Below are 57,671 nucleotides of genomic sequence, written 5' to 3'. Positions count from 1 at the left end.
ATGAAGGAATAATTATAACGTCAAAGGATGGTGTAAATTGGAGACAGGAAGAATCTCCATTAAATATTAGTTTTTCAACTGTATGTACAAATGGAAAAATAGTGATAATTAGCGGTCCGGGCGGTTTTATTTATAAATCGCTGAAATAACTCTTAGGGGACATTCCTCAAAAATAAAGCAAAATCTCTGCGCTGTTCTTGAGAAATGTCCCCCCGCCTGCTTTCTCCCCCTCTTTTGCGAAGCAGGGGGGTGAGTAAAGCTTATTATAGCTGGGTTTGGAGAAATAATTTCTGTATATTGGTTCTTTTGCAATTAGTCATATCTCTGTCCTTGCTAACCTCGCAGGGACCTAATTTGTTTGTGCATAAGAATCTGAATTCACACTTAAGGCATACCTTGCTGTCTATTTTATTGATAGGCAGCTTGGAGCGGATTCTTTTAAAAATTTCATTTTCAAACATATTTGACAATGAATCTTCCAGCACGTTTCCTATTTTATATTTTTCGTTTTCAAAGCACTGGCACGGATACACATCCCCATTGCTGGCAATATAGAAGGACGGGTTACAGCTAAGCAGGTTCGGAGAAGTTGGAGGAAGCAATCTGGCCCCATGACAGAATGAAAACATATTTATTCTGTTATGGACTTTTTTTGTTTCTTCAGGAGTCCTTTGTTTGTTCTCCTTATCACTCAGGTATGTATTTTTAAGGCTTCGTGCAACGCTTTTTATATATTCCTTCTCTGTGACAGAAAGCAGCTCGTTGACTTCGGCATCTTCTATTTTGCCGTATTGGGTCATCCCCCAGGATAAGTCACAGTTATTCAGCTTTTCATACAGCACGGAAACAAGCTTGTCCAGAGAATTAATATTCAAGGCGGATACTATGGGCTTTATGATTACAGTTATTTTTTTCTCTTTTGAAGAAAATTCATTTATTTTTTCCAGTGCTGTAAAAATACTTTTATCAAGACTGATATGCGGATTTCCCCATAATACTTCCAGCTCCTCCTCTATCACACTGTCCAGGCTTATGGTAAAGCCGTCTGCATATTCGGCCAGCTTTCCAATATCAATAGAGTTCAGAAGTGTTCCGTTAGTTATGAAATGAGTTTCCAGACCTATCTTTTTAGCCTCACTGCAAATATCAATCAAGTGATTGTTCAATGTAGGCTCTCCGCCGGTGAAAATAACCTTAGAGCCCTTTAATGCCTTAAATTCGTTCAATACCTCCACAACTTTTTCTTTTGATATTATGAAGTCTGAGCTTTTACTTATCCTATTATGCCTCTCTTCTTTATTAAAGCAATATATACAGTTTAAATTGCATTTATCCGTTAAGCTTATATAAATGTCATTGAAGGGATAACTCTCTACCGTGTCAATATTATAGCTTTCGCTCATCCAAGCTGCTTCAGCAGCAGTCTTATCAAACGACAGAAAGCCGTTTTTAGCCAATTCCTGGGCGAAGGGCAGAACATCTTCATTAAATGTTGAATCGTCAATTGAAAATTTATCAATTAAATTTTTCTTTACAATATCCATGCTGCTATTATTGTGAATTTCATTATATATTGCGGCACCTATTTCATCTAATGTTATCCAGTAATGTATTGAAGGATTAAATAAAATATATGTATCGTGACCATTTTCAATAATGCTTTCATAATCGTCTACTTTATGTAAAAAATTGGTGTAATTATCAAACAAACATGTTTTTTCATTAACAGTTTGCATAAACGGACTCCTTCCCGGCTAATTAAAATCTAACAAAATATAACTTTATTACCTTTGGATTTTACTGTATGTAGATCAAATCCAAGCAGTTTTAAAATTATATGTTCTTTTTACAGGTAACGGACTATAAAGCTAAGCATAGACTTTTCCAAAAACACGCCAATATCAGCCTATCATCGGGGGACGCACCAAGTCCTTGGGGGACACATTAATGTCAATCGGATATTTGGGAGCAACCAACCCGGTAAGTATAATTGGAGGCCATTTTATCGGGGGAATCTTTATGATGTCTTCTACAGTCAGTCCGACAGCACCCCCATTTGTATCGAGTGATTCTTTTACTGACATGTCTTCCAGATCAACTTTGTTAAAAGACGGTTTTTCTATTAATGGTTTTTTCCACATAATAATACCTCCTTAAACTTTTCACAGCACTTGATTTGATCTACTACTATATTATACCATTTAAAAATGAATTTTACAAATAACACGTGCAAAAAAATAGATAACCAAAGCATGTATTGTCCTAATCTTAAAAATTGATGGAAATTTTAAAAGGCCTGAAAAGAGGCGGGCATTAACGATATAATTAAAGTCTGCCGCCTATTATAGATACGTAAGCCATAAGCTGCTCCATAATAGACGGCTTTTTTTCAATATCTTATGCGGTTAACGGTAAGCAGAGTTTACTTTACTTGACTCTTGACTAAAGGATATGGGTAAGCGATTATTCCACTAAGAATAATAGGTGGCTTTATCGGCAGAATTATCGGTAAATTGATAATTGCCTCGGATACTCCAACAGCGCCCCCATTTGTTTCACTTGACTCTTTTACAGACAATTCCTCCAAATTAACTTTCTGAAAAGATGGTTTTTCCATTGACGGTTTTTTCCACATAATAATACCTCCTTATATTTCACATCACTTAACTTGCTTTACTTCAAAATTATACCATATAACAATACATTTTACAACTATATAAATAAGATGTTTTGATGATTATCTCTTTGCACAATCACGGTATTGATGCCCCTTACATATAATTAAATTAAATAACTATGACGGGGTTTTTATGAAATTTGGGGACATTCCTCGAAATTTGGGGACATTCCTCAAACTTAACGCACATTAAGTTTGAGAAATGTCCCCAAATGTGTCATTGCCGCAGAAATGCTAATATGTCATCCACTAAGCCAACAAGCGTATGCCCCTCTTCCTGCAACACAGTAACTTTTGCGTGAGGTACAAGGCTGCTGTAGCGGTGTGCCGTTTTGATCGAATGAAACATTACGTCTTTTTTCCCTACTAATAAAAGGGACGGTATTGTTACCCGCGTTAGTTCAGCATCCGTAAACAAAGGAACCTTCTCACGCCTAAAATTGAAGCTTTGCCCAATCAGCTTTTGATAATCCATTATCACCTGCGGTATGGGCTTCCCGCCATTGACCTTGCGATACAGCCGTTCTATGCCTTTTTCGCCCAGCAGAATATAGGCTAAAGACACAAATGCAAACGACGTTTTTTGCGTACCCACTCCAGCCGGACATAACAAAACAAGCTTATCAACCATTTGTCCATTTGCGATCGCAAACTTCAACGCAAGCCATGCCCCCAAGGAAATTCCGACTATGCTGGCTTTTTGGATGGACAGTCCCACAAATACGTCGTGAAGCCAATTGTCAAAATCAGAGCCTTCAAAGGATAATTGCTTATCGTCACTTTTGCCTGGTTCGCCTTGTAAATCAACACCATATACTCTGTAATGCTCGGAATACTTTTCCATGTCCTCAATCCACATGGCTGAATTTATGCCACTGCCGTGAAGCAGTACCAAAACGGGCGCATCTTCTTTACCTGCCGCTATTACAAATGCCTTTCCAAAGCGCGTGTCAACATAGATTTCTTCATGAGGAATTCTCATGTTGCCAAGAAATGTGTCATACGCTTTGTATACGGCACTCTTGCCCTCGGTCGTTTTAAAAGCAAATGTATCTCTCATTTTATACCCCCTCCTCTTAAGCCAGCAGCCAGCTTACAGCATCATCTAAACCGGTGAATATCCGAAAGGTATTCCCTGTGCTGTGCTCAGAAAGCATTTCCTCAAAACGTGCGGGGAAATGTTGTCCGCCCTTTAACGTTACAGCAGCTTTGATATTATAGTTTTCAAACTTTTGCAATATGGTGCCGGCAAGCCCTGTCCTTAGCCTTACAAAATCATCCGAAAGGCTGTCGCCGTCTAAAACCACTGCGTTGGTGCTGTGCTCGGCACAAAGTGAAATGATGTCAATCGCATCCTGCTCCCGCAAAATTAAAGGGCTGTCGCTTGTGAGATAAATATATCTTTTCCCTTGGGCCTCCATTATTTTATAGCTCATAGTCGATTCTTCCTTTTCTTTTTTATTTTGGCTGACTGCTTCCGCCTCATTGTCTTTACTATTCGGGATTTCCGAAATCAATTCCCTCACCCTTTGAATCCATTCAAGCTCACTTGAATAAAAGGATAATACATTCTCCCGTATTAAATCTATAAATAAAGACTCACCGAAAGACTGTTGTCCGGCAAAGCAGCACTGGTGGATTTCTCTTTCGGATAAAATTATCTGAGTCTTAACAACCTCGGTATAGGATTCCAGTATATTCTCCAAATCATTGCGATTTAATCCATCCGCCAAAGCCAATTTAATTAAAAGCTGCTTTTTAAAGGCCGGAGCATCCGTCACGGAAAGCAGCCATTGTTTAAACTCCTTCATACCGTCATCAGTAATTGTATAGATGTTTTTTGACGGTGATCCTTCCTGGTGCTGCACCTCTTTTGTAACAAAGCCTTCATCCAATAATTCAACAAACGCTTTATATATCTGATTGTTGTTTCCCGACCAGTACATGAAGGGCGTACTCTGAATCATTTTTTTCAGTTGGTATCCGGTCATGGGTTCCCGGCTTAAAAGTCCTAAAATCACATGGTTTAATGACATAATGAATTCCTTTCTCATAAAAATTTATCTTAAAAAAACATCTTAACATATGTTAATAATAACATATGTTAAGATGTTAGTCAAGTGGGGGGACATTCCTCAACAAATTTGTTTCTTGTTAAATATATATTTAGCGATAAAGATTTTACATGGAGGATATAATTTGATGAAAGAAATTTTTTTGACCCGTAAGGAATACATCTAAGAAAAGCTCCTGATGACATACCCGTGAGACATTTCCCCGCAAGGCGTCTTTTCGTTGTAGTTAAAAATTTCTGTAAGCAATTATATCCTCTATGTTTGTAAAATCTTTATTGCATCCTATATAGTTGAGAAGTGTCCCCGGAAGATTAAAAAGTTAAGTTACTGTGTTTTCGTTATAAAATTTTTTCCGATATTTTTTTACTTTTCATTTTTGTCATAGCTATGCAGCCACCCACAATCACAACCGTTCCAATTACGGAAAATACATCCGGTATTTCCATCCAAAAAACAAATCCCCAAAATGCGTTGAATGCAATGCCTATATAACGAACCACTTCAACTACAACAGCATTTTCATGGGTAAATGCCTTTGTTAAAAATACCTGTGCCAATAATGAGATTACACCGATACATGTAAGATAAAACCATTCTTTAGGATTCGGTACAACAAATTCGTTCCACATCAGCGGAATCGACACTATTGCCGCAGTAACCATAAAATAAAAAATAATTTCGTATGTATGATGCCTCTGGCCTAAATACCTGATACAGATACCTGCCGCCCCTGAAAACAAAGCAGCCAGAATCCCTAGAAACGCAACGGCGGAAAAGGTGGAATATCCAAAAGGCTTTATTGTGAGCATAGCTCCGATAAGAACTATTGGCATAATGACATAAACACTCCGAGGATTCTTCTCCTTTAAAAATAATCGCGAAAGCAGAATAGAAAAGATAGGGGATGTATTAATAAGGACAATGGCGTCCAGCAATGGCATATTGGCAATTGTGTAAAAATAAAAAATCATGTAAAGGGCTCCGCAGCATCCTCGCAATGCCAGCATCGGAATGCCGGTTTTTGAAAACGGCACTTTTTCTTTTTTCATAAAGAACAGGATCATAACCGTTCCGATAATGCTCCTGAAAAAAACAATTTCATTGGATGGAATGGATGACGCTGCCGCTTTTACAAGCACATTCATAATACTGAATATAAAGCAGGATGTGATCGCATACATAATGCCGCTGATAGCAGGATTGTTTTTAATCTTGTCCATGTTGGTTATTAATCACCTTTCACCTCTGATTTTATTGCAAATAATTGCAGCCTCTTCATCTAAACTCATGGGAACGAAATCATCAGACAATAAGTCCCCTTTATTTTGCTGCACAAATTGCTGCAGTTTCCGTTCATAATTATTAATAATTTTATCTATAGTGGGAGTTGATAAGGACAGATTGCACGCTATGCTCTGCAATATTTTCAATCTATAATAATCCTCCTTAGGCATTCTGGGAACATGCCAGCAGCCTTTCTTATCCTGATAAACCCTCTGAATGGGCACGGCTGAAAAGTCAAAATACCTGCCTTTCATGTCGGGGATTGAGAATGGGTCAATCAGTAAAGAGGTGTACCTTATATACAGTAAATATTCCTGTTTAATAGCATCAAACGAAGTGAAATTTTCAATATCATCCCTAGATAAGCTCTGAGGTCTTACAGGATAGTTGTCATCATTCATAAATTTAAGCAGATTAAACCGCTCCACGTTAAAGCAATTCAATATCTCTGAAATCTCTTTCCATTGCTCCAGCAAATCATGTATCACATATTGGGTAATAGGCCCCTCAGGATAAAACTTGTACGCGTATTTTACCGTTTTATCTTCTCCGAATATGATATCCAGAGCAAACTCGTTCATAAATATCGGAGGATGCACATAGATTGAGATATTCCTGCTCTCCGCTTCATACGGGCTTATCATTAGCTCGGCAGCAATGCCCAATTGACAAAGTAAATATGATAACTGTCCGCATGTTGCAGAGTCTTTGCTTGTAGAGCCTATATATATCTTCTTTTTTACGCCTTTAGTCAATACTTCAACAGCAGAATTCTGGCCTTTGGTTGCTGCATAATATGTTGAAAAGCTGATTACTTCGGCAGAACAGCCAAGGCTTTTTAAAAAACCGCTGACCAGACTGTTTGATCCAATGGCGGGCGATACCAAAACCACACATTGAAGCTGCTTTATAAATTCCGCATCTAATTGCTTTATAACGCTTATATACGCATCGTTTGTAACAGATAATATAATGGTATCCCATTTTCCCTCAACCGCATGATATCCCACAAATACATTGTCTATATAACATTCACCAAACATTGAAACATGCTTCTTATTTTGTATATAGACGGATACCTTATTTTTATTTTCGTCCAATTCATTGAAAAATTTTTTTGACCGTGCCGAAGCTCTGCCCGCAATACCTACAACGCAACCCAATTTGCTTTTGAGATTTACGGCAATTTGCACCGCCGCCGAACCCGTCCCCAATATCAGTACCCGTTGTAAAATTCCCATATCTGTAATGCCCCCTTTGTCATGTCGCTTTAAAATCTGCCGGTTTCATGCTTTTTTATACAAGGCTATATCAAAAACATTCTCCTGCCAGGATACATTATTTACTATATTCCACAGTGAACTGTCTGTGTCCTGTAAGGGGTAATTGAACAAAGATTTAAAACCGTCCCCATACCGCATGGCTACAACAACATCTTTATTTGTTAACGGATGAAGTTGATTTAATATATCAAATTTCTCTTTTACAGTAGACGCAAAAACAATATGTGTAGCCTCCCGGGTAAACTCCAATTGATCCGCAGGGCAATCCTTTATAGTAATTCGGGAGCTTTTATCCAGCATCCCTACAACTATCCTTGCTAAATTGACGGCTTCAGGGTCAATATCTATACCAACCACCTCCGCTCCCGTCCTTCGGGCAATCAGTAAGGGAGTCATAGGAAAAGCCCCTGCCCCGATAAGTAGCACCTTAGAATCAGCCGTAATCTCAAAGCTGCCAAATTCCGTTTCGATACATGCTTCTATATTGCTGAAATACTCCGCTATGCCTTCCCTATTCTTCTGCAATTCAACCGCTCTGTATTTTTCCATAGCCCATACGCAAAATGCAGACTGCTCCCTAATCTCCTCCACCAGCTTTTCTAAAATATCATCATTTTTATTCTCCATCTGCTTCCAGATTTCATCATTCTTTTTGTTCAATATAAAGGATGAAAATTCTCCTATTGTCTTTTCCATTTCCTTATAGTTATCAGCATTTTGTTTGTGTGAAATATTTAGTTGTCTGAATTCAGATAAAAAATTGTTCAGTTCCTTAACCAGCATGTCTTCATCCGTCATTATATTTTCCTCCTCATAAAATAGTATTGGGATATAAATTAAGCCATTATTGTTTCCGCCTAAACAAATGCGGTTCCTACAGCAGATATATCCACATGCCCTTGAATTGACAGGCAGGTAACATTTCCTTTTTGACACTTGGCCCAGACATCAATAACACCGCCCGGCTGCTTAATTTCCAAATGAATGCTTTCTTGTGCTTCTATGGCCGCATACGCACCCAAAGAAGCAGACCCAGATCCACAGCCCCTCTCCCAGATCATTGTTTCTGCACCAGGTACATAAATCAGGGGCGCTATCTCATTGCTTTGCCTTCTATACAGCAAAACGCCTGCTGCCGCTTCTCCCTGCAGCAGCTCGGGGGATTTTGCCATAATCTGAGCTGTTTCCCTTATAGAGCTGTCAAACCGCGGCACATTAACCACCGCGTGAACAATCCCGGGGTATCTGACAATAGTAGCCGGGATAGTAACACCATTGCAGCTTATCTTTTTTTTATCTACAGACAGGGGAAGAGGCATGTCTAATTTGCAAAGATATCCTGTCTTTTGCACTTTTACCCGGCACATTAACAAATGATTCGCTCCAGAAACCTCCAGAGGAACTTCCATCCCATTTCCGGGATGTAGGTTTCTTTTCCACGCCACTACCGCAGCTAAAGACATTGTTGCATTGCCGCAGAACTCTCCCGCCATCATTTGAAGCCGGGCACATGCCATACCACCTTTCGGCGACTCAATAAACCCTACCTGCTCGGCAAAGACGTTATCATATGCCATAATGTGGGAGGCCAGTTGCCGGTATACATCTCTTGAGTGACGGCTTTCCACAAGAATGGTCATATTTTGAGTGGGATTTACCTTAATAAACTTGACTTCCATTTTTCTTTCCCTTATTCTACACATAACATATACCTAGCAAAAATTAAGTGTGTATTAATCCTTTCTTCCTAAATAAAATATAAGCAGCCTGCTTAATATATAATGCATTATTGCAGCAATAACTCCAGCATAAGTTAGACGCGTCTCAGAATTATTATTGCGAATGAATATCATTATCAATAATAATTATAATTACACATTACAAGGTTGTCAAGTATTCGATTACATTTTTGGTTAATTTTTCTTTGGATTTTTCTTAACTCAAATGTAGAAAAAATGTCCGAATGGATGCTTTTTTGTCTGAATGGAGCAGATAATCCCCTGCCCTTTTGCTATAATTCTGTTTTGTTAAATGCAAAAGTTAGTCATTTCTAACTACTTAAATGATATATTAAATGGGGGGCTATTCTATGAACAACAAACTACAGACAAAAGACTTAATAAGCGTCGGAATATTTACTGCAATTTATTTTGTTATTTTCTTTGCGTGCGGCATGTTGGGCTATATACCCATTCTATTTATCCTTCTTCCCGCTTACATGCCTATGATAACGGGAATACCCTTTATGCTTTTCCTGACAAAGGTCAAAAAATTCGGTATGGTGAGTATTATGGCTATACTCCTTGGTATTATTATGTTTGCAACGGGTCATACATGGGTGCCTATCGCAACAGCGTTAATATTCGGCTTGCTGGCTGATTTGGTTTTCAAGACCGGTAAATACCAAAGCTTCAAGCACTCTGTATTAGGCTACGGAATTTTCAGCATGTGGTCAATGGGAGCCATGCTTCCATTGTGGATTATGCGTGACAGCTATTTACAGTATATCTCAAACAGTATGGGGGATGAATACACAAATGCAGTTATTTCCATAACGCCTGACTGGGCCGCAGTTGCCATATTTTTTACAGCATTTGCCTCAGGCATTGCAGGAGCCTTCTTAGGTAAAGCAGTTCTTAAAAAGCACTTTCAGAGAGCAGGTATTGCATGATGCAGACCGAACTTCTACAAAGCACAGGTGCTTCCCACAAGCACCTTAGGCTTGACCCTAGAACAAAGCTTTTTATTGCATTAATTACCAATACTGCTGCCTTCAGCGGAAATGTATGGTATTTAATGGTGGCTTTAGCTGCCATACCCTTATCCCTTTTGTTTGCCAGTAATAAAATAAAGTCAGGTGTATACTGCACTCTTGCATATATAATTGCAGTGTTGTTAAATGAGCTTGTGATGCCTGCCACTCATGGAATACCTAACCTTTTTATCGCAATGGTGGCGACTACGCTTTATAGAATGATGCCGGGACTGATAATGGGGTATTATCTGGTTACAACAACAACTGTCAGTGAATTTGTTGCATCCATGGAGCGTATGCACTTATCGCAGAAAATAATTATTCCCATGTCCGTAATGTTCCGTTTTTTCCCCACCATAGGAGAGGAAGCCCGTGCCATAGGTGATGCCATGAGGATGCGTGGAATCGGTCTGGGGTCAGGCAGGCTGTTTAAAAAACCTATGGCAATGCTTGAATACAGAATGGTTCCACTCCTTATGTCCACCGTCAAAATAGGAGATGAGCTGTCGGCGGCATCATTAACCAGAGGCCTTGGAGGCCCTGTCAAAAGAACAAATGTATGTGAAATCGGCTTTGGCGTGCAGGATATTGCAATATTAATAATCGGAATATTAATTTTTATAGCGTTTACTATAAATTAAAAGGGCGTGGCAAAAAATGATTGAATTAAAGAATGTTTGCTTTTCATACATACAAGGCTGCAAGGAAAACGGGCTGCATAATATTAATCTGACCATACGGGACGGAGAGGTGGTTTTGTTATGCGGAGAATCAGGCTGCGGAAAAACCACTCTGACAAGGCTGATAAACGGGCTGATACCCAACTATTATGAAGGCTCTCTTACGGGAGAGGTAATGCTTAACGGCCGTGCGGTTAATAATCTCCCTCTCTATGAGACGGCAAAAATGGTTGGATCAGTCTTTCAGAATCCCCGTTCACAATTTTTTAATGTTGATACCACAAGTGAGCTCGCCTTCGGGTGTGAGAATATGGGCCTGCCCATAGAGGAAATACAGAGGAGAATAGATGAAACGGTTTGTGATTTTAAAATTGAGACTCTGATGGGCAGAAGCATTTTTAAGCTTTCAGGGGGAGAAAAGCAGAAGATTGCCTGCGCCTCTGTCTCAACCTGTCATCCTGATATCTTTGTGCTTGACGAGCCCTCCTCAAACCTTGACACTTCTTCAATCGAAGACCTGCGGGAGCTTATAGTCATGTGGAAAAGCAAGGGTAAAACAATTATTATAGCAGAGCACCGCTTATATTTTCTCCGTGAGCTTGCCGACCGTATTCTATACATGAAGGAGGGCAGAATAAAGGAGGAGTTTACTTCCAGAGAAATGAAGGCAATGAGCCTGTCAAGGCTTTCAGGCATGGGGCTTAGAAGCCTTTTTTTATATAGCCTGTCAAAATGCAAAAGCGGTTTGTCTCAAAAGCAGGGCTATGTATCACTTTCGGGCTTTGTATTCTCATATAAAAACCAACACCCCGCCATTGAGATACACAACCTGTCAATTCCCGAGGGAGGTATTATTGCCGTCATAGGCCACAATGGAGCAGGAAAGTCCACCTTTGCACGGTGCCTTTGCGGGTTGGAAAAAAGCTGCAAGGGTGTTATGTCGGTCGGTGGTAAGAGCTTTAACGGAAGAAATCGGCTGAAGCACTTCTATATGGTAATGCAGGACGTAAATCACCAGCTTTTTACAGAAAGCGTGCTTGATGAGATTCTTTTAAGCATGGACAAGGAGGATTCTCAAAGGGCGGAAGATATTCTTAACAGTCTTGATCTTTTATCCTTTAAGGATATGCATCCAATGTCATTGTCGGGAGGACAGAAGCAGAGAGTGGCAATAGCAAGTGCGGTAGCCTCCCAAAAAGAATTTATTTTGTTCGATGAGCCTACAAGCGGTCTGGATTTTAAGCATATGCAGCAGGTATCCGATAATTTGAAGCAGCTTAATCAGATGGGAAAAACCTTGTTTATTATCTCTCATGACCTTGAGCTGATACTCAGAAGCTGTACGCATGTGCTTCATTTTGAGAAGGGCCGCGTCATAGATAATTATCCCATTGATGACTCGGGAGAAAAAAAGGTGGTATCATTTTTTGTAAAGGCCTCTGAAGAGCGGGGAGGCACCCCTGATTGTCTTTGTGTTTAAAATGCCTCCCTATTTGCTTTCCGCTATTGCCTTGTTTATGTCCCTGACTCCACACGAATAACATTTTCTACTCTCACAACATCCGCTCCAAGAGCTATATCGGCCACGGCATTCTTTAAAGAAAGCTCCTTGGCCTTATGTGTGACAAATATGAGAGGAACCTCTTTCATATTATGTCCCTTTTGAATAACAGAGGCAATGCTTACCCCATATTTCCCGAATATCCCTGCAATTCTTGCAAGCACTCCCGGCCTGTCCTCTACGGTGAGACGCACAAAGAATTCAGTCTCCCAGTTGTTGTCGAAAACAATATCCTCCGAAGCCACAGACTCATTGTAAAAGGTGCTGTACCTGTGCCTGCCTCTGTTACGGCAGGCGGCTATAATATCGGAAACAATGGCACTTCCCGTAGGCATATCTCCCGCTCCCCTTCCGTAAAGCATCAGATCTCCCACGGCATCACCGTTTATAAATACCGCATTGAAGGAGTCCTTAACCGCCGCAAGAGGATGGTTTAAAGGAATAAATGTAGGGTGTACACGCGTTTCAATAGCCTTTCCCCTCTTTTTTGCTATGGCAAGAAGGCGTATGGCATACCCAAGCTCTTTTCCATAGTTTATGTCATCTACCGTTATGCCTGTAATTCCCTCCCTGTACACATTGTCTATATGAACCCTTGTATGAAAGGCTATCGAGGACAGGATAGACAGCTTGTACATCGCGTCATAGGCCTCAATGTCCGCTGTCGGGTCAGGCTCGGCATACCCCAGTCTCTGTGCATCGGCAAGCACATCGTTAAATGCCCTTCCGTCATCCGACATCTTAGTAAGTATATAATTAGTGGTACCGTTAATAATGCCCATAATCTTATCTATCTTATTAGCCTGAAGAGATTCTCTTACACAGTTTATTACAGGGATGCCTCCCGCAACACTTGCCTCATAATAAAGTCCCACACCATTTTCCCCGGCAACCCTCTCCAGCTCATGCCAGTGCTTTGCCATAACCTCTTTATTTGCCGTAACCACCGTCTTTTTATTTTTTAATGCCTTGAGTATATACTCTCTGGCCGGGTCAACTCCTCCCATAAATTCAGCAACTATGGAAATCTCGGGATTATCGGTTATATCGTCTATAGAGTCGGTAAGTATTCCTTGCTCTATATTCACAGCTCTTTTCCTGCCAACATTCTTTACAAGGATTTTTTCAACCTTTAATTCAAGCCCTTCCCTGTGGAAAATTTCCCTGCCGTTTTCCAGCAATATTTTATATACTCCCGTGCCCACGTTTCCAAGTCCCAAAAGCCCTATTTTAATCTCCTCTGCCATTTAAAGTCCTCTCCTCTCTCTTTCATATTTAATAATATCCCGCAATACCCTTCGACACTCTCCAGTATATACAACAACAGTAAATAATTAAGTTAGTTTATTATACAGATTGTATTTTATAAAATCAAGGAGTATTCGGTAACTTGTATAGACTGATTTTTATTATATATTTAGCAATAAAGATTTTTACATGGAGGATATGATTTGATGTAAGCAATTATATCCTCTATGTTTGTAAAATCTTTATTGCATCCTATATAGAAATAGAAAAAAGAGAAGCCGCCGGCAATATCATTCCTGATATGCCGGCAGCCTTTCGCAGTGTTAATACGCAATATTCTTGGGTGTCTATTCAGTCCATAGCTTAATTCTGTCCTTTATCAGCTTGGAATATTCTACACCTGCCTTGTCAGCCCCTGCCCTTTTCAGTTCATCTAAAAAGCTGTCATATACCTGATCAAATTTTGCAGGCTCACATAGAATAGCACCGGGTATGCGTTTCTTGACAATATCATCAAACCTCTGGTTCAGCTCGTGCAAATCGGAGTCCACCGGAATTTGAATCTGCCATGCCGCTCCCCATTCCTTTACCGGGAACTCAGACGCCTTGGGGAACAAATCCAGCCATGTATTGGCATTGTATTTGCTTAAAGCCTCTCTCTCCGCATCGGTATAATCCTTTATCACCTGCTCAGGGAAGTTTGTAGTATAGTAATTCCCTGTCGGGTCCTTAACTCCGTCTCCGTATCTTACGCTCATCCTATACAGGCTTATGCCGCTTTCTCTTGTAAAGTTCATGTTGTCATTTGTCTTCCTGTCCTGTACCTCAGGTATAACATGGCGTATTCCCTTTTCATCAACGGTGTAATGTTTGTCTTTAACACCCCAGCTGTTTAATATCTGACCTTCGTCAGACGCAATAAAATCAAGGAATTTTATTGCTCTTTCGGGGTCCTTGCACTTTTTGGTAATACTTGTTCCAAGCCCCCCTGAGAAGCCGGTGCTCTGGAAGGAATGATCCTTTATGTCCTCACTTAAGGTTACAGGAAAATGCCCATAGCAGCGCTCATCCTTGCCCTCCTTTTTAAGAGCATCCTCACCCTCACTATACTGCCATTCCTGATCTATAAGCCCTAAAACAGTCCCTGTTGCAATTTTTGCCTTATACTGATCATACTTCTGTGTAAAGGTCTCCTTGTCAAGAAGGCCTATCGAATTCATATGGTTAAGCCAGCGGAAGTATTCCCTTTCCTCAGGCCTTAAGTAATGCTGCTTCGCTTCATAGGTCTTAGGATCGATGTACCACTCTCCGTCATCCGGCGCTCCCGTTGCATAAAACGCGGGGTTTCTTACCGTAATCATTGATCTCCAGTCCTCGGCAATAAGAGACAGCCCTATAGTGTCTTTACCGTCAATTTTAGGATACTTATCCTTATATGCCTTTATAGCATTTTCAAAATCCTTTACAGTACGTATTCTGGGATAGTTCTGATCCTTAAGCACTGCCAGCTGCAGCTCAAAGCCTCCTGTAGCATCAAAGTACTGCTGATCAACGTTCTCAATGCTGGCAATTATGTAGATAGAAGGATCCTCAAGGCTCCACCGCTGGCGCACAAGATAATCACCATATACCTTTTTTATGTTTGGGGCATGAGACTCAATAAGATCAGTCAAATCCACAAACGCACCCGCGTCTACCAGAAGATTGGGATACTTGGCCTGCATAAAGTCGGGGTATTCTCCGCTGGAAGCAAGCAAAGCCTCCTTCTGCTGAGGGTCGCCCACAGCAAATTCCACTTCAAGCGTAACTCCTGTCTTTTCCGTTATAAGCTTTCCAACATCGTCCTTCATTTCATTCCATTTGGCATTTGGATCTCCGCAGTACATGGTAAATGTTATAGGCTCAAGAGATTCTTCCTTCTCATCCCCTGAAGCTTGAGAGCCCGGATTCTGAGCATCTGCTCCCGTTTTCTCGGCAGAGCCTCCGCAGCCTGCCATGGACAATACCATGACACAAGCCAGAATAAAGCTGATTAAAGCAGCCAGCTTCCTTTTCATAATGCTTATTCCTCCTTAAGATTATAATTTATAGTAAAGATGTTTATTGCGTTAAAAGCGCTAGCTTTTAACAGCGCCAAGAGTCACCCCCTTGACAAAATATTTTTGCAGAAAAGGATAAACAACTAAAATAGGCACAGTAGCAACTATTGTTATAGCCATCTTTACCGAGTCTGGAGAAACTCTGGACATTATTTCCTCAGCATTGGAGTTGCGGACATTGTTTCCGCTCTGAGTTGACTGTATGATCTTCATAAGCTCATACTGCAAAGTGGTAAGGCTTTTTTTAGAGCCGTTGTACAGATATGTGTCAAACCATGAATTCCAGTGCCCCACTGCCACAAAAAGGGCAATAGTCGCCAATACCGGCTTGCACAGAGGAACTATTATGTGCAGGAATATTACAAGATCATTTGCACCCTCAATCTTTGCCGACTCCTGAAGAGCGTAAGGAAGCCCGTCTATATAGGAGCGCACTATAAATATATTGAACACATTAACTATTCCGGGAATTATATATACCCAGAAGTTGTTAAACATACCGATATCCCTCATGAGCATATAGGTGGGAATAATCCCTCCTGAAATGTACATGGTTATAACGAACATCAGCGAAAATAGCCTTCGAGCCTGAAATTCCCTGCAGCTTAATACATATGCCACCATAGCTCCGCTTGCAACGCCTGCAAGGGTACCTATTACCGTACGAAGCGTAGAGTTTACAAAGCCTGTCATAAGTGTGCTAAAATTAAATATGGTCCGGTAATTTTCAAGCGTGAACGCTCTGGGCCATATGTATATTCCCCCTCTTACCGTGTCTGAAGAATCATTGAATGAAATGGCCAGAACATTCAAGAAAGGGTATATGGTAATAATGAGAACAAACACCATGACGACCATTAGTAATATATCAAATATTTTATCGTAAATGCTGCCTCTTGTGGATAAAGCCCCGGATTGCATAATGAAAAACACTCCCCTCTGTCAATAAACGCTTTCATTAGTGAGCTTTTTAAATATTTTGTTGGCTGTAAACAACAGAATGACACTTACCACTGAGCTGAATACACCTATCGCAGTCCCGTAGGAATATCTGGACAGCTTAATTCCATAATTCAGGACATATAGCTCAAGAACCTCCGAGTAATCCATAACCAAAGCATTTCCAAGCAAAAACTGTTTTTCAAATCCTATTCTTATTAAATTGCCTATTGACAGTATGAATACAATAACTACCGTAGGACGTATGCCGGGAAGTGTAATATGCCATATGCGCTTCATGCGCCCCGCTCCGTCTACATAAGCCGCCTGATACAACTCCTGATCTATTCCCATTATTGCGGCAAGATATATTATTGCATTCCAGCCTGTCTCCTTCCACAAATCCGCAAGGGTTACAATAATCCAGAACAGTCCTCCCTTTGTGAAAAACTGAATAGGCTCGTCAATGATATGAAGCCTCACTAATAATTCATTTACTATTCCCCCGTCAATAGAAAGAATTTGGGTAATTAACCCTGCGGCAACTACCCATGAAACAAAATGGGGAAGATACGATATTGTCTGAACTGTCCTTTTGAAAAACTGACTTCTTATTTCATTTAAAAGTATTGCAAACACAATAGGGAATACAAAGCCTGCAATAAGGCCCATAATGCTCATAGCCAGCGTATTCCTCATTGCGAGATAGAATCTTTCGTCTGTAAAGAGCTTTAGAAAATTTGCAAGACCCACCCACTTTTGCTCGAATAAGGGCCTGCCCGGCTTATAATTTTGAAAAGCCATGATCCATCCCCATATAGGGACATAACAAAATACAATCAACCATACTACAAAGGGCAAAGACATAAGATACAGATAACGCTGCTTCCAAGCAATGCTCCAGAAACTGTTTCCTTCCGGCCTTCTGTTTGGAGGAGTGTTTGCGGTTACAAGCGGCTTCAAATTTGACCCTCTCCTTTATTAATTGAAGGATTTTATTTACCATAACTGTATTATATATTAAAAATATATTAAGTAATACCAATTAAATTTGAATAAAAATCCTATAAAAATTGTAAATGCCGCTTATAAATCCTTTCTTTTACGGAATTGCGAGGGCGAAATACCTAAGTATTTCCTGAACTTAAGGTTAAAGTAATCGACATTTGAATAGCCTGTTAGCTCTGCCACCTGATATACCTTCATCCCCCTTAAAAGAAGCGCCTTTGCCTTTTGTATTCTAACTCTGTCAAGATAAGTGTTAAAGCTCTCCCCTATGTGCTTCTTAAACAGCCTTCCCAGATACCCGCTCCCATAGTTAAACCTGCCCGCACACATTTCAAGCGTAAGCTTGTCACTGTAGTTCTCTTCTATAAAGTCGAGCATATTTTTTATAAGAATTTCATTGCTCCCGTCCTCCAAAATCACAGCAGCGCTGTTCTCTCCGTCAAGCCACTCCCTTTGCCTCTCTTTTTTCAGTGCCTCTCCGATTCTTATTAAATACTCTATCAGCTCCTCTTCATCAACAGGCTTAAGTATATACCCGTCAACCCTGCAGTCAATAGACCTTTTTGCATATTCAAAATCGGCATACCCGCTTAATACGAGGAAATGTACACGCGAATCCATTTTACGTATGGAAGATATAAGCTCAAGGCCATTTGCCTTAGGAAGGCGCATATCCACAACAATTAAATCAAACGACTGCCTTTTGTATTTTTGCAAAGCCTCCTCTCCGTCACACGCCGCTTCCGCAATAATAAACCCATATTCCTCCCATGGCACCACCAGCTTTAGTCCCTCGCGGACATTGGCATCGTCATCTACAACCATAACATTAAACATTATAATCCCCCCTTACAGGAAATAGAATGACAACCCGGGTACCCCGGCCAAGCTTGCTTTCAATAGCAACTCCATATCTTTCACCATAGGCCAGCTTAAGCCTAATATTTACATTTTTCAAGCCTATATGCCCCTCCTCCGCGCCATCCCGGCATTTAAGCAGCTTATAAATTTTGTCCATTTTATCCGCGTCTATTCCGTCTCCTTGGTCTGTCACACATACGCTGAGATCATTGTTTATTACACAGGCCTCAACACACACACTGCATCTGCCGTCTATACTCGAAGCTCCATAGCGCAGGGCATTTTCTACAATAGGCTGAATTGTTAAAGGAGGTATGTATATGCCCTCGGCACATGTACTCACTTCAAGCTTATAGCTTAGCTTATCCTTATAACGGAATTTTTCAATTTCCAGATAGCAGCGTATCATATCTATTTCATGCTTAAGAGGAATGTCCTGCGTACTGACCTCCAGCTTTTTTCTGATAAGCTTGCCCAGAGTTTTTACAATATGGGCTGTTTCCGTCTGTCCTTTAATGAGTGAGTTTATTCGTATTGATTCGAGAGCATTAAATAAAAAGTGCGGATTCATCTGGCTTGCCAGCATCTTAAGCATCAGTTCGTTCTGCTTTTGCTGGAGCTGATTTTTTTGCATGTTGGATTCATTCACTTCAAATATCAAATTTTTAATGCTGAGCAGCATGTTATTGAACTGTCTGGAAAGCTGTCCTATTTCGTCATCCCCCCCGATGCCGGGGCAGACATCCAAGTTGCCGTCCGCTGCCTGCTTCATTGTCATGCTGAGCCTGGTAATTCTTTTGGACAAAAGCCATGAAACAATAAAAACAAGAAGAATTGCCGCAATACAGCTTGCCGAAACAATAAGAAAGCCCTGCATAAGGATTTGGTTGCTTTTTTTTAAAATACTCCCGGAAGAAACAACAGATACTATCTTCAGCCCATTGATGCTGGCATAAGTTTTCAGTTCCTTGACAATTATTCTTGACGGCTCTCCTTTAATGACGTGATCAAACATTCCGTTTTTGGGCGAATTGCCGGTAAAAATCCCAATCTCACTCAGAGTTTTGCCTATATATTCATCATTATTCGCCGCCACAATATAGTCGTTTGAATCGGCGATGACGGTTTCAAACGACTCCTGGTTCAATGCCGAGTTCAGACAGGCCTTTTTTATGCTGATAACAAGAATTCCATAGCTGCCGTAGCCTGAAAAGTTTATTTTGCGCACCAGAGAGAAGCTTTTTTCGTTTGCTTTGGTTTCGTCGGGTATATAGTGCCATCCTATAAGCCCCTTGGATTTTACCGCTTCTAAATACCATAAAGAATTTGCGATCTCCTTCTCAGGCTGCATGTAGCACCAGTTATTTATCAGCGTGGGATTGTCAATATAGAGCCTTATGCTCGATATTTCCCGGCTGTGGTTCCTCAGCTTTTCGTTTATATCGTCATATTCGATGTATGCCATAACCACATCGAGTACGGAATCATGTCTTGTGTTTACCAATTTTTTAAGCCTTGAATCAAACATTAATTCTACCGAAGCATTTATCGGCACCTTTAAAATATCCTCGGTGGATTTTTTTATACGCAAAATAGCATTATCCATATCCTTTACGGCATCCTCAAGCGCTGCCTGCCTGAATCTGGCGGTAAGCACCGCTCCCGCAAAAACAAGAGGAACAAACACAACCAGCACAAAAGCAAGCATCAGCTTATTCCTTATTTTTATATCATTAAGCCGCTGTATAAGAGCTGATAAAAGCATACTTTTCACCCGCTTGAAAAATTTAAATTTAAAAACAGCTTAACTGCAATATCATTCCAAACACAGCATCAGCTAACTTAATTCTCTGATATTTCTATATTTAGATTTAATTTATCATATTAATGTATTTAATTCAATACTCTAACAAAGGCTAAAACAAATTCTGCCCTGCTTTGGCTGGGGGGTGTATTTAATTTAAGTGACGAAAATGTTACCAACGAATATATTTTGTGGTAATATGAATGAAAATGCAAATTTTAACTCCCCTTCTATCTTCCCCTCACATTGAGGGGAAGAAAAAGAAGGGCACTGGAGAAGAAAATGAGAAGAACAACGCAGGCGCATGTAAAGCGAAAACAGCAGTAGAAGTGGATGGAAGTATTCATAAACAGGACGAACGTAAGGAATTGAAAGTGCTTTATGGAGAAATGTTGAAGACATAATTGCTGCTTAGAAGACCAGCAAAACCTACATGGACCTTCTTTTCCTTCCCCTCGAAGTGAGCGGAAGATAGATAGGGAGCTTATTAAAAATCTGGATTTGGAATAAAACGCCATAATATATTGGCTCTTTTTAACCATTTTTTGGATAATTATGCTGTTATGTGAAAAAGGTGCTTCAATTGTAATCCCTATGGCGATTTCCGGAATAACTGTGTCAGATATAATTTATGCACCCTTGTCTGAGTGCTTCATGGCTTTATAAATAACAATATGCTATAATTACATTAACAAACATTTACAGTTTAAGGAGGCTATGCAATGAGTAATTTTTTAGAATTTGCATCTAAAAGAAGAAGTATCAGAAAATTTGAAGATAGAGATATACCCCAAGAGGACATAGAATACTTTATCAGTGCCGCCATAAGCGCGCCCAGTGGCTGCAACAGCCAGTGCTGGAGATTTGTAGCAATAAGAGACAGGGAGATAATACATAAGATAGAGGAAGCCGTCGTTAGAAAGACAGAGAGCATATTGGCGGTTAAGAGCGGAGAGCTGTCAAATGAGTATTTGTCCTCCAGAAGGAAGATGTCAACTTTTTTTGTAAAGGCTCCCGTTAATATAGCGGTATTTATGACGGCGGTAAAGTATGTCGATCCCACTCTTATATCAGCCTTTAAGGATTGCGGCTATGAAGATGATGCCATTATGAGGATGTATGGAAATTATGATCTGCTGTCCATAGGCGCCGCAGTGCAGAATATGCTTCTGGCTGTGCATGAAAAGGGCTATGGGGCATGCTGGATGAATGATCCTGCCATTGCGGGAGAAGAAATCAATAAAATTCTTGGAGAGCCTGCCGAGAATAGATTCATAAGCCTCATACCCATAGGCTTTCCTGCTTATTCTCCCAGAGATAAAAAAATGAAGGAGCTGTCCGAGGTGCTTTCAATAAAATAGCATTTTCAATATCCCTTTTTCATAATCTCCTCTGCTATTTGCCTAAATACAGGTGCGGCTGCCTCATTACCCATTTTACCGTTTTCCACAAACACAGCCACAGCATATTTAGGCTGTTTGGCAGGGAAATATCCCGCAAACCATGCCTGCACGACGCTTTGCCCGTCAATAAGCTGCCCTGTTTCGGCGCTCCCTGTCTTACCCCCTGCCCCTCCGAATTCATCAAGATTGGCTTTTGTTCCCGTACCGTTTGTTATTACTTCCTCCATAAGCTCTTTAATAATCTCAGCGGTGTCCCTTCGTATTATTCTTCTGCTTTCGGTCACGCGTACTTTTTTTAATATGTTCCCCTCATCATCCACTATTGAATCCACTATGTTGATTTTGTTCTTAACTCCCCCGTTTGCAACAGTTGCAACTATATCCGCAACCTGCACGGGAGTGACCATAACCTCCCCCTGACCTATGGACATGTTTGCAGTGTCTCCTTTTGTATGGTTTTCTGTTTTTGAAGGCAGCCGCCCGGCAGATTCACTTATTCCCTGAGCTTTTATTCCCGTAGTGCTTCCAAGCCCAAACCTCTTTGCCATGTCAATTATGTTGCCATGCCCTAATTTTATTCCCATCTCAATGAAATATGAGTTACAGGACATTGCAAATGCCTTTTTTAAGTCAACCCAGCCGTGCCCCTCCTCCTTGTGGCAGCCAAACACCCTGTTCCCCAGCTTTACGGAGCCTCCACAGAAATACTCCTCCATATATCCTACATTCCCCTCCAGAGCCTCCGCTGCATCAATAATTTTAAATATGGAACCCATATTGTATGATGCGACCGCCTTATTAAACAGCTCCTTTTCAGAGCTGTTAAGAAATGCCTGGACATTATCAGGATCAAAATCCGGCTTGCTTGAAATGGCAACTATGTCCCCGCTGTCAACAGCCTCCACAACAACAGCCCCTTTTATGGAGTTGCTGTCCATAACCTCTTCTACTATCTTCTGAATATGATAGTTCAGAGTCAGCCTAACATTTACCTTTTTAGCGGTATCCTCAGCCACCAGCCTGTAGCCCATGCCCTGGAGCGCATTATTCTTTGCGTCTGTGATAATGCCCACAAAGTTTTTCTGAGCATACTTAAGCAGCTCATCATAGCTTTTTTCAATACCTGCCTCTCCCGTCTTATCAACACTGTTTAAGTATCCCACCACATGTCTTGCCAGACTATCCGGGCCGTACCTGTCCATGTAGTTAATTACCGATATGCCCTGTATGTTTTCTCTTAAAATTCTGTCTTTTATATATTGATCCGCTTCAAATATAATAGGCTGCTGTCTTACGTCTATTTCTCTTCTTATAGTGTTAAAGTTAACTCCAAGAATACTTGCAGCTTTTCTTATGTCGTCCTCCCTGCCTCTTAAATAAAGAGGCTTCAGCACAATCATTGCCCTTTTATTTCTTCCCGTAAAGGCTATTCCGTTCCTGTCCAATATATTACCTCTGGGCTTCTGTATTACGGAGCTGGATATTCTCTGTGATGATGCGGCGTTAGAAAGCTTGTCTGCCGCGTATGTCTGAAGATAAAAAATGCGTACAGCCAGAGAAAGCATCAATACACATACGACTATAAAAATCAATTTACTTCTATTTTTATACATAAAAACAGCCCCTTTCATTTTCTAAGTCTGCCATGAAAGGGGCCTGTTTATTCATAAAATCTCTTATTGCTTTGATTTTCTTCTTAAAATAGTATATTCCGGAATTTCTCTGTCAATGGGCATATAAACAGTCATTTGAGGGTGGGGAGCAGAATCAATATCCTCATTGTCTTCATTTTTCATCCCCGCTATTATGTGGTTAAAATATCTTCCTTCGGGAGTCTCAACCTCTATTTCCTCTCCCGACTGCATACGGTTTCTTTGCTCTACCGTAGCAATACCCGTATTACTGTCATAAGCCTTTACCAGCCCGACAAAATCATACTCCCTTATATACGAGCTTGTATGGTAGATCTGTCCGCCTTCCATAGGCCTTCCAAAATAAAATCCTGTGGAATACTCTCTGTGACTGGCCTTTGAGATTTCCTCAGCCCAGAAGCGGTCGAAGCTGTAGCCCTCGGGATTTTCATAATACCTGTCTATAGCCTGACGGTAAGCTTTCACTACAGTTGCTACATAATATGAGCTTTTCATGCGGCCCTCTATTTTAAAGCTGCAAGCGCCCGAGCTTATCATCTCGGGTATATGCTCAATCATACAGAGATCCTTTGAATTATATATAAACGTTCCTCTTTCATTTTCCACCACAGGCATATACTCCCCGGGCCTTTTCTCCTCAACCAGATGGTATTTCCATCTGCAAGGGTGCGCGCACAGACCTCTGTTGGAGTCACGGCCTGTCATATAGCTGCTTAGAAGGCATCTTCCCGAATAGGAAATACACATTGCGCCATGTACAAACAGCTCCAGTTCCAGACTGTCGTCCACTTTTTCTCTTATCTCCCGTATTTCCTTCAGTGAAAGCTCCCGCGCCACTACAATTCTCTTCACACCATGCTCATGCCAGAACCTCGCGCTTCTCCAGTTGGTGTTGTTTGCCTGCGTGCTTAAGTGTATCTCCATCTCCGGTACTGCTTCCTTAACGATGGAATATACACCGGGATCGGACAGTATTATTGCGTCAATTCCCATGGCGGACACCGCCTCGGCATATTCTCCCATGCCCTCCAGATCGGTATTGTGGGGTATGATGTTCATGGTAAGGTAAACCTTTTTGCCCCTTGCGTGAGCGAATTCAATACCTTTTTTCATGTCCTCCCCGGCGAAATTGCCGGCAGACGCCCTGAGGCCGTACTCTTCTCCTCCAACATATACCGCATCCGCTCCATATGCTATAGCCATTTTCAATTTCTCAAGATTTCCCGCAGGTGCAAGCAGCTCAACCTTCTTCATCATTTCCTCCTAAAATGGGGACATTCCGGGGACATTCGGGGACATTCCTCGACGCAGGAGAGGTGTGTCCCCGTACCTCTTTCGGAGAGGTGTGTCCCCGTACCTTAGCCTCCCCCTACCTTATACGATAATGCCACTCCGTCCCCTATGGGGATTATGCTGGTGTCCAGTCTCTCATCCGTGCAAATCGCGTTGAGATAACTCCTCATCCTTTTTACAATGGTCTTTTTGCGCCTTACAACAAGGCAGTCACTGGCTACCATACCCTTATACAGCACGTTGTCGGATATTATAAGCCCTCCTTCACTCAGCATTCGAATGCAGTGTGGCAAAAATTCACAGTATTGGCCTTTGGCAGCATCCAGAAATATGATATCATAGCTTTTGTCAAGACAGCTTAATACCTCCAGCGCGTCTCCCTGTATTATGTTAATGACCTCACCAAGCCCCGCCCTGCTTATGTTGTCCCTTGCCCGGTTCAGCATAAGCTCATACCTGTCTATGGTGTCAATTTTTCCGTCCGGCGCCAGTATGCTTGAAAACAGTATGGCGGAGTAGCCTATGGCAGTACCTACCTCAAGCACTCTGCGGGGCTTTGCCATTCTGCCGAGTACTGTAATCAGGCGCGCAACCTCAGGATGTACTATGGGTACGTGGTTCTCCCTCGCAAAAGCTTCAAGCTCAGCCAGAATTCCCTCATTAGCTCTTATTGTTTTCCGTATATAATCGTTGATATAGTCATAGCAAATCATAGCCGGCAGCTTCTCCAATCATTAAAATCCATACCGTCATCTGCTCTTTAACGTCCTTTGAGCCTTTGCCTGTGCGCTAAGGTGCTCATTATAGGTCTTTGAGAAGAAATGCTCTCCGCTTCCGTCCTCTTTTGCAACAAAAAACATATAGCTGTGGTCTTCAGGATAAAGAGCCGCCATTATTGATTCCTCTCCCGGGCTGCATATTGGCCCCGGAGGAAGCCCCTCATGTATATACGTGTTATACGGGCTGTCAATTTCGGTATCCTCATTAAGTATTACATCCTTTATCTTTCCCGTTTGGCTGTAAAGTATATACTGTATTGTAGCACAGGACTGAAGTCTTCTGAGCGTCTTATCCTTGCTCTTTAGCCTGTTGTAAAAAACTCCCGATATTCTTGCCCGCTCCCCCGACACCCTTGCCTCTCTCTCGATAATCGAAGCAAGAGTTATTATCTCGTCGGTACTCATTCCCAGCTCTTTAGCCCTGTCACGCTGCTTTGCTGTAAAAACCTTCCCGAACTGCTCCAGCATCTTATTTATTATTTCCTTTTCCCTGCCGTCCTTAGCTTCAAACTCATACGTTTCGGGGAACAAATACCCTTCAAGGCGGTGCTCCCTGTCCTTTGGTATATCCTTTAAAAAGTCAAAGCCAAGCTCTTCGCTGTGCACTACCCTTGCAAACTCATTCTCATCAATAAGCCCTTTCTCGCTTAAAAGCTTAACAAGCTGCTTGTAATTATAGCCCTCGGGAATGGTAACCTTCATACCGGGATCAGGGAGGGGATCGCCCGTTAAAACAGCCATTATTTCAACATATCCCAGCTTAGGGCTGACAATATGCTCTCCCGATCTATAGGCTCCGTCAAAGCCATTAATTTTTGAGATGAGCTTAAACATCCCGGTGCTGCTTATTATCTTGTTTTCTTTAAGAATATCGGCTATATGTCCCGTGCCGGAGCCCCTTGGTATGCTTATATGAACCTCATCCTCCGGCAGAATGCTTATGGCTGCCTGCTCGTTCCTTATTACATTTTTCATAACATATTTATATGAAAACATGCAGCTTGCCGCCGTTAAAAGCACAATAAGCACAAATACCGACAATCTTAAAAAGATCTTATTTCTCACACTATATCTTCCGTCCTTTTCCGAGGCATCTTCGCTCATGCCATACTCACCCCGCCGATTTAAATCAAAGTCCTTTTTTTGCCTTAGACCCCTGCTTAGCCCTCATCTCAGTGTCGAGAATCTTTTTTCTCAGCCTTATGCTCTTGGGTGTTATTTCAACTAGTTCATCATCGGTAATAAACTCCAAAGCCTGCTCCAAACTCAGAATTGTAGGGGTTGTCAGCCTCAAAGCCTCATCTGACCCCGATGCCCTCATGTTTGTAACATGCTTTTTCTTGCACACGTTAACCACTATATCCTCACTTCTGGCATTTTCACCTACAATCATTCCCTCATATACCTTGACTCCGGCATCAATAAACAGCGTGCCTCTCTCCTGAGCATTGTAAAGCCCATAGGTAACCGCTTCCCCCTGCTCCCACGCAATCATTGAGCCCCTTTGTCTTGAAGATATTTCTCCCTTATACGACTCAAAGCTGTCGAATACGTGATTCATTATTCCATTTCCCTTTGTATCGGTCAAAAACTCCGAACGATAGCCTATAAGCCCCCTTGCCGGAATCTTAAATTCAAGCCTCATGTATCCCTGATTGGCGGAATGCATATTCACCATCTCTGCCTTTCTCGTTCCCAGCTTTTCCATTACAACACCCATGAATTCCTCCGGCACATCTATTGTGAGGTATTCAACAGGCTCGTGCTCCTCCCCGTCAACGATCTTCATAATAACGGTGGGCTTGGATACCTGAAATTCATAGCCCTGCCGTCTCATTGTCTCTATGAGTATGGACAGGTGGAGCTCTCCTCTTCCCGACACCTTAAACGAGTCCGCGGCGTCAGTCTCCTCCACCCTTAAGCTTACGTTTGTTTCAAGCTCCTTAAACAGTCTGTCTCTTAAGTGTCTTGACGTTACAAAGCTGCCTTCGCGCCCCGCAAAAGGGCTGTTATTTACAATAAAATTCATTGATATTGTCGGCTCGTCTATGTCGACAAACGGAAGAGGCTCCGGGGTGCCGACATCGCAGATTGTCTCCCCTATGGTTATATCCCCGACACCCGATACCGATACTATATCTCCCAGCTTTGCATCGGAAGCTTCGGCCCTCTTAAGTCCCTCAAACTTATACAGCTTTACTATTTTTATATTCTGAAGGCTTCCGTCCTTCCTGCAGATAATGGCCTGCTGGCCCGACTTTATTTTACCCCTCTCTATACGTCCTATGGCTATTCTTCCAACATACTCGTCATAGTCTATATTGGAAACAAGGAGCTGAAGCGGCTGTTCTTCGTCGCCTTCAGGAGACGGCACCTTTTCTATTATGGTTTCAAACAGAGGCTTTAAGTCCACTCTCTCTCCATACAGGTCGCAAACAGCAAACCCTTCCCTTGAGGACGCGTATATTACCGGGAACTCCAATTGATCGTCATCCGCTCCAAGCTCAATAAAAAGCTCCAGAACATCATCCACAACCTCATCAGGCCTTGCCTCGGGCCTGTCTATCTTATTAACCACCACAATGGGCTTTAAATCCAGCTCCAAAGCTTTCTTGAGCACGAATCTGGTCTGCGGCATGGGGCCCTCAAAGGCATCCACAAGGAGCAAAACCCCGTCGACCATTTTAAGCACGCGCTCCACCTCTCCCCCAAAATCGGCGTGGCCGGGGGTATCCACTATATTTATTTTTATTCCGTCGTAATTGACAGCAGTGTTTTTGGAAAGAATAGTAATACCTCTTTCCCTCTCCAAGTCATTGGAGTCCATTACTCTCTCCTGAACCTGCTCGTTCTCTCTGAAAATACCGCTCTGCCTGAGCATCCCGTCAACCAATGTAGTTTTGCCGTGATCTACATGGGCAATTATTGCTATATTCCTTATATCCTGTCTAATATTTTTCACAAAAACTCTCCTTTAATCTCATAAAGCTGCTTTTTATATTAAGTCCCGACAACAAAGCTTAAGCTGCCGGAACAATAAACATTCTAATTTATGCGCGGAGCATTGTCAAACACTTTATTTCAGTGCCACAACAGTAACTCCAGTCTCACCTTCACCATACTTGCCCAGCCTGTATGCCTCCACATGCCCGTGGGATTTTAAAAATCGGTGTATTCCGCTTCTCAATGCCCCCGTACCCTTTCCATGTATCACCGTAACCTCATGCAGTCCCGCTATGGCGGCATCATCTAAGTATTTGTCCACTATTTCCTCCGCCTCATCCATAGTCATTCCCCTAAGATCAATTTCGGGAGCAATTGTTTTTGACTTAGACACCCCTATTTTTGCCATCCCTACCGAGGAGGGCTGCAGCTTCTGTTCATCCATCAGCCTTAGGTTGGTCACATGGACATTTATTTTCATTATACCCGCCTGTATAAGAGCCTCTCCGTCATTGCCGGGAGGATTTACCACCGTGCCCTTTTGGTTAAGGCTTATTATAAGCACGCTGTCCCCCGGCTTAAGATTTTTTGGGGGCTTGGCATAGCCCTGCTTGGGTATTAGCGTTTCGGTAAGGGAATCCTCAATTTTATTTATTTTATTTTTAAGCCGTGTCTTTAGATTCTCTACCTCCTTCTCCCTTTCTGCATTCTGGCGCTCCGTCTCTATCCTTTTAAGCTCTGAAAGTATTTCTCCCGCTTCCCTTTTGGCATCCACAAGTATGCGTCTTGCACTCTCCTTTGCCTCTCTGAGAACTTTGTCCTTCTGGGAGTCGAGCCTTTTTTTCTGCTCCTCAAGCTGGTTTTTAAGCCCTTCTATTTCAAGCCTGTAGCTCTCAGCCTTTATTCTTTCTTCCTCTGTTCTTGTTCTATTGCCTTCAATACTCATAAGAAGGTCTTCAAACTTGATGTCCTCCTGCGTAAGGAATTCCTTTGCCCTCTGTATTATATCCTCAGAAAGCCCCAGCCTGCTTGATATGGCAAAGGCGTTGCTTTTGCCCGGCACTCCTATCAGCAGCTTATATGTCGGCCTCAGTGTCCTTACATCAAACTCACAGCACGCGTTTTCCACTCCATTGGTGGACATGGCATAAATTTTAAGCTCGCTGTAGTGCGTGGTGGCAATAGAGATACAGCCCGCCTGATGGAGACACTCAAGTATTGACATGGCAAGCGCCGCTCCCTCCGCGGGGTCTGTTCCGGCACCAAGCTCATCGAACAGCACAAGTGAATTTCCCGAAGCTTCTCCAAGTATATTTACAATATTCTTCATGTGTGACGAAAAGGTGCTGAGGCTCTGCTCTATGCTCTGCTCATCTCCTATATCCGCAAAAACGCTGTCAAAAACATTTATCTCCGTGCCTTCATTTGCGGGGATATGAAGCCCGGCCTGAGCCATAAGCGTAAACAGCCCCACCGTTTTAAGGCTGACTGTCTTTCCTCCTGTATTCGGCCCGGTAATAACCAGAGTCCTGAAGCTATCGCCTATCCAAAAATCCACCGGAACCACCGTCCGGGGATCTAAAAGGGGATGCCTTCCCTTTTTTATAGTCACTCTCCCCCGGCTGTTCAGAGCGGGACAGACACATTTGTAATTAACGCTCAGCTTTGCCTTTGCAAAAATAAAGTCCAGCTTGGCTAGAATAGATACGTTTGCGCTAAGCTCGGGCAGGATTTCCGAAACCTCCGCCGTCAGCTCATAGAGTATTCTCTCTATTTCGGCCTGCTCCTTGACCTTAAGCTGCTTAATATTATTGTTGGCCTCCACAACGGCAATAGGCTCAATAAACAGTGTGGCTCCGCTTGAGGAGGAGTCATGCACAAGCCCCTGTATCTCGCTCCTGTGCTCCTGCTTTACGGGAACCACGTACCTGTCGCCTCTCATGGTGACAATGGATTCCTGCATGAATTTCTGATACCTTGAGGATCTTATTATGTCGTTCAGCTTATCCTTTATAGAGTTCTGGGCATCCCTTATTTGTCTCCTTATGCTGCCTAAAGCAGGGCTTGCCGAGTCGGAAATTTCCTCCTCACTCACAATTGCAATGCTTATTCTGTCCTCTATTCTCCTGTTTGTCGCAAGACAGGAAATGAGAGAATTCACGGCGTTTTCTTCTTTAAGCTGCACATCTCCTGAGCCATACGCCTTAAGATTTCTGCTTGCCCTTAAAACATCAGCAATCTTCAAAAGCTCACCCGGCGAGAGCACGGCCCCCACTTCAGCCCTTTTAAGACTTGCCCGTATATCATGAATACCTCCTAAAGGAGGACTCCCTTTTCTCACAATAAAGCTTACCGCATCGCTTGTCTCGTTTAAAAGCTGCTGAACCTTCGTAAGAGTTTGACAGGGCAAAAGCGCAAGGGCAATTTCCTTTCCCATGCCCGATGCCGCCATTCCCGCAAGCTGATCCACTATTTTGTCAAACTCCAGTATTTTAATTGTCCTTTCATTCATAGATAGGGTTACCTTTCTTGTTTAGCAATACTGCTTACCGATTATTATTCCTATTCTTAATAATTATAGCACATAATGCTTCTATATCAACCCGAAGGCAAAAAAGAAAAATCCCCGCCCATTAGGACACGGATTTTCTTTGAAAGCATTATGGAATTGCGGTAACGAACTATATTTTAAACCTGTCCACAGTTTGGGAAAGCCTCTTTGAATTCTCCTCCATATCCTTTACCAAAGAAAGTATTACGTTTGTTTTTTGCATTACATCCGATGCTTTTTCTGCAATGCTTTGTATTCCGGCAGCTTCCTCATTATTGGCATTGGTTACACTGCTTATAGAATTTACCATAATCTCCATTGATGAAGACAGGTTTTCTGAGGTAAGGCTGAAATCATTAATAAGCTCTCTTATATACTCGGCATCCTTTGAATATTGCTCTCCGATTTCCACCATATCCCTGTAGCCCTTTATCACTGTTGTATCAATAAATGACAATGCCTTTTCCGAGCTGCCGGCTAATTCCTCAACCGATCCGATAAGAATATTGGTAAAGCTCTGGATCTTGCCGGCTATATTCTTGGAATCATCGGCCAGTTTGCGAATTTCCTCTGCAACTACAGCAAACCCTTTGCCTGCCTCGCCCGCCCTTGCTGCTTCTATTGCAGCATTTAGAGCAAGCAGGTTGGTTTGTGATGTGATTTCCAGAATGGAGGCTGTCAGCACACCTATCTCCTCCACAGCCTTTGATTTTTTAATAGACTCCCTCATATCATGCTCAATCTCTCTACAGACATCCTCAGTAGATTTCTGGGCTATAACGGCATTTCCTTTCAGTTCCTCTGCCCGTCTGCCTATTTCATCTACAATTTTAGAGCCGTTTTTTGATTTCATGGCTATTGAGCCGACAGCAGCCTCTATTTCCTCAGAGGTGGCACTCATTTCCTGCGTGGAGGCGGCAGTCTCCTCCATACTGGCAGACATTTCCTCTGTAGTTGCAGATACCTCCTCAATTTGAGCTGCCAACTCACTCAAATGCTGTGACGAACTCGAGACATTATTCATTACCTCGCTTGTTTCAGCAATTACATTGTGTAAAAGAGACCGAAACGTTTTAATCTGAACATCCAAGGATCTTGACAGAGCCCCTATTTCATCCTGCCTTTTAAGAGAGCTTTGAGATACACTTTTTGTGAAATCAGCTTTTGCAATTTCATCCATATGCTCGGAAGCAGCCCTGATTGGCTTTGACACGCTTTTTGCCACAAGCACAGAAAGTACAATTAACACACACACAACTGCAGAGATTAAAATTATAACCATCATCCTTGTGCTGTGAAGGTCTGAATATGCCTCTTCATAAGGCTCTTCCACCAATACCTTCCACCCGGTAGATGAAACTGTAGAAAACACCGTCAGCATTTTCCTTCCTGATGTGTCTATGTACGAAATGTCACCTGACTCTTCTTTATATACAATATCTTCTAACTTTTTCAGCATATCAGGGCTTTTTTCATAGACATCTCTATAATTTTTACCTCCCAGAGCGTCATCCTCATTAAAAATAATATTTCCTTTGGAACTTAAAACAGTTACTCTTCCTGTCTCACCAAATTTTACTTGTCCCAGCATATTTTTCATTTCATCCAGATATGTGCCGCTGAATAATACTCCTTTAAAATAATTACCATAGTACATAGGCAGTGCTAGTGCAATATTTGCCCTGTTGTTGGAATTTTCATTTATTGTTGGCTCTGATATAAATAATTCTTTTGTATCTCTGGGCTTAGCGAAAAGGTCGGATGTCGAAGCGTCTATTCCGTCACTTGATATACCTTTATCATCCATTAGGGTAAACACCAGTATTTCAGGGTCACTGTCCTTAACTACCTTTAAAACCTTGCCTATTTCATCCTTATCCATGCTTTCAAACTGCGGATTTTCTTTAAATATTCCTTGCAGCTGCTCCGCTCTGGATTTTACCCATGTATCCATTTGTATGGAGCATATGTCGGCTATGTTTGTCCCATTTTCTATAACGTTTAGGTATACGCTTGAATGGTACCTGTACAGTTGGAATACGGCAAGACTGATAAGAGGGATGAGTGTGACACATAGCATAAAAACCAGTAATCTAAATCTTATTGTGTGTAATAGCTGCATACAATAGTTCCTCCCGAAATAGAATTTTTTGTGTTTATTTTCTTAAACTTTACTGAAATTGCAGGTTTATTATATATTGCATAAACGTTGCAGCCGAAAAATATGTAAATCCTGATAATCACTTACATTAAAAAATTTTAGACCTTTGCTCAAATATAGAATTTGTATTTTTTTAAAACCTTTCTATTACTGCATTTGCGACTATTTAACATATCGGCAGAGATGATATAAAAATTTAGATTAAATCAAAAAATACTGGCAAGTGACAAAGAGCATAGCACATAATGCTTCTATATCAATCGGTATTTGTGCTATAATAAGCCTGGAGGTGATTTGCTAAATGCTTAACGGCAGCTCTTATAAATATATTCTTTTTGATTTTGACGGTACACTGGTCGATACAAACGAGCTAATTATACTTGCTTTACGGGAAACCTGCAAAACATTTCTCGGAAGAGAACTTTCGGACGCCGAACTGAATTCCATTCTGGGAAAATACCTAGACGATCAGATGAGGCTTTTATCACCCTCACAGTATGAAGAAATGGTTCTTTTTTATAAGGAGTTTTATAAGTCACGGCAGGACAGCATGATATATGAATTCCCCGGCATCCGGCAAATGCTTAACAGCCTTCGGGAGCTGGGCTGCAAAACAGCGGTAGTTTCCGCAAAGGGCCGCGGAGGGATAGAGCACGGCCTTAAGCGCTTCGGCATGGAGCAGTTTATTGACGTAATTATAAGCGCCTATGACATAAAAAACAACAAGCCCCATCCCGAGCCTGCGCTTAAAGCTCTGGAAGCACTGAAGGGTACGGCGGATGAGGCTCTTATGGTAGGAGACAGCCCGTATGATATATTGTGCGGTAAAAACGCTGGTATAAAAACGGTTGTTGTTGACTGGACTATTTTCCCAAAACCCGATATTCTTAAACACTCTCCCGACTTCCATATAATGTCACCGCAGCAGCTTGCAGACATTGTAAAATCCTCCATGCGCATGTGATGAAATACTCACCCCTGTCTTCCTCTCTCTTCATATTTATTTTATACATCCTATAATTGTCATGTTTTGCATGATAATTATGTCGTGCGCGGGTTAAAATATTAATAACAATTATTTTTGGAGGAATTGGCTTATGACAGACCAGCAGAAAATTGAGATAATAAAAGGATATATCGACGATATAGACGCATTTATAAGAAACCCGCAGCTTTCCTTAGATCAAAAGCAGCACATGGAGAGGGCCTATGCGGTTTATAACGACATATACAGGGATGTCCAAAGAGGCAAGATAGACCCTGACGAGCTTCACGAAAACCTTTCGGGCTTTTTTTATATGCTCCAGTAGCGGGTAAATGCACCGGCCGGCTATTCCAAAAGCCCCAAATACGTTTTAGAAACCTAAAATGTGCTTTTTCACCATTGAAACAGCTTCATCTATATAATAGGGCAAGGGCTCGCTTTTGACCCCTACTATTTCGACATTGCATCTGTTAAGGGGAATAAGGTATTTCCTTGCGGGAGACTCCGCTATCGCTCTTGCCATGCCGGGGGTCAGCTCCCCCATCATTGAATTGGCCACAATTATTCCCACTGCCCCTATGATAATGTCAGCCCTTGTGGAATTATGTATTACGGCGTTTTCTCCCGAAGCACCTTCATTGGCACCTGCCTTCAGCATCACCATTGTAGCCATCGCATTTGTTCCAAGTGCTATCACCTGAGTTTCGGGAGGCAGCACCTTGCGTATTTTTTCAACAACAGCCCTGCCTATTCCACCTCCCTGACCGTCTATTACAGCAATTTTCATTATGACCCTCCTTAAAAAAGCAGCCTCTCCGCACTATTATAAATATATTTTATTATATAATCAATATATATTGTAATTATTGGCTTAGGCCAGTTGGCCTAGACCTCCTTTATTCTGCCTGCAAGCCTTTTAATCTCCTTCTGGATTTCACAAGGCAGTCCTGATAAATAGCCCGACAAATACTGCTGAAGTCTTTTTTCCCTGTCGGAGCAATCGGCTGCCCCAACCTCCATGCCATATAGGTGACGCCCGGCCAATACCGAAAGCTCTGCCTCTCCAAGCAGCTTTAAAACCTCAAAGGCTTCGGTTTCATCCAATTCCGCATCAACAAGTACATCCTCAATATCCTCCAGCGAGCTTATATTATTTTTAATAATTTCAAGCTTGTCTTGGGCATATCTGCACTGCAGTATTTCATCAATGAGCCCGCGGTATTTCTCATCATCCATTTTTTCTCCCGCAGAATAACGCAAAGGCTCACTGCAGTCCGGCTGCTGTGGAATAACAATCACCCTTGAAAGAGCGCCGCTTCCGGCTGCGTTATATACTCTTGACGATATCTCATGCAAGGTCGCGAGGATATATTTTTGCAAACCGTCGTTGGTAATGCCTAAAGTCCTGCAGAGAGCAAAAGCCGCGTCCGAAACAAGGCAATGTATTTCTTCCTTGGATTTTCCAGCAAAAAGGTGCTCCAGCTTTTGTGTATCACAGTGTGAGATATAGAGCTCCTGAATATTCTTGCATAGAAGCGCACACCCCAAAGCCTCGGACAGCACCTGCTGATAAATGTTAATCAGCAGCTCTCCGTAGCCTGTATCATATCCCAGCATAACCCGGTGTATTGCAGCGGCATCAAACCTTGAGCAGAACAGGTTTTCGAGCTGTAAATTCCCAAGATACCTCTGTATGTATTCAAGCCCCGCCAAATCTGTAACAGCAGTGCTTAATGGATAATCAATAACGGGTATAATCTCATGCGCCGCAAAATCGGTATCATAGGTATAAAAAAAGCTCTTTATGCCTTCATCTATTGTAGCATTGTAATCATGATTGGGTGTCTGTATTTTATTGCGGCACACAATGGAATAAAAATGCTTTGCGGAATGAAGCTTTATGTCAAGCATTCTCCTTCCTTTCTTATATATTTCCGAAATGGGTGTGCTTGTAACCTCTGCAACAGCCGCGTCAGCATCGGGCAGAGATTTTAAATATACGCTCATGGTATAGAAATTGGAAATCATAATAGACTGTGCCTTCTCTATTTTTACCGAGCTGCTGTCACCCTGGTTGAATCGCTCCGTCCTCTCGGCCAAAAGCCGTATGCTCTGCATTTGAATGCCTTCCATAGCACGATCGTCAATAAGTCCCTGCCGGAAGGCCTGCTCAACCAGAGACTGGAAATAGAACTCTCCGCTCAGCAGTTCCTCATTAATTAAGCGGGATCTCTCAATATTGCTCATCCTCATCCTCCTCCGCATCCTCTTCGTCCCGATGCCCGGGATCATAGCCGAATCTTATATTGCGGGCCATTCTTTCAAGCTCCCTCATCTTCAGCAGATCAAGTGAGCCCTGACATTTCCCGTCGAAGCAGCTTTTCATAAAGCTGATTAACTCATCATCGCTCATCAGGTCAAGCGTTTCATTTTTGTAGTAATAAAATATTTCTATCAGCTCGTGCATTACCTCTGTATAATTACTCTGAAAGATATAAGGGGAATCGCAAAACTCAAGGATGAGCTTATCTATAACACCTCCGCCAAACTCTATCCTTCCGCTGCTCTTGAGAGAGTCCTTCCGCGTCTCTGCCAGCTCCCTTGCCTGCTGCTCCGATAAAACTAATCCGTAGCGCAGTGTAATTTCATTGCATTTTATTATTTCCGAAACAGCCTGTTTTTCCAATAGGCCGCCAGAAAACAGCATTAAATCAAACGTCATGATGGTCACCTCCAAAGCATTTATATAGGACGCGATAAAGATTTTACAAACATGGAGGATATAATTGCTTACAGAAATTTTTAATAGCAACGAAAAGACGCCTTGCGGGGAAATGTCTCACGGGTATGTCATCAGGCGCTTTTCTTAGATGTATTCCTTACGGGTCAAAAAAATTTCTTCCATTAAGTTATATCCTCCATGTAAAATCTTTATCGCTGCATATATAATGTATAAAATAAAAATAATTAAAATCCCCTATTGACAGAAATATATTTTTGTGATAATATATACTTGTGATTTAATGTATTTTTGTTAAATATATTTATATCCTTACATTATACACTCTTCTGATTTAAAAATCAATTGTTTTATTTAAAAAAAAAGCGCAGACCACCTAAGAAAGGTTTCTGCGCAGGATTTATCTTCAGTATTTTTTATATTTTGTTCAGTGCCTCGATTATGGCATCCCTTAATGCTTGAGCCGCAGACTGCCTGTACTCGGAGGTATTCAGCTTTGCAAGCTCCTTGCTGTTAGTCATGTATGCCACCTCAGCTATAACCGCAGGCATATTTGCCGTCCTCAAGACAGCCAGATTTGTACGCTCAATTATTCCTAAATCCTTCGTACCCAGCGTACCGGTTAATTTATTCTGTACTATTGACGCAAAGCCCTTTGAGGTAAGCTTTCCGTTTGTTTTGCTGCTGCTGGGATAATACAGGCTCATGCTTCCTGAAATACTTGTGTTGGAATGTGTGTTGTTGTGTATGCTTATAAGCAGATCGGCATTCACCTTGTTCGCAAGTCCTGATCTGTCGTACAGCCCCACATCGACATTCTTTTCTCTTGTCATGTACGTTGTTATTCCTTCTTTTGTCAAAAGCCCGTTAAGCCTCTTGGCTATATCCAGGTTCAGTGACGCCTCGGTAGTTTTTCCAACCACCGCTCCGGGATTTGAGCCTCCATGACCTGCGTCTATAACCACTTTATACCCCTGCATTTTGCCGTCCTGCTGCGGCCCTCCACGAAATACTATGTCTATGTTGGAGCCGCTGACTTTAAGTTCTGCTCCAAGGGCTTCTGCCACCTGCCTCAAGGGCACCATAACAGTACCGCTTACAAGAACGGGGTAGGTGTCCATTTTTGTGCTTAAGCCGTTAACGCTTATGCTGCTGCTTCCCATTTGCAATTCTACTTTTTTATTGCCGGTAACCACATGAACCTTTCCGTTCGAAGAATACCAGTCAATTCTTGCCCCCAGCTTTGAAAATACAGTCCTCGCAGGCACAAGCACCCTTCCGTTGACATTCACAGGCTGTCTTTCAAGGCTTAGCTTTTGTCCGTTTGCAAATATTACCGCGCTTGATTTATAATAGGTGGACGCCGCTTCGGTAAATTGGGGGTATAATACTGCGGTCAGCAAGCAAAGCACAATAAGTAATAAAAATGACCTCTTAGTTTTCACCGCCGAAAAATCACCTCCAAAAATATCAGTAATCCTGTCCATTACGAATAAGGATTCACAAACAGGTTAACATAATATTTCGATAAAAAGAAGCCGAATCCTTCATGTAATTTTTTACATGCCGATAATTACTGATGTTGAAGACGCGTTTGGGATAAATTACTTGAATATAAATTACTTTAGTAATAAATTACTTTAGTAATAAATTACTTTAGTCTTTTTTTACGTACGACGGGGAATATCCAGAATCCTAATGCCATGCTGACAAGACAGGCAGAAATTCCCGAAAGCATGGGAAGGGAAATGTTATATGCATCTATTAAGCTGGTATACATATTAGTGTTTACAAAATGTGCAAGACGCAAAACCGTACCTGTAAAAAGCACCGCTATTCCGGTCAACTGAATTATGTAATGCTGCCTTATAAAATTTACAACACAGCCAGATATTAAAATTACAATAAAAACCCCAATGGAATACGATTCTATATTGAACATTTATCTTCATCCTTCTCTTATGTGTTACCAAATATTGTAATATATAAAAGAAGGCTTTTCAACCCTTTTATTTCATATTTCCGTTGTAATTCTTTATCTGCACCTTGACCTCTCTGCGCCCGAAGCTTTTCATCATTTCGGTAGATGCAGACTCTCCCATAAACACATCCACTATATTGCCCCGGACGCTGCTTCCTATATCCTCAGCCTTATACCATCCGCTCATCCCGGTATATGGCACGGCAAATTCTATGTATATTTCACTTCCTAAGGGTATGACCTCAGGGTCTACCGCCACAGTTATGCCCTTAATTGCTCTTGTTCCGCTGAAGGTAATGCCGTATTCTGGATGAGATGGGTATTTCCCGCAGCACTCATACGACAAATCGTAGACAGTGGCTATGAAATCCATTTTATTATTATTATTTCCCCTGCCCCTAAAGAATTCAGCGTTGACCCCCTGCAAAAAAATGCTTTGAGACAGCTCCTTTATTAAAGCATTCTTATACTTATGCGGATAGCTCATATTTACAGATACCATGGTAGGCGGGCGGAAAGCTTCGTCCACTTCAGCCGCAGTCAATTGCCTGTCTGTGTTTATTTTTTTGACAAGGCACCCAATTAATATCAAGTCAATAAAAATCAGCTCAATCAGTATTATGTATATAAGTCTGAATGCGGCGGATTTACTCTTCATATTTCTCCTCTTATGTCTTTATTATGATATTATAAGCCTAAAGCTTAATTATCTTTTTAAGCCTCATCCTGTAGTACTGTATGAAAAGCGTATAGACATAGTCATATATCAGAAATATTATTTCAAGTCCCGCTACTATAATCCACCATGGAAAATCCAGCTCAGTCCATGCACCCTGAATGAAAAGCTCCTTAAACAAATACACCGAAGCAGCCAGACACAGATTGAAATATAAAAGCTTCAGAATATATTCCAGCACAATATTATTCAGCTTTTCAATATAAAGCTTCATAATTCCGTAAGCCCCAAAAAATATGATGTACGGCACAACACGTATTTTAATGGGTATCACTGCCAATGCAGCAAGAGATGAGGCAGCAAAAAAGGCCCACCCCCATTTAACCCCATATTCAACTATGATAACAGAAACGAAAAAGGAGCTCAGCACATACAGCGACAGCCGACCCGTCGGCATAGCCGAAGCAAAAAACAGGGTTATAACGGTGAGGGCAATCAATATACCGCTCAGTGATATTCTCTTGGCAGAAAATTTATTTGTAGTATCCTCCCTATTGCGCATATATAACCTCTATCTATAAAATACTTTTATATGAAGCAGCGGCGTTCAGCAGCATTCTATAAGATCTCCTCCGGCACACTCACAGCAGCAGTCGGAGCACCACAGGCACTGGCACATGGTACACAAATCCGGCCCCTGTCCGTATCCTCTGCCCGCGGCATTCCCCCTATAGGTCCTGTTAGTCATGTTTATTTTATTTAATGCATCCCTGTATTCAAAGTTGCCGGGCTCCATGTTAACTGCCCTCTGTATGCTGGAGTACGCCTCATCGTACCAGCCCTTGCGCAGGAATACCAGACCGCTTAAGTAATACCACTCGGCGGAGCGATCGCCGGAGCTGTTAAGCATTTGCTCGGCAGCCGCTATATTGCCAGATTGAATATGCATCTTAACTGTGCTGTAAAAATCACCGGAAGTACTGCCGCCTCCCGATTTTCCGTTCCAGCGCCCTCCGCCCCTCGGGCTTGCGTTTTTTGTAAGGTATTCGTATGCCTCGTTTATTTCTCTCAGCTTATCCTCCGCCAGCTCATATAAAGGATTGTCATGGTGCTGGTCGGGGTGGTATTTTTTCACCAGCTCTCTATAAGCCTTTTTTATCTCCTCTTGGCTCGCACCCTCTTTTATTCCCAATATCTCATATGGATTTCTCAAATTTTTCACAGCTCCTTATTCCAAGTATTTGCTCTGTCTTTTTTAGCATTCCCATATAAATTATATTTTCAATGATATCCGGAAGCGGGGATTTGTTTTGCGCGCCGCCCATCTCTCTGCTCCCGCCTTTTGCTTCAAGCAGCTCATACGCCTCCGACATTTGACTCAAAGTGTAGGTAAGGTTAAATTCAGCCCTATCTCTTATCCGGCTTTTAAACACCTGTATGTCTTCCCCCTGATACCCATATTGATATAAAAATGGATTATAGGTGTTTTTTTTAATATCAGACTCTATATCATCATATGCATCAATAATATAAATCCACTTCCCCAAATTATAGCCCATACGCCTGAGTATCTCGGAATCCTCCTCACTCCTGCACGCAGGGCTGTACGATGTTATCTCCTCCATAAGCCTTGCAAAAGGCTCGGCGGCTCTGTCAACCGAAGCACATCTCTGCTTTTCAAGCTCCGACAGCTCCATCAGCCTTTCTTCAATCACGGCGCACTTTTCCGAGTATTTTCTTTTCAACCTCCCAACGGCTCTTCTCAGCATTGCTGCTCCCGCCGCCGAAACAACTGATTTTTCATCCCTCCAGTTATCTTTCAGGCTATAATACGCCAGCATTATATTTATGTCTGAGGCATAATCCACAGTATCACTATCTTTAATTACATATCTTTTATTAACGGGTCTTACGATACATCTTTCATTTTTAACATTTAATTTACTGCCTGAAACAGAGGACAGCAGCAGAGCCAAAAAAGCAGAATCATAGTTTAGCGTGAGGCGGGGAATGTGTCCGTGCCTTCTCGCTATAGACTTGCATACTCCGCAATAGTATGCTCTGAAAAGCTCATATTCTCTTACCTTAAGCTCCGGCTTATCCGGAAAAACATATCCGAACATTAAATCTTCCCTTCATAAAGAGACAAAAGTATAAATAACTTAGACATTTTATTTATAATACCATAATAGTGCTAAAAATAAAATAGCCGCTTTTTTAAAATCGCCACGTTATGCTTGCTTCATAATCCCATACCATATAAGTTTTATGTTATAATAGCATTGTCTATTTTAAATTTTACGGAGGCATCATAATGGATTACAAATATTCTGATTTAAGCCTTGCAAAGAAAGCTACCTTTGCGCTGGCTTCTCTTTCAGTTTACAGACAGGTGAAAAAAGCTCCTGTAATCAGCTCCTTTTACAGGCTGGTAAAGCACCTCGGCACACCGGGCTTCGATCTGCTGGAAGCGGCAGAGCTGTACAGCGATGTGTATTTTTCCTTAATGTCCTCGGGAAGGTACGGCAGCTTTGAAGAATACATCATAGAAAGAATAATATTTGATGACAACCCCTTTTCTGCAATGTCTGAAAATCGGAGCTTTGAAGAAATGGACAAGGGAATATTAACGGCTGCCGCCAATGACCTGAACGCACTGCAGATGATTTCCGCAGTATCATGCGAGGAAATAAAAAAGCTGCTTTTAAAATCCCCCGCTTTAACGTCCTTTGAGACGCAAGCAATAGCTTCTCTTCCCACATGGGATTCTGCCTGCTGTGGGCCGGTATATAAAGACAGGCCATGCCTTCGGCATATCCCTCCCCTGATGGATGCTCTGTACTCATCCGAATCCTGGGGCAAATGCCTCGAACGCCTCTGCGGTTTTCATTATAAATACGGGCGCGGAGACGTATGCCGGTACAGCGCTTTTGTTTGGGACGGCAGCGGAAGCACCGGTGCGCTGAGAGGAATTGAGTCCCCCGACCCCGTAAGGCTGTCGGATTTAATAGATTATGAGGAGGAGCGCTCCGAGGTTATAGACAACACCGTTAATTTTTTAAAGGGATACCCGGCAAACAATGTACTTCTCTACGGAGACAGAGGTACCGGCAAATCCTCGTCGGTAAAGGCTATATTGAATGAATACCATTCTTCAGGCCTACGGCTTGTTGAAATTCCTAAAAATGCTTTAATGGATTTTCCCAGGGTAATGGGTATACTGCAGAAGAGAATGCAAAAATTTATAATTTTCATAGACGATCTTTCCTTTGAGGACAGCGAGGAAAGCTATACCGCACTTAAAGCCGCATTGGAGGGAGGAGTTGAGAGCAGACCCAATAATGTGCTTATATACGCTACCTCCAACAGGAGGCATCTCATAAAAGAAAAGTTCAGTGACAGGAATGCCCTGAACTCATTAAACCATGATGACGAGGTAAGAGCCTCCGACTCCATGCAGGAAAAGCTTTCTCTTGCTGACAGGTTCGGCATAACCGTGGTATTCTCTTCCCCCGACAAGCATAAGTTCCTGAATATAGTGGAAGGCCTTGTACAAAAAAGGGGAATCATTGTTGACAAAGAATACCTTCATAAGGAAGCATTAAAGTGGGAGCTGTGGTATAACGGACGCTCCCCAAGAACGGCAAAGCAGTTTGCCGACTGGCTGGAGGGCACACAAAAAAACCGGGAGAGCAGTCCATAGCTCCCCCGGCCTCTTTATTCAGTATGTATATTATATTTTTTAAGTACTATGTTTTTTAATTTTTCTATATGTCAGGGAATACATGACAAATGCAAAGAGCGCGGCGCAGAGCGCAATTATTATGGCTATCGTGCTATAGGTCTCACTGAATATCGCAATAATTATTGCGATATATAACACTACCGTTGACATTTTTCCATACCAGTTTGCAGATACCACCAGCTTCTGCTGCTTGTAGAGCAAAATGCTCCCAAGCCCCATAAATATCTCCTTGACAGCTATAATTATCAGTACGGCTACGGGAATTTTCCTCTGCATGGTTAATATAACAAGGGCGGTTATTTGCATAAGCTTATCCGCCGCAGGGTCAGCAAGCTTTCCAAAAGAGGTGATCATGTTGAATTTTCTCGCTATATAGCCGTCCAGAACATCTGTAATTCCCCCCGCCAGAAAAAGGATTACTGCCGTGACATACAGGCTTTTATCAAACTGTCCCATATATAAAAAGTATGCAAAAAATGGTATAATAACAAACCTAACTGCAGTTAAAGCATTTGGTATATTCACCGACTCACCACCTGAAACTATTTTTGTTTTATCTGCAATAAGTAAAGACAGCAGCCCTATAATGTATAATGTCACCAGCTCCAGCCTGAATAAACAATGTATAGTTTACCATACTTTATGCCTTTATTGCAATGAATTATGGCAAATAAACTCGCATTACTCCTCTACAGCCCTTTGAAGCAATTCATATATATGCTGAGAATACTTCCTGATGTTAACAGGCTTCAGCGCCTTATTGGTCCAGACATGCAAAGTCTCACCCGTTGCTATAACCCGGGGCAGTCCGTTTTTATATGCCTCATATGAAAACAGCAGCCTCAAAGGCGTAAATTCCTTTATTTGCGTTTTAATAATAATTTCATCTTCATACCTCGCCGCCTCCTTGTAGCAGCACTTTAATTCCAGCAATGGAAGCATTGCCCCCTCTTCTTCTATTTTAGAGTACGGCATTCCCATTTTCTTTATAAAATCCGTCCGGGCCGCCTCAAACCATACCGGATAATGAGAATGATGCACAATACCCATCTGATCGGTTTCGGCATACCTTACGATTAAATGTGTTTCGGATACAAACATTGCAATACCTGCCTTTTTAAATGCATAACAGCAGAAAAAGCCTGCCGTTACAGCGCAAGAATTTTACTGAGCTGTATTATTTCCTCATCGATTTCCTTTTTCATATCAAGCGCCTCGTTTATTTCAATATCCACAATCTTATTATCCTTGAGGCTTATGATCCTGTTGGAGATATCCTCCTTAAGAAGCTCTACTGCCCTTGCCCCCATCATGCTTGCCATTACCCTGTCATTTACAGTAGGGCTTCCGCCTCTCTGTATGTGCCCAAGTATGGTGGCTCTCGCCTCTATGCCTGTCTGCTCCTGTATTTCTCTGGCTATTTCAATAGCCCCTCCCACACCCTCGGCCACAATAACTATATAATGCTTCTTTCCCCGGTTTCTGCCCTCGATAATGGGCTTTATAACGTCCTTTCCAAGGTCAAAGGTTTTCTCCGGGAGAAGAACCACCTCGGCGCCTCCCGCTATACCCACATTCAGGGCTATGTATCCCGCATGTCTTCCCATAACCTCAAGTACACTGCATCTTTCATGAGAATATGCCGTGTCTCTTATTTTGTCGATTGCATCCTGAACGGTATTCAATGCCGTGTCAAAGCCTATGGTATACTCCGTGCAGGCAATATCGTTATCTATTGTTCCGGGGATGCCCATTACCTTCATTCCGAATTTGCTCAAGTCTTTGGCGCCTCTGTATGATCCGTCGCCCCCTATTACCACTACGGCGTCAATGTCAAATACCTTGCACATTGCCACCCCCCTTTTAATTCCTTCCTCTTCCTTGAACTCGGGACATCTCGCAGTTTGCAGTATAGTACCTCCCCGGTGTATTATATCTGAAACAGCCCTAAGCGACATCTCGGTTATGTCTCCGTTTATAAGGCCGTTATACCCCTTTCTTATTCCCATTACCCTCATCCCGTAATATATGCCGGTTCTTACAACTGCCCTGATTGCAGCATTCATTCCGGGAGCGTCCCCGCCACTTGTTAATACTCCTATTGTTTTTATTTCCGACATTAAACCAGCCTCCTTAAAATAATATTAAGCCCGTGTCAACAGCTTTAACACGGGATTATAACACAAGCTTATAATAAATATTTTTAAAAAATACTTACTTAAACAGACGGTAAGAACTAAAATCCCTTTTCTATAATAACGCTGTGTGCTTCTTCAACCTCTGCCTCGGGAACCAGCACTTCATAATAATTATCATTATTTTCAGGATTTTTACTGATTGGTCTCAGCTTAACCAGTATTCCTTCGTTCTTCAGCAATTCCTGCAGTCTGGTAGCAATATCCTTGCTTTGAGCCATATAGACTACTGTCCACATATAAAACACGCCCCTCTTTCTTTATTCTCCGGAATGTATTTCTCCATGGCCGCATAATATCTTTGCTTTGCCCCTAATCTTAATGGCAGAAGTATTTTCGGTAAACTGAGCTATGAGAACCTCTCCCTTATCCAATTTCTCTGTATGGTGGAATTTAGTATCCCTACCACGGGTAAGGCCTATAATATTTACACCATTTTCTTCAGCCCTTATTATAACATAATCACCTAAAATTTTATTCGATTCCGTATCCATATTAACCACCTCGTCATAACTATATATTATTTACCAGTAAAAATCAACAGCAAATGTTATAAGTGCCATGGCCTCCGGGATTTTTTCAAAATACTTATTTTATAAAATCCGTAAGGCTGTATAATTAAATAATTTTGACATTTTCCTCCCCCAGCCTGATTTTTAATTCCTCCAGAAGAGAATTATTCAGGCTTACCTTAAATTCCCTGTTTGACACCACTGCCTTTTTGCCGGGATCACATGAGCTGCCATGGCACAGGTAAACAGGCGTATTTCCGCTAAAGTATTTAAGCATTGATATAACGGAGCCTTCAAGCTGTTTACTTTCATCCTCTTCCATTTTTAAGTACAGCTTTCTGGTGTTGACCTTTTTCAGGGGCTTTACCTCTTCACATATTATTTTGGCGCTTTCCTCTTCCTTTACACTTATTCTTCCCCTTATAAGCACAATATTTTCCTCTGCCAGAAGTGCGGAATATTTATCCAAAACCCTTGGGAAAACTATTATCTCCATGGAACCGTATAAATCCTCAAGTGTGATAAAAGCCATCAGGCTGTTGTTTTTTGTAGTTTTAGTTTTCTTTTCCGCTATTATTCCCCCAACCACTGCTTCCATACCGTCCCTTACGCCCTTTAGCTCATCCGAAGCTTCATTTTCAGTCTCTTCGGAAGAATTAACAGTTAAATTGGAGCTGAAAAAATTCACCTGAGAATTTATCTCCTTTTCAAATTCACTCAAAGGATGTCCCGATATATAAAGTCCAAGCATTTCCTTTTCCATTGCAAGAAGCTGCTTGCCGGAAAGCTCGGCGATATCTGGATATATCTCCTCATCAGCTCCCTTTACTCCGCCCGCAGAAGACGTGCCTCTATTGTCCATTTCAAATATTGACATCTGACCCTCCAGCTTTATTCTCCTGCTCTGCTGTATTCCGTCGAGTATCTTTTCATAGACATTCAAAAGCTTTGACCTGAATATTTTTAACGAGTCAAAGGCCCCGCTCTTTATCAGGCTTTCTATGCACCTTTTATTAATATCCCTTCCGTCCATCCTTCTGCAAAACTCCCCAAAGCCTTTAAAGCTCCCTCCTTGCTGTCTCTCCCTTATTATCTGGTTTACCGCGCCCTCTCCCACATTTTTAACGGCGGCCATCCCAAACCTTATTTTACTTCCAACGACAGTAAACTTAGCAAAGCTTTCATTTATGTCTGGGGGAAGCACCTCAATACCCATAAGCCTGCATTGATATACATACTGGGAAACCTTGTCGCTGCTGCCTAAAAAGCTGTTTAACAGCGCCGCTGTGAATTCAACGGGATAGTAGCATTTAAGCCATGCCGTCTGATAGCCTACAACGGCATATGCCGCCGCATGGGACTTGTTGAAGGCATAGCTGGCAAAGTCCATCATTTCATCGAATATTCTGTTTGCGGTATTCTCATCAACTCCATTTCTGACAGCCCCGTTTACAATAACATTGCCTTCGGCATCGGTTATACCGTATATGAAGTTTTGCCGCTCCTGCTCCATTACGCTTACCTTTTTCTTGGACATCGCCCTTCTGACCAGATCCGCCCGTCCCATTGAATACCCTCCGAGCTGTCTTACAACCTGCATTACCTGCTCCTGATAAACCATGCACCCGTATGTAACATTTAATATGCCTTCGAGCATAGGATGATGGTATTTTACATCCTCGGGGTTGTTTTTATTGTGTATATATCGGGGAATCTGATCCATAGGGCCCGGCCTGTAGAGTGATATGCCCGCTATAATGTCCTCAAGGGAATTGGGCTGCAGCTCCTTCATAAACTGCGTCATCCCGGCACTTTCGAGCTGGAATACCCCAGAGGTCTTCCCCTCTCCTATAAGCTTGAAAACATTTGGATCATTCATTACAAGCCTGTCAATTTCAATCTTCACTCCGTGATTTTTTTCTATCAGCTCCACTGCATCCCTTATAACTGTAAGGGTTCTGAGGCCGAGAAAGTCCATCTTTAATAGCCCTATTTCCTCAAGAAGCCCCATTGTAAATTGGGTGGTGATGCTGTCATCGTTTCTTTGCAAAGGTACATACTCTACTATGGGCTCCTTTGAAATAACCACGCCGGCAGCATGTGTGGAAGCATGTCTTGGCATCCCCTCGAGCAGCCTTGCCATGTCTATAAGCTCCCTTGTGTTGGTGTCGTCGTCATACCTCTCCTTCAGTTGGGGATTCATTTCAAGAGCCTTGTCAATATTCATTCCAAGCTGGAAGGGTATCATTTTGGCAACGGTATCGACATCGTTATAAGGTATATCCATTGCCCTTCCCACATCTCTTATTGCAGCTCTTGCCGCCATTGTTCCAAAGGTAATTATCTGCGCCACCCTGTCGGTGCCGTACTTTTTTATAACATAATCTATTACTTCCTGCCTTCTCTCATAGCAAAAATCAATGTCTATATCGGGCATACTTATTCTTTCAGGATTCAAAAATCTTTCAAAAAGCAGCCCGTATTTTAATGGATCTATATTTGTTATTCCAAGGCTGTAGGCCACCAGGCTTCCCGCAGCCGATCCCCTTCCAGGGCCTACCATTATCCCATTTTCCCTTGCATACCTTATGAAATCCCACACTATAAGGAAATAGTCAACATACCCCATTTGTCTGATTACTCCAAGCTCATATTTCAGCCTGTCTGATTTTGTACTGTCATAACCGACTCCGTAAAGCCTTTCTAAGCCCTCGCTGCACAGACGGGATAGAAACTCAAAGGGCTCTTCGCTGTCAGGAAGCTTAAAAGCTGGTAAATGAAGCTTGTTGAATTCCAGCTCAACATTGCATTGACGCGCAATTTCCACTGTATTTTCCGCCGCCTCAGGGATATCCTTAAACAGCTTCCACATTTCCTCGGGAGACTTGACATATACCTCGTCGGTGGAAAACCTCATTCTGTCTTCATCGTTTATTGTTTTGCCCGTCTGTATGCACAAAAGTATTTCATGTGCTCTGGCATCCTCTTTTCTCAGATAATGCGCATCGTTTGTGGCAATGAGAGGTATGCCCGTTTCCCTGCTTATTTTAATTATATTCTGATTTACAAGATTTTGTTCTTCTATACCGTTTATTTGAAGCTCAAGATAAAAATTGCCCCTGCCGAAAATATCGTTATGCTTTAAGGCAAGCACCTTTGCTCTTTGGTAATCATTCTGAAGCAAGGCTCTGGGTATATCCCCCGAAAGACATGCGCTAAGGGCAATAATACCCTCGCTGTACCTCTCAAGAACCTCCATGTCAATCCTCGGCCTGTAGTAAAACCCTTCCGTAAACCCTATTGACACAATTTTCATAAGATTTTTATAGCCGGTATTATCTTTTGCAAGCAGCACAAGATGGCCCTGCTCGGAGTCTATCCCCGGCTGCTTGTCATGCCTTGTCCTCTTTGCGGTGTAAACCTCGCAGCCCAAAATAGGCTTTATGCCTCTTTGCATTGCTTCCTTATAAAAATCAACCACACCATACATTACTCCATGATCGGTAATAGCTATGCTTTTCATTCCAAGCTCCGCAGTCCTCGCTATGAGGTCCTTTATTCTGTTTGCCCCGTCAAGAAGACTATATTCGGTATGGACATGCAGGTGTACAAAATCTTTCATTGATAATCCCTCCATGCAGCTTAGACTGCAAAAATAATAATGTCCGCCTATTTATATTTTACAGCAAAAAACTTCAGAGCTCAATTTTTTTAAGCCCTAAAGCCTTTTTGATTTCTTCCCGTAAATTATCCCCCTTTTTTAATGCTATAATTCACAGGAATCCATTATATGCACATTTATCCTTTTTGCAAGGTCTATTTCATAATAATGATCTATCAATTCCTTTTTTTCGTTGCGAATTACTCTTATAACAGGCCGTGAAGGTATATTTCTGTTTACTCTGACTACAATACCGATTTCATTGGTGCTTAGCACTACTCCTGTTCCTATGGGATAAATAGCGATATATCTCATAAATATATCCACAATTTCCTTGTCGAAGTGATAAGCCGAAAGAGAAGATATATACTCAACTACTTCATGGGGCTTGAGCTTCTTTCTGTAAACCCGGTTTGATGTAAGAGCATCGTATACATCTGCTATTGCCACGATTCTGGCATATCTCTGTATGTTCTCCCCCTTAAGCTGGAGGGGATACCCGCTGCCGTCATATCTTTCATGGTGTCCAAGGGCTATATATGCCGAAAGCATACTGATATTGGAATTGCCCTTTAATATCTCGTACCCGTAAAAGGTGTGCTTTTTAATTGTTTCAAACTCTTCACCGGTCAACTGAGAAGGCTTTTTCAATATTTTCTCGGGAATTTTAAGCTTACCTATATCATGAAGGAGCGCACCCATGCCAAGATCCTTGAGACGGCTTGCATTATAGCCTATGCCTATTCCCGTAATAAGCGAAAATATGCATACATTGACGGAATGCTCAAATGTATAGTCATCTACCGATTTTATGTCGGACAGGTTTATAAGGATATCATCGTTGGACAACAGCTCCTCAATTATGGCGCTGACCAACTCGTTTATCCTTAAATCATCTATGGCTTTAGAGGACGCGTACCCCTCCATCTGATTTTTTACAAGCATTTTAGCTTCAATTCTTATATTGTCACAAACAACATCCTTTATTTCAATATCCCGTGATATATCGTCGTAAATAAACACTTCTGCTATTCCGTTTACCTTAAGCTTCTCCAGAAAATGCTCGTTAAGCTCCGCACCTTCCCCGAGCAAAATACGCCCTTCGGGACCAAACACCGCCTTTGCCAGCTTAGTACCCGGTACTACGCTGTCTATATATACCTTTCGCATTTTACCCCCCAGTAAAAAACGTACCATATTATAAAAATCATTAATGGCTGTAGAAAAAAATGTAAACCAAGTTTATTATTCGACAACTTTTTGTAAATACCTGCAAGCTAATAAAAAAATAATATAATTTTTATGTAAAATTTTAAATGTTCAGCAGTCCCTTAGCTACCGAAACAACATCCTCCTGAAGGTCGCTCAGCCTTCTCTTTGCCAGTTCCTCGGTATTTTCCGACACTCCGTAATAAATTTTTATTTTAGGCTCGGTGCCTGAAGGCCTTATACAAAACCACGAGCCCTCCTTAACCTCATAATACAGTACATCCGACTGAGGCAATGTCAGCTCCTCTTCGCTTTTAGACGCAACGCTGTACTTAGTGCCCTTAAGGTAGTCCCTCACCGCCCGGACCTCTGTGCTTCCAAACCTTGTTGTCCTATTCTCCCTCAGTTGTGCCATCGTGCCCTTAATCCTGTCAACTCCCTCCTTGCCTGTCAGTGTAAACGAACTTATTCCCTCAAAGGAGTAGCCGTACTTTCTGAACAGCTCCTGCAGCGCCTCGTAAAGCGACATCCCTTTTGAATTATAGTAAGCGGCCATTTCAGCAATAAGCATGGATGCCACAACCCCATCCTTATCACGGACAGAGGTGCCTGCAAGATATCCGTAGCTCTCCTCAAACCCGAAAAGGTATTTCTTATCTCCCAGCTCGTCCAAAAGCTTTATCTGCTCTCCTATAAATTTAAAGCCTGTCAGCACCTCTACCAGCTCTATGCCATAGGCCTTAGCGATAGCTCTTGAAAGCTCCGTTGTTACTATTGTCTTAACTGCAAAGCCATTAGAGGGCAGCTCTCCCTTAAGCTTTTTCTGAGACAGTATATACTCAAGCAGCAGACATCCTGTCTGATTTCCGGTAAGCACCATGTATTCTCCCGCCGCATTTCTTGCCACCACGCCCACCCTGTCGCAATCGGGGTCAGTGCCTATGATAAGATCCACATTCTCCCTTGCAGCCAGCTCTATAGCAAGCTCGAAAGCTGCCTTTTCTTCGGGATTAGGTGATTTCACGGTAGAAAACCCGCAATCGGGCAGCTCCTGTTCCTTTACGACTATAACATTCTTAAAGCCTATTTCCTGCAATATTCTTCTCACCGGCTTATTGCCTGCGCCGTGCAGAGGGGTATAAACAATTTTAAAGGTTTCTCCCACGCTTGTGACAAGCTCGGGGTTAATGCTTAAAAGCCTGAGAGTGGACATATATGCATCGTCCACCTCCTTGCCTATCATCTGAAGAAGGCCGTTATCCAAGGCTTCCTGAACAGATATAAGCTTGACCGCCGTAATATCTGAAATTCCGCTTATTTCCTCCAGCACGGCGTTTGAGCCCTCAAGTGAAAGCTGTCCTCCGTCTTCGCCGTAAACCTTGTAGCCATTATATTCCTTAGGATTATGGCTTGCCGTGATAACCACTCCCGCAGAAGCTTTAAAATGCCTTACTGCAAATGAAAGCTCCGGCACGGGCCTTAATTCGTCAAAGAGATATACCTTTATCCCGTTTGCCGCAAACACTCTGGCCGCCTCCGAAGCAAACTCAGCCGACATGTATCTGGAATCGTATGCAATTGCTATGCCTGCCGCGGCGGCCTTTTCGCCCTTCTTTACTATATAGTTTGCAAACCCCTGAGATGCCTTTCTGACGGTGTATATATTCATCCGGTTAGTTCCCGCTCCGATAATGCCCCTGAGGCCGCCGGTACCAAACTCCAGCTCCCTGTAGAATCTTTCTTCGATTTCCTTGGGATTGTCCTTTATTTTAAAGAGTTCATCTCTTGTCTCCCTGTCAAAGTATTCATTTTCAAGCCAAAACCTGTAGCTTTCCATGCTGTTCATAATATGCCTCCTATATACAAATTTATTACATCAAATATATTATACTTTTGGGATTTTGTAAACGCTAAAGTTGCAATATACTTGCAATTTTATTTAAGGATAGCTGCACTGTGGAAGGATTCCACCGGATAAAAAGGATGGGGGGATTCCTATGGTAATAGGAGCAGAGAACCCTTATGCAAAAGTTCTGGGATTACAAGCTCCCGGAACTTTAAAGTCTACTTATTAATATTATGCATATCAAGCCGCTGCTGCCTTCATTAAACCGTGGACATTGTTTGTGAAAACAAATGCTGCCACAGGCAAAAAGCCGGATAGACCCGCCAATATCCCTTGCATACCTAAGTAATCCTGTCGAATAAAACCACAATATTTTACAATGCACTTTTTTCCGTTTACAGAGATTTTTATGTATAGTAATATTGTCTACATAATCCTTAATAATTTAATAAATTTTAGCCGCATTTTGTATGTATAATTGTAATATAGGGAGTTAACCTTGCCTTTTTTATTATATAGGATGCAATAAAGATTTTACAAACATAGAGGATATAATTGCTTACAGAAATTTTTAATAGCAACGTAAGACTCTAAGAGTCTTCAAGACGCCTTGCGGGGAAATGTCTCACGGGTATGTCATCCGGCGCTTTTCTTAGATGTATTCCTTACGGGTCAAAAAAATTTCTTCCATTAAGTTATATCCTCCATGTAAAATCTTTATTGCTAAATATATAGTGAGCAGCTCTTGAAAGGGTCGGAAAATAACCACTGGATTTGGAGGAATATATGGTGAAAATAAGGATGTCCGGATTCAGGGCAGTATTATCATTGGTTCTTTTGGCGGCTGTGATTATTACCGGTTGCACTGATACACACATATCACGCCGCAAGCAGCAAGGTGAGCTTAATGGCTCAAAAAGCGGCAGGCTTGAAAAAGCGCCGTTTTATCCGGGAAATGACGGGCTCTATGATATTGAAGCACCCGAAGGCTTTGACTGGAAGCAATTTGACGGCACAACCCTGAATTTTTTAGTAGAAAATAATATATATGCAAATGTTCTTACAAAAGAATCTGAGCAGTTTACAAAGCTGACCGGAATTAGTGTCAATATACGCCCGATGGATTTTAGTACGCTTGTGCAAAAGATTAATCTGGATTTTATTACAAAGACAGGCAAGGCCCAGATTATATATGCTGATCCGTATCAGACATTAAACAGATTTTCCGATAATCTGGAAGACCTCAAGCGTTTTAATGACGACCCGTCACTTCCCCATATACCCGGAGGTATGGAAGATTTTTTTGAGAAACAGGTGGAAACCGATTCATACTTTATCAGCAAGGATAAGCTCTATACCGTTCCATTTGATTCTACCACAATGATCCTCTATTACAGGAAGGATATTTTTGAAAAATATAAGGATAAGTTTATGGCAGATAAAGGCTATGACTGGGCCCCAGGCAAGAAGGGCTTTACCTGGGAAAGATACGGCGAAATTTCCCGGTGGATTACCGAGCATGTACCCAAGGATGAAGTAAAGTACGGCAGCGGGCATATGGCAAAGAGGCACAATTCTCTTTACTGCGATTTTTCCAACGTTCTGGCATCGTATGGAGGGGATTATTTCCCCGACGAAAACGTGGGCAGCCTGGGAGTAAAAGAACCTGAACAATCGGGCTTTAATGAAGAAAGCTTTATCAAGGCTCTTGAAATGTATAAAAAGATCATTGACAGCGCGGCGCCGGAAAGCCTGTCATGGAACTGGTACTATGCAGCCGAGGCATTTAAAGCAGGAGAGATTGCCATGATGCCCAACTGGGATGAAAATGCATCCTCCTTTGAGGATATGAATATTTCTAAGGTTGCGGGAAAGGTAGGATACAGCATTCTCCCATATGGACCTGTGAGAAGCGCAAATATTTTCGGAGGCACAGGCATAGGCATCAACAAATATTCCTCTGAAAGGGAGAAAAGAGCGGCCTGGCTTTTTGTTGTATGGGCCACATCACCCCAGACTGAGCTTTTAGTATTGAAGCACCCGGAGGGAGGTGTCATCCCTTCAAGAAAATCTGTATATAATGATGCGGAAGTCAAGGATAAATTAAGCGGTAAAATTATAGATTCCGCCGGGGAAAAAACGCTGCTGACTTTACCGACGGTAGTTACCGCGTGGAAGGACGAAAATGCGTACTACAGGCCCAAGATTGGAAGTGGGTATGCGTTTGAAAATATTGTGGTGGATCAGCTTCACCGAATGCTTGCAGAAAATATAGGTGCCGGAGAGATTGCGGAAGCTATGCTGAAACAGATAAATAATTTGAAAAAATAACGTATATATAGATATTTAAAGGAGATTTTCATGTTGAAGGTTCGATTTATCGGCAGCTTCAGGTTTAAGCTGATATTGATGCTCGTTTTACTGATACTCATTCCACTGATCGTATTTTCACTTCTGCTCTTTGGCTGGGTGAAGGATATTATAAGTGAGAAGTACAGTGAATCTGCCATACAGTCGGTTCGGGAAAGTGCTATAAATATCGATTACCGGTTGAATGATCTGAAGGAGTTTACAAATATCATTATGACCAACAGCGATTTTGTTACCATCCTGAAGGAAACGGGAAGCAAAAGCGACAATGCTATTGCTTATGAAAATATTCTCAGAAACTTTTTTACTTCAAGGGAGGATATTGAGGGAATATCTGTATATTCAGGGGACTCCTTCTATTATGTAGGCTCCAATAAGGGAGAAAAGACGGAATATAATACCGGGTGGTTTAAGAATTTGTCCGGCTCCCACGGTGAAATACAGTGGATTAACACCAGGCTTGAAAAAATAAAAATCATGGCGGGAGATTTTGATAAATACTACTTTTCCATAGGGCGCAAGCTGGTTGATTTAAACACGCTGGAGGAGCTTGGAACCATGGTGGTTGATATAGATGAAGGGGTGCTGGAAAAGTCCTACAAAAATCTGGAGGGTGCAGGTGCAGTCGATATATTTATCATCGACAGTCAAGGAAAAATTATAAGCCACCCCCAAAAAAGCATGATAGGCACAGATGCGAGAGATAAACTGGCGGTAAGGAAGGTAATGGAGGATGGCAGGGATTTTGGAAAGCTGTCATACAGGGAAGATTATAAGGACAACATGGTCATATATTCAACATGCGGTACAACAGGCTGGAAGCTTGTTGAGGTGATACCCGGAAATTATTTATACAGCGAAATTGATAAAATAAAGATAATAGTCATCGATATCGGGATTGTCTATCTCGTTCTAGCATTTTGTGCGGCATTGTTTTTTTCGGTTAAGCTGACTAAGCCAATGATGCATATGATGAAAAAAATGAAGCAGGCTGAAGGGGGTAACCTGAATACAAGGATAGATATCGTCAGAAAGGACGAGCTCGGACATCTGGGAATCAGCTTTAATAACATGCTATCTAAGATTAAATCACTGATGGAGCAGCAGATTGAAGAAGAAAGGATTAAAAAGGAAATTGAACTGGAGGCGCTTCACGCCCAGATTAATCCTCATTTTTTATACAATACGCTTAACACCATCAAATGGATGGCAAAGATGCAGGGAGCCAAAAATATCAGCTCCACTGTTACTGCCTTGATTAAGCTGCTGAGAGTGAGCATCAACCTGAGCAATGAAATGATAACGCTGAGGGAAGAAATAGAGTATGTCAAGAATTATGTGCTGATTCAAAAAATCAGATTTAATGAGCAGTTTGAAATAAACTATTCCATTGATGAGGATTGCATGGAATGCCGTATTCCCAAGCTAATCCTCCAGCCCGTTGTCGAAAACGCAATTATCTATGGAGCAAGAGAGGACAGCAGCAGCCATTTGAATATAGAAATCAGTGCCGGAAGACAAGGAAGCGGCATGTGGCTGAAGGTTTCGGATAATGGGCCTGGTATTGAAGAAGAGGCTCTCCAGAGGATATTCAAGACGGAAAAAAACGTCAACAAGTTTAGTGTTGTGGGGTTGAACAATATTGTTGCACGTATAAAGCATTATTTCGGAGAAAAATATGGCATTGAAATAACTACGGAACCCGGGAAAGGTACCAGTGTACTGCTTAATCTTCCATATAATATTGAAAGAAGGGAAGCATAAATGTATAAAGTAATGATTGTTGATGATGAAATTCTGGTAAGAATCGGACTGAAGTCTACTATTGACTGGGAGAGCCTGGGCTTTACGGTTGTTGCGGAGGCTTCAAACGGAGAACAGGCATTGGAATATTACAGGACGCATAAGCCCGATGTTATCCTTACGGATATAAGAATGCCTAAAAAGGATGGCTTGTGGCTGACAGAAACCATAAAAAAAGAAAATCCACGGGTAAAGATATTGATCCTGACCTGTTATGACGACTTTTCCTATGCGAGAGAAGCCCTGAAGCTCGGCGCTTCCGATTACATCCTGAAATCGGAGGTGGAGGATGAGGAATTGATAAAAATTATGGAGGATATTTATCAAAGCCTGAATGATGAAAACCAGAAGCAGGAGAAATATATTTACCTGCAGCACCAGATCAATTCAAATATATCTGTCTTGAAGGAAAAGATGCTGAATGACCTGGTGAAATCAAGCATAAAGGCAGAAGGAAGCTTTTATTCCAAATGCAGGGAGCTTAATTTTGAGGCGGAAGGCAAGGAATTTTTTATGGTTTCCATGTACAGGGACGATGTGGAGAAATGCAGCTCCCTTAGTGACAAGGGCTTACAATTGATGAACTTTGCGATCGAGAATATTACTTCTGAAATATTGAATGAGAACAATATTAATTTTTTATCCTGCAAGAATGAGAGGAGCCTTCTTCTTCTTTTGAGCGGAGACCCGATTGGTGAGGGCATGATACTTTCTGCTTTCAACAGGATAAGAGCTTCGGTCGAGCAGTATTTAAATATTCCGTTAAGCGTTGTTATCAGCAGAAAATTTGATGATCTGAGGCTGACGGGCCAAATATATGAGGAATGTGAAAAAAAGGCAAGGATGATCTTTTACAGTGAGGAAAGCGGTATAATAAGGGCTTCCAATACGG

The 57,671-nt window shown here is 41.9% G+C and carries 51 protein-coding genes (2 of these 51 cut by a window edge); 12 read left to right on the top strand and 39 right to left on the bottom strand.

The genetic code is table 11. The features are described from left to right. On the top strand, positions 1 to 149 hold the 3' portion of the coding sequence (locus DFR58_RS03795) for a hypothetical protein (protein WP_114296477.1). It extends 1,867 nt beyond the left edge of the window; the window shows 149 of its 2,016 coding nt (coding positions 1,868-2,016); its start codon lies beyond the left edge, outside the window; its stop codon occupies positions 147 to 149. Positions 150 to 263: 114 nt separating this feature from the next. On the opposite strand, the gene DFR58_RS03790 is transcribed toward DFR58_RS03795, so the two are convergent. The 9 genes from DFR58_RS03790 to DFR58_RS03750 form a co-directional block, all read right to left on the bottom strand. Continuing rightward, positions 264 to 1,736, bottom strand: coding sequence for a radical SAM protein (locus tag DFR58_RS03790; RefSeq protein WP_114296476.1), 1,473 nt, complete (start codon positions 1,734 to 1,736; stop codon positions 264 to 266). A gap of 165 nt (positions 1,737 to 1,901) precedes the next feature. Beyond that, a complete protein-coding gene (locus DFR58_RS03785; RefSeq protein WP_114296475.1) occupies positions 1,902 to 2,141 on the bottom strand; it encodes a hypothetical protein in 240 nt (79 codons plus the stop codon). A gap of 281 nt (positions 2,142 to 2,422) precedes the next feature. Beyond that, a complete protein-coding gene (locus DFR58_RS03780) occupies positions 2,423 to 2,635 on the bottom strand; it encodes a hypothetical protein (RefSeq protein ID WP_114296474.1) in 213 nt (70 codons plus the stop codon). A gap of 259 nt (positions 2,636 to 2,894) precedes the next feature. Further along, positions 2,895 to 3,737 (bottom strand): alpha/beta fold hydrolase, encoded by an 843-nt coding sequence (locus tag DFR58_RS03775; protein ID WP_114296473.1) that lies wholly within the window; start codon positions 3,735 to 3,737, stop codon positions 2,895 to 2,897. 16 nt (positions 3,738 to 3,753) lie between these two features. After that, on the bottom strand, positions 3,754 to 4,713 hold the full coding sequence (locus tag DFR58_RS03770; protein WP_242987381.1) for a PadR family transcriptional regulator: 960 nt from the start codon (positions 4,711 to 4,713) through the stop codon (positions 3,754 to 3,756). A gap of 377 nt (positions 4,714 to 5,090) precedes the next feature. Then, positions 5,091 to 5,972, bottom strand: coding sequence for a DMT family transporter (locus DFR58_RS03765; protein ID WP_114296471.1), 882 nt, complete (start codon positions 5,970 to 5,972; stop codon positions 5,091 to 5,093). A gap of 12 nt (positions 5,973 to 5,984) precedes the next feature. Continuing rightward, positions 5,985 to 7,277, bottom strand: a complete 1,293-nt coding sequence (locus DFR58_RS03760; RefSeq protein ID WP_114296470.1) for an opine metallophore biosynthesis dehydrogenase — start codon at positions 7,275 to 7,277, stop codon at positions 5,985 to 5,987. A gap of 45 nt (positions 7,278 to 7,322) precedes the next feature. Next, positions 7,323 to 8,117, bottom strand: a complete 795-nt coding sequence (locus DFR58_RS03755) for a nicotianamine synthase family protein (RefSeq protein WP_114296469.1) — start codon at positions 8,115 to 8,117, stop codon at positions 7,323 to 7,325. A 59-nt stretch (positions 8,118 to 8,176) separates the two neighbouring features. After that, positions 8,177 to 8,998, bottom strand: coding sequence for a histidine racemase CntK family protein (locus DFR58_RS03750; RefSeq protein ID WP_114296468.1), 822 nt, complete (start codon positions 8,996 to 8,998; stop codon positions 8,177 to 8,179). A gap of 410 nt (positions 8,999 to 9,408) precedes the next feature. Here DFR58_RS03750 and DFR58_RS03745 point away from each other — a divergent pair, with 410 nt between their 5' ends. The 3 genes from DFR58_RS03745 to DFR58_RS03735 are packed head-to-tail and all read left to right on the top strand — an operon-like array spanning position 9,409 to position 12,234. Then, positions 9,409 to 9,990: an MptD family putative ECF transporter S component gene (locus DFR58_RS03745; RefSeq protein WP_114296467.1), complete on the top strand. Its 582-nt coding sequence runs from the start codon at positions 9,409 to 9,411 to the stop codon at positions 9,988 to 9,990. Beyond that, a complete protein-coding gene (locus DFR58_RS03740) occupies positions 9,987 to 10,715 on the top strand; it encodes an energy-coupling factor transporter transmembrane component T (protein ID WP_242987380.1) in 729 nt (242 codons plus the stop codon). The genes DFR58_RS03745 and DFR58_RS03740 overlap by 4 nt, the downstream gene beginning before the upstream one ends. Positions 10,716 to 10,731: 16 nt before the next feature. Further along, the gene (locus tag DFR58_RS03735) at positions 10,732 to 12,234 is read left to right on the top strand and encodes an ABC transporter ATP-binding protein (protein WP_114296466.1); all 1,503 of its coding nucleotides are present in this window, start codon (positions 10,732 to 10,734) and stop codon (positions 12,232 to 12,234) included. Between the two features lie 35 nt (positions 12,235 to 12,269). On the opposite strand, the gene DFR58_RS03730 is transcribed toward DFR58_RS03735, so the two are convergent. The 6 genes from DFR58_RS03730 to DFR58_RS03705 form a co-directional block, all read right to left on the bottom strand. Further along, a complete protein-coding gene (locus tag DFR58_RS03730; RefSeq protein ID WP_114296465.1) occupies positions 12,270 to 13,562 on the bottom strand; it encodes a homoserine dehydrogenase in 1,293 nt (430 codons plus the stop codon). A 348-nt stretch (positions 13,563 to 13,910) separates the two neighbouring features. After that, positions 13,911 to 15,620, bottom strand: a complete 1,710-nt coding sequence (locus DFR58_RS03725) for an ABC transporter substrate-binding protein (RefSeq protein WP_114296464.1) — start codon at positions 15,618 to 15,620, stop codon at positions 13,911 to 13,913. 60 nt (positions 15,621 to 15,680) lie between these two features. Next, complete coding sequence (locus DFR58_RS03720; RefSeq protein ID WP_114296463.1) at positions 15,681 to 16,583, bottom strand: carbohydrate ABC transporter permease; 903 nt, start codon at positions 16,581 to 16,583, stop codon at positions 15,681 to 15,683. A 21-nt stretch (positions 16,584 to 16,604) separates the two neighbouring features. Beyond that, positions 16,605 to 17,564, bottom strand: a complete 960-nt coding sequence (locus tag DFR58_RS03715; protein WP_242987379.1) for an ABC transporter permease — start codon at positions 17,562 to 17,564, stop codon at positions 16,605 to 16,607. Positions 17,565 to 17,687: 123 nt separating this feature from the next. Next, the gene (locus tag DFR58_RS03710) at positions 17,688 to 18,446 is read right to left on the bottom strand and encodes a response regulator transcription factor (RefSeq protein ID WP_114296462.1); all 759 of its coding nucleotides are present in this window, start codon (positions 18,444 to 18,446) and stop codon (positions 17,688 to 17,690) included. Continuing rightward, positions 18,439 to 20,235: a sensor histidine kinase gene (locus tag DFR58_RS03705; protein ID WP_114296461.1), complete on the bottom strand. Its 1,797-nt coding sequence runs from the start codon at positions 20,233 to 20,235 to the stop codon at positions 18,439 to 18,441. Before DFR58_RS03705 ends, DFR58_RS03710 begins: the two co-directional genes overlap by 8 nt. Positions 20,236 to 20,477: 242 nt before the next feature. Here DFR58_RS03705 and DFR58_RS03700 point away from each other — a divergent pair, with 242 nt between their 5' ends. Together DFR58_RS03700 and DFR58_RS03695 are read left to right on the top strand one after the other, a co-directional pair. Then, positions 20,478 to 20,678 carry a hypothetical protein gene (locus DFR58_RS03700; RefSeq protein ID WP_114296460.1) on the top strand — a complete coding sequence of 67 codons (201 nt, stop codon included), beginning with the start codon at positions 20,478 to 20,480 and terminating at the stop codon, positions 20,676 to 20,678. 318 nt (positions 20,679 to 20,996) lie between these two features. After that, positions 20,997 to 21,635 (top strand): nitroreductase family protein, encoded by a 639-nt coding sequence (locus DFR58_RS03695; protein WP_114296459.1) that lies wholly within the window; start codon positions 20,997 to 20,999, stop codon positions 21,633 to 21,635. A gap of 5 nt (positions 21,636 to 21,640) precedes the next feature. Here DFR58_RS03695 and DFR58_RS03690 read toward each other — a convergent pair whose 3' ends face one another. From DFR58_RS03690 to DFR58_RS03660, 7 genes are all read right to left on the bottom strand, one after another. After that, positions 21,641 to 23,290, bottom strand: coding sequence for a peptidoglycan D,D-transpeptidase FtsI family protein (locus tag DFR58_RS03690; RefSeq protein ID WP_114296458.1), 1,650 nt, complete (start codon positions 23,288 to 23,290; stop codon positions 21,641 to 21,643). A gap of 63 nt (positions 23,291 to 23,353) precedes the next feature. After that, on the bottom strand, positions 23,354 to 24,583 hold the full coding sequence (locus DFR58_RS03685) for a peptidase U32 family protein (RefSeq protein ID WP_114296457.1): 1,230 nt from the start codon (positions 24,581 to 24,583) through the stop codon (positions 23,354 to 23,356). A 104-nt stretch (positions 24,584 to 24,687) separates the two neighbouring features. Then, the gene (locus DFR58_RS03680) at positions 24,688 to 25,335 is read right to left on the bottom strand and encodes an O-methyltransferase (RefSeq protein ID WP_114296456.1); all 648 of its coding nucleotides are present in this window, start codon (positions 25,333 to 25,335) and stop codon (positions 24,688 to 24,690) included. Between the two features lie 36 nt (positions 25,336 to 25,371). Further along, complete coding sequence (gene mltG / locus DFR58_RS03675; protein ID WP_114296455.1) at positions 25,372 to 26,505, bottom strand: endolytic transglycosylase MltG; 1,134 nt, start codon at positions 26,503 to 26,505, stop codon at positions 25,372 to 25,374. Positions 26,506 to 26,530: 25 nt separating this feature from the next. Continuing rightward, the gene (typA, locus tag DFR58_RS03670; RefSeq protein ID WP_114296454.1) at positions 26,531 to 28,363 is read right to left on the bottom strand and encodes a translational GTPase TypA; all 1,833 of its coding nucleotides are present in this window, start codon (positions 28,361 to 28,363) and stop codon (positions 26,531 to 26,533) included. 114 nt (positions 28,364 to 28,477) lie between these two features. Next, the gene (locus tag DFR58_RS03665) at positions 28,478 to 30,856 is read right to left on the bottom strand and encodes an endonuclease MutS2 (protein WP_114296453.1); all 2,379 of its coding nucleotides are present in this window, start codon (positions 30,854 to 30,856) and stop codon (positions 28,478 to 28,480) included. Positions 30,857 to 31,025: 169 nt separating this feature from the next. Next, on the bottom strand, positions 31,026 to 33,017 hold the full coding sequence (locus tag DFR58_RS03660; RefSeq protein ID WP_114296452.1) for a methyl-accepting chemotaxis protein: 1,992 nt from the start codon (positions 33,015 to 33,017) through the stop codon (positions 31,026 to 31,028). A 340-nt stretch (positions 33,018 to 33,357) separates the two neighbouring features. On the opposite strand from DFR58_RS03660, the gene DFR58_RS03655 reads away from it, so the two are divergent. Both DFR58_RS03655 and DFR58_RS03650 read left to right on the top strand, forming a co-directional pair. Next, positions 33,358 to 34,020 (top strand): HAD family hydrolase, encoded by a 663-nt coding sequence (locus DFR58_RS03655; RefSeq protein ID WP_114296451.1) that lies wholly within the window; start codon positions 33,358 to 33,360, stop codon positions 34,018 to 34,020. A 133-nt stretch (positions 34,021 to 34,153) separates the two neighbouring features. Continuing rightward, the gene (locus tag DFR58_RS03650) at positions 34,154 to 34,366 is read left to right on the top strand and encodes a hypothetical protein (protein ID WP_114296450.1); all 213 of its coding nucleotides are present in this window, start codon (positions 34,154 to 34,156) and stop codon (positions 34,364 to 34,366) included. A 45-nt stretch (positions 34,367 to 34,411) separates the two neighbouring features. Here DFR58_RS03650 and DFR58_RS03645 read toward each other — a convergent pair whose 3' ends face one another. The 9 genes from DFR58_RS03645 to DFR58_RS03605 all read right to left on the bottom strand — a co-directional run bounded on the left by DFR58_RS03645 (position 34,412) and on the right by DFR58_RS03605 (position 41,561). Continuing rightward, on the bottom strand, positions 34,412 to 34,828 hold the full coding sequence (locus tag DFR58_RS03645) for a DUF3842 family protein (protein ID WP_114296449.1): 417 nt from the start codon (positions 34,826 to 34,828) through the stop codon (positions 34,412 to 34,414). A gap of 98 nt (positions 34,829 to 34,926) precedes the next feature. Continuing rightward, complete coding sequence (locus DFR58_RS03640) at positions 34,927 to 36,288, bottom strand: DUF6179 domain-containing protein (RefSeq protein WP_114296448.1); 1,362 nt, start codon at positions 36,286 to 36,288, stop codon at positions 34,927 to 34,929. Next, the gene (locus DFR58_RS03635; RefSeq protein ID WP_114296447.1) at positions 36,275 to 36,763 is read right to left on the bottom strand and encodes a DUF6323 family protein; all 489 of its coding nucleotides are present in this window, start codon (positions 36,761 to 36,763) and stop codon (positions 36,275 to 36,277) included. Before DFR58_RS03635 ends, DFR58_RS03640 begins: the two co-directional genes overlap by 14 nt. A 434-nt stretch (positions 36,764 to 37,197) precedes the next feature. Further along, entirely contained in the window at positions 37,198 to 38,268 is a 1,071-nt protein-coding gene (locus tag DFR58_RS03630) for an N-acetylmuramoyl-L-alanine amidase (protein ID WP_114296446.1), read from the bottom strand. A gap of 164 nt (positions 38,269 to 38,432) precedes the next feature. Then, positions 38,433 to 38,723, bottom strand: a complete 291-nt coding sequence (locus tag DFR58_RS03625) for a hypothetical protein (RefSeq protein WP_114296445.1) — start codon at positions 38,721 to 38,723, stop codon at positions 38,433 to 38,435. A 67-nt stretch (positions 38,724 to 38,790) separates the two neighbouring features. After that, the gene (locus tag DFR58_RS03620) at positions 38,791 to 39,420 is read right to left on the bottom strand and encodes a 3D domain-containing protein (protein WP_114296444.1); all 630 of its coding nucleotides are present in this window, start codon (positions 39,418 to 39,420) and stop codon (positions 38,791 to 38,793) included. 37 nt (positions 39,421 to 39,457) lie between these two features. Continuing rightward, positions 39,458 to 40,000 (bottom strand): hypothetical protein, encoded by a 543-nt coding sequence (locus DFR58_RS03615; protein WP_114296443.1) that lies wholly within the window; start codon positions 39,998 to 40,000, stop codon positions 39,458 to 39,460. A gap of 45 nt (positions 40,001 to 40,045) precedes the next feature. Next, a complete protein-coding gene (locus DFR58_RS03610; RefSeq protein WP_114296442.1) occupies positions 40,046 to 40,651 on the bottom strand; it encodes a J domain-containing protein in 606 nt (201 codons plus the stop codon). Then, positions 40,635 to 41,561, bottom strand: a complete 927-nt coding sequence (locus DFR58_RS03605; protein WP_114296441.1) for a DUF5685 family protein — start codon at positions 41,559 to 41,561, stop codon at positions 40,635 to 40,637. The genes DFR58_RS03610 and DFR58_RS03605 overlap by 17 nt, the downstream gene beginning before the upstream one ends. A gap of 191 nt (positions 41,562 to 41,752) precedes the next feature. On the opposite strand from DFR58_RS03605, the gene DFR58_RS03600 reads away from it, so the two are divergent. Then, positions 41,753 to 43,141, top strand: a complete 1,389-nt coding sequence (locus DFR58_RS03600) for an ATP-binding protein (RefSeq protein WP_114296440.1) — start codon at positions 41,753 to 41,755, stop codon at positions 43,139 to 43,141. Positions 43,142 to 43,180: 39 nt separating this feature from the next. On the opposite strand, the gene pgsA is transcribed toward DFR58_RS03600, so the two are convergent. The 8 genes from pgsA to DFR58_RS03560 all read right to left on the bottom strand — a co-directional run bounded on the left by pgsA (position 43,181) and on the right by DFR58_RS03560 (position 52,606). Next, positions 43,181 to 43,783 carry a CDP-diacylglycerol--glycerol-3-phosphate 3-phosphatidyltransferase gene (gene pgsA, locus DFR58_RS03595; RefSeq protein ID WP_341457379.1) on the bottom strand — a complete coding sequence of 201 codons (603 nt, stop codon included), beginning with the start codon at positions 43,781 to 43,783 and terminating at the stop codon, positions 43,181 to 43,183. An 81-nt stretch (positions 43,784 to 43,864) separates the two neighbouring features. Then, positions 43,865 to 44,284, bottom strand: coding sequence for an acyl-CoA thioesterase (locus DFR58_RS03590; RefSeq protein WP_114296439.1), 420 nt, complete (start codon positions 44,282 to 44,284; stop codon positions 43,865 to 43,867). A 47-nt stretch (positions 44,285 to 44,331) separates the two neighbouring features. Next, the gene (pfkA, locus tag DFR58_RS03585; RefSeq protein ID WP_114296438.1) at positions 44,332 to 45,303 is read right to left on the bottom strand and encodes a 6-phosphofructokinase; all 972 of its coding nucleotides are present in this window, start codon (positions 45,301 to 45,303) and stop codon (positions 44,332 to 44,334) included. Between the two features lie 116 nt (positions 45,304 to 45,419). Continuing rightward, positions 45,420 to 45,617 carry a hypothetical protein gene (locus tag DFR58_RS03580; RefSeq protein WP_114296437.1) on the bottom strand — a complete coding sequence of 66 codons (198 nt, stop codon included), beginning with the start codon at positions 45,615 to 45,617 and terminating at the stop codon, positions 45,420 to 45,422. 21 nt (positions 45,618 to 45,638) lie between these two features. Beyond that, complete coding sequence (gene mtrB / locus DFR58_RS03575) at positions 45,639 to 45,872, bottom strand: trp RNA-binding attenuation protein MtrB (RefSeq protein ID WP_114296436.1); 234 nt, start codon at positions 45,870 to 45,872, stop codon at positions 45,639 to 45,641. A gap of 124 nt (positions 45,873 to 45,996) precedes the next feature. Continuing rightward, on the bottom strand, positions 45,997 to 49,512 hold the full coding sequence (locus tag DFR58_RS03570) for a DNA polymerase III subunit alpha (protein WP_114296435.1): 3,516 nt from the start codon (positions 49,510 to 49,512) through the stop codon (positions 45,997 to 45,999). 144 nt (positions 49,513 to 49,656) lie between these two features. Then, positions 49,657 to 50,721: an HD-GYP domain-containing protein gene (locus DFR58_RS03565; RefSeq protein WP_114296434.1), complete on the bottom strand. Its 1,065-nt coding sequence runs from the start codon at positions 50,719 to 50,721 to the stop codon at positions 49,657 to 49,659. Between the two features lie 142 nt (positions 50,722 to 50,863). Next, complete coding sequence (locus tag DFR58_RS03560) at positions 50,864 to 52,606, bottom strand: phospho-sugar mutase (RefSeq protein WP_114296433.1); 1,743 nt, start codon at positions 52,604 to 52,606, stop codon at positions 50,864 to 50,866. A 786-nt stretch (positions 52,607 to 53,392) separates the two neighbouring features. Between DFR58_RS03560 and DFR58_RS03555 the strand changes: the two genes are divergently transcribed. The 3 genes in view from DFR58_RS03555 to DFR58_RS03545 are tightly spaced (at most 30 nt apart) and all read left to right on the top strand, a layout consistent with a single transcriptional unit that may run on beyond the window. Continuing rightward, the gene (locus DFR58_RS03555; RefSeq protein ID WP_114296432.1) at positions 53,393 to 54,937 is read left to right on the top strand and encodes an extracellular solute-binding protein; all 1,545 of its coding nucleotides are present in this window, start codon (positions 53,393 to 53,395) and stop codon (positions 54,935 to 54,937) included. A 30-nt stretch (positions 54,938 to 54,967) separates the two neighbouring features. Beyond that, a complete protein-coding gene (locus DFR58_RS03550; RefSeq protein ID WP_114296431.1) occupies positions 54,968 to 56,740 on the top strand; it encodes a sensor histidine kinase in 1,773 nt (590 codons plus the stop codon). Then, positions 56,741 to 57,671 carry the 5' portion of a response regulator transcription factor gene (locus DFR58_RS03545; RefSeq protein WP_114296430.1) on the top strand. It continues 686 nt past the right edge of the window, so 931 of the gene's 1,617 nt are visible here — the first part of the coding sequence; the start codon lies at positions 56,741 to 56,743; the stop codon falls past the right edge of the window.

Source organism: Anaerobacterium chartisolvens (assembly GCF_003337415.1).
In the GTDB taxonomy this organism is placed as follows: Bacteria; Bacillota; Clostridia; order Acetivibrionales; family DSM-27016; genus Anaerobacterium; species Anaerobacterium chartisolvens.
Note: the sequence above shows the minus strand (reverse complement) of the source record. Positions and strands in the feature narration are given on the sequence as shown.

What these genes read in the sequence shown, in the direction of transcription:
- DFR58_RS03650 (WP_114296450.1), top strand. Translation starts at nt 34,154, where the DNA reads ATGACAGACCAGCAGAAAATTGAGATAATAAAAGGATATATCGACGAT.
- DFR58_RS03760 (WP_114296470.1), bottom strand. Translation starts at nt 7,277, where the DNA reads ATGGGAATTTTACAACGGGTACTGATATTGGGGACGGGTTCGGCGGCG.
- DFR58_RS03740 (WP_242987380.1), top strand. Translation starts at nt 9,987, where the DNA reads ATGATGCAGACCGAACTTCTACAAAGCACAGGTGCTTCCCACAAGCAC.
- DFR58_RS03680 (WP_114296456.1), bottom strand. Translation starts at nt 25,335, where the DNA reads ATGATTTGCTATGACTATATCAACGATTATATACGGAAAACAATAAGA.
- DFR58_RS03580 (WP_114296437.1), bottom strand. Translation starts at nt 45,617, where the DNA reads ATGTGGACAGTAGTCTATATGGCTCAAAGCAAGGATATTGCTACCAGA.
- DFR58_RS03655 (WP_114296451.1), top strand. Translation starts at nt 33,358, where the DNA reads ATGCTTAACGGCAGCTCTTATAAATATATTCTTTTTGATTTTGACGGT.
- DFR58_RS03660 (WP_114296452.1), bottom strand. Translation starts at nt 33,017, where the DNA reads ATGCAGCTATTACACACAATAAGATTTAGATTACTGGTTTTTATGCTA.
- DFR58_RS03635 (WP_114296447.1), bottom strand. Translation starts at nt 36,763, where the DNA reads ATGACGTTTGATTTAATGCTGTTTTCTGGCGGCCTATTGGAAAAACAG.
- DFR58_RS03730 (WP_114296465.1), bottom strand. Translation starts at nt 13,562, where the DNA reads ATGGCAGAGGAGATTAAAATAGGGCTTTTGGGACTTGGAAACGTGGGC.
- mltG (WP_114296455.1), bottom strand. Translation starts at nt 26,505, where the DNA reads ATGAGCGAAGATGCCTCGGAAAAGGACGGAAGATATAGTGTGAGAAAT.
- DFR58_RS03565 (WP_114296434.1), bottom strand. Translation starts at nt 50,721, where the DNA reads ATGCGAAAGGTATATATAGACAGCGTAGTACCGGGTACTAAGCTGGCA.
- DFR58_RS03570 (WP_114296435.1), bottom strand. Translation starts at nt 49,512, where the DNA reads ATGAAAGATTTTGTACACCTGCATGTCCATACCGAATATAGTCTTCTT.
- DFR58_RS03560 (WP_114296433.1), bottom strand. Translation starts at nt 52,606, where the DNA reads ATGAACAGCATGGAAAGCTACAGGTTTTGGCTTGAAAATGAATACTTT.
- DFR58_RS03555 (WP_114296432.1), top strand. Translation starts at nt 53,393, where the DNA reads ATGGTGAAAATAAGGATGTCCGGATTCAGGGCAGTATTATCATTGGTT.
- DFR58_RS03665 (WP_114296453.1), bottom strand. Translation starts at nt 30,856, where the DNA reads ATGAATGAAAGGACAATTAAAATACTGGAGTTTGACAAAATAGTGGAT.
- DFR58_RS03605 (WP_114296441.1), bottom strand. Translation starts at nt 41,561, where the DNA reads ATGTTCGGATATGTTTTTCCGGATAAGCCGGAGCTTAAGGTAAGAGAA.
- pfkA (WP_114296438.1), bottom strand. Translation starts at nt 45,303, where the DNA reads ATGTCGGAAATAAAAACAATAGGAGTATTAACAAGTGGCGGGGACGCT.
- DFR58_RS03600 (WP_114296440.1), top strand. Translation starts at nt 41,753, where the DNA reads ATGGATTACAAATATTCTGATTTAAGCCTTGCAAAGAAAGCTACCTTT.
- DFR58_RS03745 (WP_114296467.1), top strand. Translation starts at nt 9,409, where the DNA reads ATGAACAACAAACTACAGACAAAAGACTTAATAAGCGTCGGAATATTT.
- DFR58_RS03550 (WP_114296431.1), top strand. Translation starts at nt 54,968, where the DNA reads ATGTTGAAGGTTCGATTTATCGGCAGCTTCAGGTTTAAGCTGATATTG.
- DFR58_RS03700 (WP_114296460.1), top strand. Translation starts at nt 20,478, where the DNA reads ATGAAAATGCAAATTTTAACTCCCCTTCTATCTTCCCCTCACATTGAG.
- DFR58_RS03780 (WP_114296474.1), bottom strand. Translation starts at nt 2,635, where the DNA reads ATGTGGAAAAAACCGTCAATGGAAAAACCATCTTTTCAGAAAGTTAAT.
- DFR58_RS03770 (WP_242987381.1), bottom strand. Translation starts at nt 4,713, where the DNA reads ATGTCATTAAACCATGTGATTTTAGGACTTTTAAGCCGGGAACCCATG.
- DFR58_RS03685 (WP_114296457.1), bottom strand. Translation starts at nt 24,583, where the DNA reads ATGAAGAAGGTTGAGCTGCTTGCACCTGCGGGAAATCTTGAGAAATTG.
- DFR58_RS03775 (WP_114296473.1), bottom strand. Translation starts at nt 3,737, where the DNA reads ATGAGAGATACATTTGCTTTTAAAACGACCGAGGGCAAGAGTGCCGTA.
- DFR58_RS03645 (WP_114296449.1), bottom strand. Translation starts at nt 34,828, where the DNA reads ATGAAAATTGCTGTAATAGACGGTCAGGGAGGTGGAATAGGCAGGGCT.
- DFR58_RS03630 (WP_114296446.1), bottom strand. Translation starts at nt 38,268, where the DNA reads ATGGACAGGATTACTGATATTTTTGGAGGTGATTTTTCGGCGGTGAAA.
- DFR58_RS03765 (WP_114296471.1), bottom strand. Translation starts at nt 5,972, where the DNA reads ATGGACAAGATTAAAAACAATCCTGCTATCAGCGGCATTATGTATGCG.
- DFR58_RS03790 (WP_114296476.1), bottom strand. Translation starts at nt 1,736, where the DNA reads ATGCAAACTGTTAATGAAAAAACATGTTTGTTTGATAATTACACCAAT.
- DFR58_RS03615 (WP_114296443.1), bottom strand. Translation starts at nt 40,000, where the DNA reads ATGCGCAATAGGGAGGATACTACAAATAAATTTTCTGCCAAGAGAATA.
- DFR58_RS03750 (WP_114296468.1), bottom strand. Translation starts at nt 8,998, where the DNA reads ATGGAAGTCAAGTTTATTAAGGTAAATCCCACTCAAAATATGACCATT.
- DFR58_RS03725 (WP_114296464.1), bottom strand. Translation starts at nt 15,620, where the DNA reads ATGAAAAGGAAGCTGGCTGCTTTAATCAGCTTTATTCTGGCTTGTGTC.
- DFR58_RS03735 (WP_114296466.1), top strand. Translation starts at nt 10,732, where the DNA reads ATGATTGAATTAAAGAATGTTTGCTTTTCATACATACAAGGCTGCAAG.
- DFR58_RS03625 (WP_114296445.1), bottom strand. Translation starts at nt 38,723, where the DNA reads ATGTTCAATATAGAATCGTATTCCATTGGGGTTTTTATTGTAATTTTA.
- DFR58_RS03695 (WP_114296459.1), top strand. Translation starts at nt 20,997, where the DNA reads ATGAGTAATTTTTTAGAATTTGCATCTAAAAGAAGAAGTATCAGAAAA.
- DFR58_RS03755 (WP_114296469.1), bottom strand. Translation starts at nt 8,117, where the DNA reads ATGACGGATGAAGACATGCTGGTTAAGGAACTGAACAATTTTTTATCT.
- DFR58_RS03590 (WP_114296439.1), bottom strand. Translation starts at nt 44,284, where the DNA reads ATGTTTGTATCCGAAACACATTTAATCGTAAGGTATGCCGAAACCGAT.
- DFR58_RS03720 (WP_114296463.1), bottom strand. Translation starts at nt 16,583, where the DNA reads ATGCAATCCGGGGCTTTATCCACAAGAGGCAGCATTTACGATAAAATA.
- DFR58_RS03690 (WP_114296458.1), bottom strand. Translation starts at nt 23,290, where the DNA reads ATGTATAAAAATAGAAGTAAATTGATTTTTATAGTCGTATGTGTATTG.
- DFR58_RS03620 (WP_114296444.1), bottom strand. Translation starts at nt 39,420, where the DNA reads ATGAAGAGTAAATCCGCCGCATTCAGACTTATATACATAATACTGATT.
- DFR58_RS03640 (WP_114296448.1), bottom strand. Translation starts at nt 36,288, where the DNA reads ATGAGCAATATTGAGAGATCCCGCTTAATTAATGAGGAACTGCTGAGC.
- mtrB (WP_114296436.1), bottom strand. Translation starts at nt 45,872, where the DNA reads ATGGATACGGAATCGAATAAAATTTTAGGTGATTATGTTATAATAAGG.
- DFR58_RS03705 (WP_114296461.1), bottom strand. Translation starts at nt 20,235, where the DNA reads ATGCTTTTATCAGCTCTTATACAGCGGCTTAATGATATAAAAATAAGG.
- DFR58_RS03710 (WP_114296462.1), bottom strand. Translation starts at nt 18,446, where the DNA reads ATGTTTAATGTTATGGTTGTAGATGACGATGCCAATGTCCGCGAGGGA.
- DFR58_RS03785 (WP_114296475.1), bottom strand. Translation starts at nt 2,141, where the DNA reads ATGTGGAAAAAACCATTAATAGAAAAACCGTCTTTTAACAAAGTTGAT.